A 42,853-nucleotide genomic window follows, 5' to 3' on the forward strand; every position below is an offset into this window, starting at 1 on the left:
CTCGTTTTTCTCGAGCGTGATCGGTGCGGACTCCAGCGACGTATCTTCGACCAACGTTTTCAGGACAGGATTGTCCTCTGCGTAAGGACCTAGCTCAGTCGGGCTCGGAGCTATTGGCCGCTTCTTCACCGGGCGGGAATCGGAGAGTTCTGCCGTCGTGATCTGTCCGTGCATGATGCCTTCGAGAAGCTCAATCGCTTCACGCGGCGTGGTCGGACGACTCGTCCGTTCCCGCTCGCACAGCCGCCGGATCAGAAACGCCATCCCCGCCGAGACGTCGGGCGCGAAATGGCGCACGTCCGGAACATCGTCGGTGATCTTGCGCGTCAGCAGCAGCGAGGTGTTCATCTCGCTGAATGGGACCTCGTTGCTGACGAGATGGAACAGGGTGATCCCGAGAGAATACAGGTCGCTGCGGATGTCGACATTCAAGTCGCCGCGCGCCTGTTCTGGCGACACGTACACCGGAGTGCCCAACACCGTTCCCAACATTGTGACGCTGCGATCGGACTCTTCCTTCGCGAGGCCGAAGTCCATCAGCTTCGTCACACCGTCCGGATCGATCACGATATTGGAGGGCTTAATGTCCCGGTGAATAATCCCATTTTGGTGGGCAACATGCAGGGCTTCGAGCACCGCACGACTGATTGCAAAAACCTCTTCTTCGGGCAGCCTCCCGATTCGCCTCAGGCGATTGCTCAGGGGTTCGCCCTGAACGTACTCCATAACGAAGTACGGCCGCCCTTCCACGACTCCGTGGCGAAGACCCTCGACGATGTTCGGGTGCCTGAGGCGTTCCAGAGTCCCCGCCTCGCGCTCCCATCGTGCCAGCGCTTCTTTGTGTCGGCAGTAGAAGGCGGCGAGGACCTTGATAGCGACTTCTTTGTCGGTCTCCGTCTCACGGGCCAGGTAGACAGTGCTGCTCGCACCGGCACCAAGCTGGCGCAGCAGGAGCAGCCCTTCGATCGCATCAACCGGGAACGGATGGACGCGCTCGATGTCGCCAGCGATTTGGCGAGTGGCGGTCAGTTCCGTCTCGGTATTTGGGTCCATGAACGCCTGAACCTTCGGGAGGATAAGATGTTCTCCCCGCCAATAGCACGTGGGTCAACTGCTGAATCGAACGGTTGCTACTCGCTGTCGCCGCCTTCTTCCGTCGACGACGACGTATCGAATCGTGGATCGAAAGGCTGGTTTGCCCAGTCATTATTATCCTGGCGGCTGCCTGTATTCGCATTGCGCGACCAGTTGCCCGTCGACATGCGTTCCTGTGCTTCGATGGCCTCGCGCATCATCATCTGCTGGTCCATTGCCTTGTTCATGACATCGTTCAATTGGCGATTTACATCGCCAATGACCGGGCTGTTCTCGGGCAGATCGAACTTCGGCTCATAGCCGCCGATTTCCTCGGCACGGCAATCGTACCAGAAGTCATCCTTGTTGTCCCACTTCCCATCTTCGCCCGCACAGACGACGAATTCATCTCGAATATCGAATTCACGCCCCCAGGCATCCGTCACCGCGGGCATCTCCGCGCCTTCTGCGATCAGGTCGTCGACAGAGCTTGCCCAGACACCATTCCTGGCAATGAACTGCCGATTGAAATCGCCTGCGCGACGCAGCTTCATCACTGTGTCCTGGTAGTTCTTCGATGCCAACAACTCTGCCTGATATTGAGCCTGGAGACCAACCGGTCGATTCGAGTTTTGTTTTGGAGCGGGTGCCTTGGTAAGAACACCGATCACAGTTGTGATCGCCCAAATGAATAAGGCGAGAAGAACCAGGCCACCACTGACCGCCATGAGAAGAATGCGATTCTTTCTCTCCCCTGGCGATTCGTGTTCCTCTTCCAGAACGGCGAGGTACTCAGCTTCCTGCTTTGCCGGTGCTGTCCCAGTCGCATACTGGCCAGACCCCAGAGGCTCAGCAGCGGGCATCGCAGTGAAACCCGTCCCACTTCGTTCCGCGGCCTGTCGTTGCGCTTCGATGGACTGATTCGGACTGTTGGGCTCCGGGGCGGGCTGCTGCTCGACAATCTGGTCGGCCAGCGAATGCGGCGCGGCTTGATAATTCTGACTGAGTGGTGGCAGCTCCTCTGCTCGCTGATAGCCTTCCTGAGGCGCCGGCTCATCGGGGTAATCGTCACTCAGATGAGAGACTTGCTTAATCGTGGAGTCATCGCCGCCAGCGCCGCGTTCGACCGGAACCTCCACGGTGGTCAGTTGATCGTTCGGAACTTCGTCGTTTCCCGCAACGTACTGTGCGTAAATCTCTCCTGCACTCAGGCGCTGCCCATCCACTCCATCTTCCGGATTGAATTGCTCTCCGGAAATAAGCCACGCAGCCAGGGAATCGAGTCGGCCAAAGAGAGCCTCAAGATTGACCGGGCGGTCATCCGGATCCGGCTGCAGCATCTCCTCCACAACCTGGATGACCTCGCCGGGAACAATCTCCTGCAAGGGACTCAGGTCGACGGCTTCCGTTTGAATCTGTTGCAGCAGTTGCGGCGGATCGCTTGCCCAATGGGTCGGGCGGCCTGTCAAAAGGAAGTACAGATTCGCGCCGAGTGAGTAGACGTCGGAGGCCTCATCGCCTTCGCCGCCAAAGGCCACTTCTGGAGCCAGAAATGGAAGGTTGCTGAGGAATGCAGGGTTGGCCGCACCATCTGCCACGCCAAGCAGCAAACCGCCCCAACCGGCATGCATCAACTTCACCTTCTCGATGTCGTTAATCATGATCGACGCGGGAGTGACCAATCGATGCGGCACCTGGTGACTATGCATCACCTTGAGGGCTTCGACACTCTGGGCAATCAAATCGACCGAACGCCCGGGAGTCGGAAGCCCTTCCTCGCGGACGAAATTCCCAAGATGGCGCCCTTTCACATACTCGTAAGAAGCCCAGTGAAATCCTGCATCCGTGCCAAAACGCAGGGGCTGGCAAACGCGGCTGGCAGGCGCTTGGACAAGGGAAGAGAACTCATCCGTAAATCGAGTAAAAGCGCCGGCATTCTGGAGCGCGGACTGCTCGATGACGACCACACAGGCCAACATCTCGGTTTCTTTTTCGAAGGCCTTGTAGGTCGCAACGACACCGTTGAAGCCCAGCCTCTCGGCCAGGTGATAAGGTCCTGCGCTCTGGAGGGAATGAACGATCGTCATAGTCGGGTCACTTCTCTCCGCGTCCTTGATGACTAACGGCTTAGATTACCCCATCGAACCGCCATCGGGCAACTGCCAATCCGCCGAAATCGGGGAAGAGAGGCGCAAACCAACGCGACCGAAGGGAATCGCCCATCGAATGGGCGTCCTGAACCTGCCGTTCCTTTTCTCTACGGTGGGTTTTCGCGGATATTTCCACAAGGCGAAATTCGCCCTCAGTCGCCGAATGGGTGCTCTCGGAGCCAACTGGATGTCTCCTCATCGACTTGCGTCAAACGGAATCCCAGTTCGGCGTGAGCGCGCTCCTCGGGCGTCTCCGGGTGGTAGCGCACCCAGAAAAGCTCGCCTTTGAGCTTCGGCGACTTGTTGCGCCCAGTCTGGCTCAGTTCTATCTTAGCCAGACACGTATCGCGCCCAAGTTCTCGACACTCGCCCTCTCCAATGAGCGGCGTCTTAACCCTCATTCCCGACTCACAGAAGTCCGTGGCGACTCCCTTGATGACCAACGGTGTGAAAGAGTCGTTCGGGCGCAAGAGATAGAGCGTCACCCGTGCGCGGATCGGAATTCTGTCGTACTCCCTCTGGTGCTCCTGCTGCGATTCCATGGACCGCCTTCCCAAGCGTTCATCAGTTTATTACCCCAAGGTTATTGAGTTAGGGCCGACCATGTGCCTGAGGCAAGGCAAAGGTGCCCAATTCAATGGAACGGGGCCCGGCAATTACGCCGGGCCCCGAATTACGGCGATATCTTGTCCGAGAATCAGAAGATCGTCCAGAACTCTTTTCCGACCGCTTCCGCTCCGACTTCGAGGTACGCAGGTCCATTGTAGGTCGATCCTCCACTCAGGTCCACGTCCTCAAGAAAGTAGGCGCGGACGCCTGAGCCATAGATATAAACGTTGGGATCGGTGAAAGAGTAATCTGCGCCGGAGGTCGGACCGCCCTCAGCCGGGATCATGGTTGTGTTGAGCTTCTCTCCGGGGAACCAGGTTCCGCCGACCAACTCACCGGTGTAGACGTTGAAGCCGACATTGGAGACTTCGGCAGCAGTATTCCACTGCAGGAGTGGGCTGACTCCGTTGCCCTTGTTCACGGCTTCGAAGTTCAGGAGATTAACGTAGAGAGGAGATCCAAAGCCGGGGTAGTAGAATCCATGGAACAGACTCAGCGTGGAAGCCGTCGATGGTGTAGAAGCCTCCGGCTGGCCAACGACGCTGCCGAGCGAAAGCGTGCCGCCTGCGGACGAACCGGCCGGTTCGAAGGTGCTGCCGCTGATGGTGATCTGAGCAACGAGCGCCAGTGGAATCATCAGGACAGCAATGATAAGGGCTCGAACGACTGAATTGCGCTTCGTGGAAGTCATGAAATGCATCCTTCACGGACTGGAGCAAATCCAGTAAATTGACACGTGAATCCGATTGGATGCAATTTCTACGCCTCCGCGCATAGAGTCAAGGTGAACCCCGTGAGCGGCGGGTCTGGCAGCCCCTCCGGCCTCAAAGGGGTGTGTCACCGCACACCCCTTTGAGCTTGGCCGGGGTACTCCCCCTCCCCCACCCTATTGGAAACCATCCCGGAAGACATCTCCCGAAGAGACGGTCCCATTCGTCGGATCATAACTGATGTAAGGCCCCAACATCGGATTCGCCACATCCGAGGGACTCCACTGATCTGTATCCGGGCCGTACGAGAGCAAAACGTAACGGGGGTAGTTCGACTGCCCCAGAATCTCTGGAACGCACTGGGGCGGGTTGAAGTACACGAATGGCAGATCGCGAGTATCTGCGAACGGATCTGGCCTCAGGCCCCCAATCACGTACGCCACCGGCGTAGTCAGTACGGCCAGATCGTATCCCGATTCAAAGAAAACGGCCTTATCCTGCTGATGTGCACGCCAGAACTCGGATTCAAAATCGGTCGTGTGAGAGTACCAGCCTGCCCCCCAGGGGTCGTTCACGGGAGCCGTCGTCGAGCTTGTCGCAGCGTCTTCGTCTCGGAATGTCCATGCAGAGCGCATCAGATCAACGACCGGAGGGGTGCTCTGAGGATACGTCCGGTAGTCCGCATAGTAGGCATGGAGTGCCGCTTCGACGACGCTGAGGTCTGCCGTCGTCCGCGACATCTTTGAACGGACCTGCGCCTCGAGGAAGTTCGGAACGCCGATCGCGGCCAGAATCGCAATCACGACGACAACGAAGAGGAGTTCAATGAGTGTGAAGCCTCGACGTCTCATGATTTCTTCTCCAATCGCACGAATCGCACGCTGCCATCCTCCTTGGATTCCAGAACTGCCTCGTAGGCAAACCCGGCGATCAGCGAGTCTTCGCTGCCCAGCACCTCGACCGTGAGAGGAAGCAAATCAGAGTCGGAAGTGGCCTGGTAGTTCACTCGGCATCGGCCAATGGTGAAGTCCTTCGGGGCTCCTGGCGCGACCGCGATCGCTGTAGCAACTGCTCCTTCAGCGGCCGCTCGCGCCTGAAGTCGAACCTCAGTCATTGCCGATGCGCGGTAGGCGTCAAAGGAACGCATCGAGATGATGGCGCACATTGTCCCGAGCAGAATCACGAGTGGGATGAATCCCAGCATGAGCGAACCGCGGTCCTTGCGGGGGCGAATCATCATTTCACTCCTCCGATCCAGTCATTGCCGACTCTCAATGGGATGCGCCGATCCAAACGGACCTCTCGCTCTGCGATCACGATGCTGGACACGACGTGAATCTGTTGCAGGCCATCTTCGCTCGACCGATCCATGGTGAACTCTCTGACATGAGGAAGCAAAGCGGCGCCTGCGGTATCATCTCCAACTGAACGCCGAAGGACACGCGCACCATCGACATAGTACCGTGCGATCCCGGGAAACTCTATCGACTCCGTCCCCACTTTTGCTTTATCCGAATCATGAGCGTCGGCGACAATCTGCGCAGCCAGCGTCGAGAAGCCGGCCTCCTGTTCCATTCGGATATTCGCTCGGACATGCTCTTTCATTGGTTCGGTGATAATTGCCAGAGAACCGGCAGCCATGATCGAAATGATCGCGATCACGATGAGAAGCTCGATGAGCGTCAGGCCTTGATAGCGGTTCCTGATCATGATGCATCTCCCAGTCGAAGGGTTGTCAGGCGAACGGGTTGAACGCCCTCGAGAGTCGCTCGCGTGACGAGGACATCAAGAAGCCATGTCCCATCCGGACGCAGGCGCGTCTCGATCTTGGCGGCAACATCTTGTGGCCATTCTTCCCGCCGCAGTTCCTGCTCTCCTTCAATCAGCTCCTCGGCAGGAACATGACGCAGTCGTTCGATCTCTGCCTGGGCGATCATCACCATATCGCTGCGATCGGCTGCTCTTGAGCACGTGATAGAGCTTTGGCTTAGCGCCGCCATTGTCGTCACCGCCAGTAATCCCCAAAGGGCGACAAACACCATGGTCTCCAGCAGCGTCATGCCGTGGTTGTTTCTCTGTCGATTCATCTTCAGTGTCCTCCTTCAGTGGACTACGCGCGGAAACGAGAACAGCGGGATGTAAAGTCCAACGACAAGAATTCCAACAAACACTGCCACGAGGAAGATCAGAATTGGTTCGAAGAGCGATAGTGCTCGGGAGCTGAGTCGATCGAAGCGATCTTCGCAGTAGCTCGCGATGCCGTCGCAGGACTCCGGCAGGTCTCCTCGCTCCTCCGCTTTCGTAAAGAGATACGCGACCGTGGAAGGGAACTCGTCACCGATTGTGCTGCTGAGTTGATGTCCTCTCTCCCCGGCTGTCGCCATGCGTTCGAGAGAAGTTCGAGTGCTCTTCCTTGTAACGGCCAATGCCGCCGCGCGCAGTGCCGTCGGAGCAGGAATGCTCCTGGTCATCATGACATTCAGATAGCGCATCACGACGGCCGTGTCGCTCAAGACCGTCAGAGAAGTGAACCCCGGCACGCCTGCAACGAGGTCGAAGACACGATCCTGAACGCGCTGAGCAAAGAGCATTGAAACACTGAGGGCGGCAATCAGTCCGACCAGGACGAAGCCGGGAATGCCGGCCAAAACGTTCTCGCACATCAAGACCAGCTTGGTCAGACTTGGCAGTTCCGCCCCCAACTGAGAGTACATCACGTAGAACTTTGGCACAATGTAGTTGGCCAGGAAGATCAGAACCAGAGACATGACGAACACCACAATCATTGGATAGAGCGTCGCCGTCAGCATTGTGGTTCGATACCGCTTCAGACGGCGGGCATGATCGACGGCGAATTGAAGAAGCGTCGGTGCATCCCCAGAGACCTCTGCGCACTGCAGGACAGCGACATAATGGCTGGGGACGGAGAACGATGACTCCTCAAGCGCCTGACTGAGCGGCTTGCCTTGTTCCAAGGCCTCCGCCATCTCCCCTGCCAACTGGCGAAGCCTCGCAGAGTCAAGGGACGAGGAGAGTTGGCGAAGTCCTTCGGGCATCGGAATGTCCGTCCGGGCAAAACTGGCCAGTTCCTGGGCCAATTGATCGAGCTCTTCGTACGAGAGTTTCTTTTCCATATTCCTGGCTCCTATTGGTACGGGACTGCGGTTGGAATGGCAAAAATCGGCAGGTAGAATGAAAGAACAACGATGAGGCAAATGAGACCCATGAGAACGACGCCCATAACCTCGGAAACTCGAGCCGTCCGTGCCAGCGTGTGGTAGGCTCGTCGTTGAACATCGTCTGCCAACTGCCGAATGTTCACGATGTAGTTGCTCATTCCATCCAGCAGGATCAGGCGGTTGCTGAGCCTCTCCGGCAGTACATTGGCTTCGCGGCATGCGAATCCGATCGATGTTCCTGTTTCCACAAGTTGAGCTGCTAGGTGCGAGCGTTTGCTCAATCGCCCTCCGCAGATCGCACCGGCAGTGCGCAAGGCATCCGCTTCACAAACACCGGAATCCAGAGCCAGCGACAAAGACCCCATCCAACGCGATTCGAGTTGGGCCCGCTGTGCAGAACCGATCAGGAATACAAACCGGAGAGCTTTCGACGTTGCCTCCTCGATGCCGAGAATCAGCCCCTCGATCGGTCGCATGATGCTCAGGGAAGCCATGACCGCAAAGGCGACCCAGAGAATGCTCATTGAGATGGCAAGTGTGATAATGATCGGGCCTGAATTCGTGAGCGCAGAGGGAAGCGAATCGTAACCGATCTGCATGGCGGGAATCAGAAGAACCATCCAGGCGGCAAAAATCGGAAACAGCAACAATATGCGTGATAGCATACTGCCATTCATCATCGACCGGATCACAAGGAAGAGTCCGATCACAAGCAGCGGAAATGCCAGAAAGGAAAGCACCTGAAGTGACACTGCCATGAACATGAAAATCGGCTGATGGAATGTGTTGCTGATATCGAGTTGAAAGAAGATGTCATCAAACCTGGGTTTGACTCTCCAATAAAGGAAGCCGATCGGCAGAGACAGAATCATGATGATGTAGAGCGGGTAAACGGCCTGGCCCGAGTAGTGTGAGAGCTCTCGTTCCCGGAGTTGGAAATCCGCCAACGTCTGCATGGCCTTTGGCACAGTCCCCCAGCGCTCTCCGGCGCGCATGATCTCAACTTCCTGTCGGTCGAAATCGAATCCGCAGGAACGCATTGCCTCAGACATCGCCATCCCAGCGCTCACCAATGGATGCAGGCGCATTGCGAAGATCCGAGCGACTCTTTCGGAATCAATGTAGCGCGATCCTAGAGCTGCGTATATCAAGTACGCGATCGGGGCCATCATGAGGAATGCGAGCGCCCCGATGAAGCTCAACGCGCCGTTCCGCGTATCTGCCCCTCGCGGAAAATCTCTGCCCAATGAGCTGCGCGCTTCCTTCACATTTTGGGAACACAGGCAAAGCGCAATTTCCAACGGTACGCCCTGGCGAGTAGACTCAGCGAGTTCGGCAAACAGGACAGCTTTCGCTTCACGACGCGCGGCTTGATTGGCGACAGGCGTGGTGCGCCAGTTGCGAAGGAGCTTCTCGATAATCGGCAGATGCACTTCTTTTCGGAAGACGCTGTGATCGTCCACTTTCATCCTTCAGGACTCCTCTCCGGCAAAAGTAAAATCGAACTCGGCGCGCGAGATCAGGCCGTCACTGACGAGCCTGCGGCCTTCCTGCACGAGATTTCCTCTCTGTTTCTCTGCGACTCTTGCGGCGATAGCTTCCGGAGTTGATCGTGCAAGAACCGCTTCGCGAAGCGACTCGTCCACGATTGCGAGTTCAAAGACTCCCCGACGCCCTCGATAGCCTGTCCCATTGCAATGATCGCAACCGGAGGCAATGTGTGCCCCGGATTGCGGATCGGTCTTCCTGCATTGCGGACAGAGTTCCCTCAACAACCTCTGAGCCAATGCACCCGTCAGTGCCGAGGCGATCAGATACGGCTCTATGCCGATGGAGAGCAAACGCGTGAAGACGCGCGCGACGCGACCTGCATGGATCGTTGACAACACGAGATGCCCCGTCATCCCAGCCTGAATCGCAATGCGTGCCGTTTCCGAATCGCGAATCTCGCCGATCAGAAGAACATTCGGATCCTGTCGGACGGCAGCGCGAAGAGCGCGCTCAAACGAAAGCCCCTGCGCTTCATTGACCTGCACCTGACCTGCGAAACCGAGATCGCACTCCACCGGATCCTCGATGGTCAGGAAGTTCAATCGATCGCCGTCCTGATCGAACAAGTGCTGCATCATCGCATACAACGTCGTTGTCTTACCACTTCCGCTCGGACCGGTCAGGAGGACGGTCCCTTCGCGTCGAAGGAGCAACTGCCTGGTGGCATTCAGAATCTCCTCCGACATTCCAAGCGTTGCAAGTTCGGCTGGTCGACTTCCCTTCTCAGGAAAGCGAACGACAACATTCTCACCGTGGATTGTAGGAAGAAAAGAGATGCGAAGGTGCTGCAGCGAATCCGACTCGATCTGCCACTCGATACGACCATCCTGAGGCTCTTGCCGCACGTAGGCCGGAAGACGGGATAGCACCTTCAGACGCGCGATGAGCATCTGGCACCGATCGCGGCCGATGCGGGCCAGGTCGATCAGTCCCCCGTCTTTGCGTCCGCGCGCAAGAATCCCCCACCGAAATGAGAGAAGATGGAGATCGGAGCAGCCGAGATCGTGGCTCTCCTGGAGAAGCAAATGGACAGTCTCGACACCCCAACTGTCGTTGCAGGGAATCGAGTCGATTCGGGTTTGCAGGCTGCAGGAAGACAATAACATACCGTTACTCCACAAGGCATGAGTGGGGATAAGTGCTTCAAACTGTTTGGCGTCAGTTGCTCAGGCGAGATGCCCTAGAGCGGTGAGGTGATCATTTCTGCGGATTGTCCTCCCCCCCTGCTGAATCTTTCTCCTCCAGAATCCCGCGAATGCGATTGATCTCTTTCTTGGAGAGATTCGCATCCTTCACGAAATAGGAGAGGAAAGAAGTCAGCGATCCATCCAGAACCCGATCGAGGAACGACTTGATTTCCTGGTCGGTGACTTTCTCCCGTGAACAGGCGGCTCGATACAGGTAGGAATTGCCCACCTGCTCGTACTCGACCGCCTCCTTCTTGACGAGACGCGCCAGCAGCGTCTTGACCGTCTTGTACGCCCAGCCGTGGCCCTCGGGCAGAGCGGCGTAGACATCGCGAGCCGCCATCGGCCCCTTCTGCCAGAGGACTTTCATGATTTCCCACTCTGCATTGGACAGAGAGGGGAGATCGGCTGAGTCTCTGAGTTCTTCGGACATGAGCAAAACCTTCGATTCTTGCCGTCAGCTTCGTTTCGTTTTCTTTTGAGTACACCAACACTCTATCGCCTACATTTGTAGGCGAATCAAGCGCAACTTAACCCTTTCCCCACTTTTTTCTTTCTCAGGGCGGAAACCCGCTTGCTTACTCCCACACTTGGAACCACCATGGAAGCAGTGATCCTGACCAATCTTTCGAGGGGGATGGACCCATGCGGAAAGGTCTCTTCGCGACACTGCTCATCGGTCTTATGCTGTGCGCGGCTTGCAGTTCGACTCCGAAAGAATCAATGCCCGTCCAAAAACCTGCGCCGTACGGTGCGGCCGGGGCAGAGATGGGCGGAACCGGCACAATCTCGGGAATGCTGCGCGGCATGGATGGGCACGGCCTGGGCGGCAGAACCGTGTGGATTACGCTTGCCGATTCGGACGATGCGGATCGGTGGAGCGCCAGCCTGACAACGCGACCCGATGGCACCTTTCAGATCAGCGGACTCAAAGCAGGCCGTTACGAGGTCCGAACGGAACTCCTGGCAGAGGAACAGTTGCTTTCTGATCAAGTCGTCCTGCGGTTGAAGGAAGGCGAAACGGAGCATGCATACCTTGATCTGTCCGATCGTATCCACTTGTCCGGAATCGTCCATCTGTCTGGCGAGCCCCCGGCGAAGGATGTCCAGATCGACCTGACACCCGAGGAAGGTGGAGAGGCGCTGATCCTGAAACTGGAGGACGACGGTGCGTTCAGCACGTACATCCGTCCGGGTAAGTACCGCCTTGGCGTCCTCACCGAGTTGTTCGGGCTGCGCGTGTCCGACGAGACGATCGATGTCTTGGAGAAGCCTGCCCGGCAGGCAATCGATGTGGATCTCCCAACGGCCGAGGCAATTGTCTTCATCATCCCGCCAGAGGGTGTCAAATTCACCCAAGGAACGCTTTCCGCGGAGTATCTGACCCACGGAAATGCGCAATCGGCCCGAGTTTTTCTGACAGAGCCGCGGTATCAATTCCCGCAATTGCTGGCCGGAACGTATCAGGCGGGATTCCGTCATGAGGATGGCCTTCAGGGTGTTTCTGCACCGACCGAGGTCGGACCGGGACTCGAGAACCGCATCCGAATTCCGCTGATGGAGCCGCAGGACCATACGTACGAAATCACGGTGAAGCTCCCGGAAGGCCGTCATGAATACAAGTTCTTCGCCTCGCCTGAAATCTGGCACATTGACGACGCAAATCCCCAAACAACAGGCATGGGCGTGTTCACAAACTCCGTTGTCCAGGTGCCCGGAGGGGCCGTGTCAGAGGATGGCAAACGGTCTGCCTGGCCGGTTGTGGATGATCGATCGGGCATGGTTACATTCCGCGTAACAATGCCCTCCCTGCGGGGAGAGGTATACTTGCGTGGCAGCTTCAACGACTGGCGAGTCGATCCGGCGTACCGGATGGCAATCGTTGACTGACAAACCGGAATGACCAGCCAGCGGCCCTATCTGAGTCGCATGGTTGAAACTGGCACGATGCCAGCAGTGGCCGCGGTGAACTTGCGCTTGCACCACTGGGGAAGCCTCGCCAACCATCGCGCGCCTTCCCTGGGGGCCAACGTTCCCAGGCCAGGTTACTGTGCGCCCACCTGCGCTGAATTCCGATAAGAAAGTCGTTCGAGGATGGAAAGACGCTGGATCCTGTTCTTCATCATCTCCTTCATGGTGATTTTCCTCTTCAGCTTGCGCAATGCCCAGAAGATGGCAGAGCGGAAACAAGCGGAAGAAGAGCGCGCTGGCCAAACAGAGTTGGTCACCGACGATCAAACGTCGGACCTGCTCTCGGGTGACGACGCTACATCAGAAACTGTCACGGCTTTAAGTGAGCCGCCAGAAATTCGCCAGGCTCAAGAATCTACAGAGCCGGACGTGACCACCCAGACGGTCGACGCGGCGCCGACGGTTACGGTTCAGACCGGACTGGATCGAATCACATTCTCACGACTCGGGGCCGTCCCCATCAGTTGGCAGATTCTGCCTTCCGAGTATGTAAGCCCGGTTATCGACGAAGATACAGGCACAACCACCGTCATCGAGCTGATTCCGCAAGTTACGAATCGCGAAATTCGCGGCCTGCCCCTTGGTCTCGAAGGCTACACGGCCGATCGCTTCAATAAGGTAGTCTTCGACGCCCACGAACGCACAGCGACCGACGGCACAAAGATTCTCAAGTTCACCTCTCCCCCAATCGATGATGTGCGCGTCGTGAAGACGTACACGTTCCCTCCGGGGGACTATGTCTCTCATTTGACAATCGAAGTCATTAATGGCGCCAGTCGGACGCGCCTTGGCCGCGCGAACGAGGGATGGGGAATCGGTTGGCAGGGTGGCTTCATGCAGCCCGAGTCTCTCAGTCGCCTGACCGGTCAGGTTGCGGCCGCGGCCGCGATTGGCACCGATCTCAAGGTCAAGAAGCTGAAGGATGGCGATGATCCCATCCGCTACGATACGGAAGTTGCCTGGGCTGGAATGGAGCGGAAGTACTTCACTGCGCTTCTGATTCCGGGTCCGGAGAATCCCCCCTCATCCGTCGAGATGATGGTTCGTCAACGCGACATGACATCCGAGTACCTCGCCAAGGGCGTTGCTGCACCGATGTCCGTCATCCTTGGCCATCCGGCTGTGGAACTCCAGCCGGACGAACATGTGAGCCTCGAGTACTCTCTCCTCGTCGGACCAAAAGACTACTACCTCCTGAAATCCTTGGACGTCCCAATGATCGAGGGGGCTCTGCCTGCATCGACGGTCGCTTTTGGGCAGATGCCGATGGGAATGAATTGGATTCGGCCGATCAGCTTGTTCCTGCTGAATGCCCTGCGATTCTTCGAGAATCTCGTTCACAATTGGGGCTGGGCGATCATCGTCCTCGTGCTGATTGTGAAGATCATCCTGTATCCACTGTCACACTGGGCGATCAAGAATCAGGCGCGAACGATGGCCGAGCAGGCGAAGATCAAGCCGCACCTCGATGCGCTGAACAAGAAGTACAAGGACGATCCGTCAAAGCGAAGCCAGGAGATGATGAAGCTCTATCGAGAGCACAACATCAATCCCTTGGGCGCAGTGCGCGGCTGCTTCCCGATGCTGCTGCAAATGCCGATCTTCTTCGGCCTCTATGTGCTGCTCGATCAGGCCGTCGAGCTCCGTGGCCAGTCCTTCCTGTGGATTGCCGACCTCAGCCAGCCCGATCGCCTGGTCAATTTCGGGGGCGCACTTCCGATTCTCGGATGGACATCGCTGAATATTCTGCCGTTCCTGATGGCGGGCACGCAGTTCCTGACCTCGCGATTGATGTCGACCAACATCTCTGACCCGATGCAGCGGAATATGATGGTCATGATGCCCGTGGTGTTCATGATCTTCCTGTACAACCTGCCTTCGGGTCTGATGTTGTACTGGACCGTGCAAAACATCTGGCAAATCGGACACACAGTATTGACGAAGCGGTATGTTGCCATGCACGATACATCTCCGCCGGGAGGAGCGACGCCGGCGGGCGCGGCGACCTGACCAGGGCGCCGGGGGGATCAAGAAAGACCGTACGACTCTGAGGCTGCTCGAGACCGCAGCAGCTTGACACATAGAAGGAACCCACATCATGAGACAAGTCGAAGTGATCGCCCGCTCAGAAGCCGGGGCGCTGGAAAAGGCTTCTGCCAAGCTGGAAGAAACGCTCGAAAACCTGGAGATTATCGAAGAGTACGAACCGGACGAACTGGATCTGGAGCAACTGACCAAGGATGAGGATGGATTGCCCGAGGAGGATCGCCAGGGCGAGCCGGTCCTGTATGTCGTCCGTGCCGGAATCAGCCGCTTCATCGAACGCACCCGCGAAGTCGTGACGGGCATGGTGAATCGCTTCCAGCCTGGCTCGACCTGCGAGGTCTTCGTCGAGGAAGGCTCGATCATCGCGCGAATCGATGCGCCCGAGCCTTCGATCTTCATCGGTCGCGGCGGCGGCACCTTGGATTCGATGCAGCACGTCATCACGCGAATTCTGACGAAGTCCGAAGATGACTTCCCACAGGTCTTCCTGGATGTGGGCGACTATCGCGAAAAGAAGCTGGAACGCCTGGAGGATATCGCCGAGCAAGCCGCTCGCCGTGCCCTCAAGACGCGTCGAAATGTCCGCCTGCGCCCGATGCCATCGCAGGACCGCAAGTTCATCCACAACTACTTGAAGTCCAGGCAGGGGATCTCCACTTCCAGCCACGGGCGCGAGCCGAAGCGCTTCATCGAGATCGAAGTCGCCGGCGGTTCGCGCGATAGTCGTGGCGGCAGAGGCCGCGGCGGTCGCTCTGGCGGTGGACGCGATGGTGGACGTGGTGGCGATCGGCGGCGCGGTGGTGGCGACAGTGGCAACAACCAGCAGCGCCGTGAGCAGCCGGCTCCGCCCAGCGAAATGCGCCAGCCCGCTCCTCCGTCCAACTACGAGGATGTTGCAATCGAAGAGCGTTCGTCCAGGCTGCCCGCCTACAAGGAAGCGCCAGTGGACAAGACCGCCTTCGATCCCGACCGCCCGTTGGTAGACGAAATCGAGTAATCAAGAACAGCACGAGCGCTCATTGCAGCGACTCGTGTCTATCGGATATTGCAGCTCTAACCTGCCGCAAAGCAGGGGTTGTTCGTCATTGGGTACAGGTTGCGGCATACCCGGACTGGGTTTTGCTTCCTACCCTTGAAGGGGCGGAATGTATCCGCGCCTGACCCGACTGCCATTCCGCTTCAAAGGACATCCACCATGCACGGCAAGATCTACGGCAACATCACCGAGACGATCGGCAATACGCCACTGGTTTATCTGAATCGAGTGACGGAGAATTGCGCTGGGCGGGTGGCACTGAAGCTGGAGTTTTTCAATCCCCTGTCGTCGGTAAAGGACCGCATCGGATTGGCGATGATCGATGCTGCCGAGCGTGATGGTCGGCTGAAACCGGGCATGACCGTGATCGAGCCGACGTCCGGCAATACGGGAATTGCCTTGGCGTTTGTCTGCGCGGCGAAGGGCTACAACCTGATCCTGACAATGCCCGAGAGCATGAGCATGGAGCGTCGTCTGCTGCTCCGGACCCTCGGAGCGGAGGTCGTCCTCACTCCGGCGTCCGAGGGAATGCCAGGGGCGATTCACAAAGCCGAAGAGTTGGTATCCGAATACGATTCCAAGGGTGGCGCGTTCGTTCCCCAGCAGTTCAGCAATCCCGCGAATCCCGAGATCCACCGCCAGACAACGGCGGAAGAAATCTGGACCGACACGCAGGGAAAACTCGACTACTTCGTGGCAGGCGTCGGCACCGGCGGCACGATCACCGGTGTTGGTTCTGTTCTGAAGCAAAAGAATCCAGAAGTGCGAATTGTCGCCGTGGAACCCACGGACTCGCCGGTCATCTCCGGCGGCCAGCCTGGCCCCCACAAGATTCAGGGAATTGGGGCTGGATTCATTCCGCAGAATCTGGAAACCGACATCCTTTCCGAGGTCATCCAAGTCGCGAATGAGGATGCGTTCGAGATGGCTCGGCGCCTGGCGCGCGAAGAGGGAATCCCCGCCGGTATTTCCACCGGTGCCAACGTGACCGCTGCGATCAAGCTCGCAATGCGTGAAGAGAATAAAGACAAGCTGATCGTCACAATGGCGTGCTCGGCGACCGAACGTTACCTGTCGACGCCGCTGGCCGATGAAGCCCGCAAGGCCGAACGCGATTCCGTCGAGCAGGCGTAATGCATCGAACGTTTCGATTGCCGCTCCCTCCCCCACCCGGGGAATGATCGCGCTATGGGATCTTCCACGATTCGATTGACGTCATTGAATGCAGGCATGCCGCGTGCCCTGACGGCCGCGGATGGCTCCACGTACACAAGCGGCATCGACAAGAAACCACTCTCCGAGCCTGTCCAGATCACGGCGGAAGGAATCGTGGGGGACGGCTCCGCCTATCATGGTCACGCCGGCCCGAACATGCGCGTGAACGTGTTTGCCGAGGAGAAGTACGAAGTTCTCGAGCGCCTTGCCGGATGCACGCTTCCGCGGCCGGCGTTTGGCGAGAACTTCACCTTGGCAGGATTGCCGGACAACGAAGCGCGCATCGGTGATATCCTGCGCGCCGGCAGTGCCGTTTTGCAGGTCAGTCAGCCTCGCGGTCCGTGCGGGACACTGATTCGTTTTCTCGGGATTCCGAAGATCGTTTGCCAGATGTCCGACAACAACGCAACGGGTTACTATCTGCGGGTTCTTGAGCCGGGAGAAGTAGGACCCGGTGAGGAATTGGAACTCGTCGACCGCGGCGATCAGGAATGGACAATCGAACGATTGAACACACTGATTCATCGCGAACCTGGGAACCACACCGTTGTCGAAGCCGCCCTGACTTTACCGCTGTTGTCCGAAGATTGGAAGAAGGGGTTGCGGGAACGTGCTGAGAAAGCGCGAGCGAAGAACTAAGAGGATTGGGATATGCCGACATTCTTTCTCCTATGCCGCGATGCGAAGGATTCGCGCGAGAAGCGCCCCCACGTTCGACCCGCGCATCTGGAATACTGGAAGCCGCTCGATGAAGCAGGGCGAATCGTTCTTGCGGGACCGTTGACGGATTTCGCGGGCTCGATGTTCGTGCTCGAAGCCGAATCTGCCGAGGAGATCGAACGCCTCGCCAACGGGGATCCGTACTTCCGCGAGGGCGTCTTTGAATCGATGGAGATTCACCCGTTCAAATGCGTCCTGCCAGCCGAGCAATACGGGCAGGGATGATGGAAGGAACGCTTGACCATCCCGGCGCATTCGCGCAAATGGATGTGTTGCTGTTCAAGACACTTTTGGAGCGAGATCGTCCATGAGTTTCTCCTCAGAAGAAGAAACCGCTGTATCGCGCGAGCACCAGGAAGCCCCGCGGGCGCATGCTGTACGCACATTCATGTTCGCACTCTCGACCGAGTCAGGGCCGCGGCTTCTGGCATTTCGGATCAGCAATCTCCTGATCGGTCGCCTGCCGGACAACCATCTCGCGCTCAATCACGGGAGTGTCTCGCGCCGTCATGCTCGAGTGTCCGTTCGTCCGACCGGTGTGATGATCGAAGATATGGGCAGCCAGAACGGCACGACTGTGAATGGTGTGCCTTTGACCCAGGCAGAGAACATTCGTCCCGGCGATGTGTTGCGTATCGGGCACGTGCCTCTCTTCTATTTCGGATTCGTCTCGCCGGACGATCCGCCGGAGATGGAATTGATCGACAACGCAATCAGCGTGAACCCATCGCTGCCACCTCTGTGATGATGATGCAGGGCGAAACCTCCGCGATCTCCTGACCGCTCATGAAGAATCGAATCCTATTCGTCACGAGTTCCTCCGACATCGGAGGAACCGAGCGCCAATTGCTGCACTTGCTTGCGGGGTTGGATAGGAATTCTTGGGAGCCCGCTGTGTATTCGCTTGTCGGCGATGGCGAGTTGCTGCGACGCGCGGAATCTCTTGAAGTGCGTGCAGAACAGGCACCTCAGGGATTGCGAAACGCGCGTCATCATTTCGCGCATATTGTTCGAGAGTTTGAGCCCAAGATCAGCCACATCTTCGGACTGCGCGCGGATCTTCTCGCTCGGCGAAAGTGCAAGAGTGCGGGAGCAACCGTCATCTCCGGAATCCGCAATACGGATCCGTGGCGCCGTTGGTGGCACGTATGGTTGGATCGAGTATCGAGCTTCTCCGTCGATCTGTTTGTCAGCAATTCTCAGGCAGGACGACAAAGCCGTATTCAACGCGAAGGCTTCTCCCCCAGTCGTATTGTTGTCATTCCCAATGGCATCGAATTGCCCGAGACAACAGCGAACCCATCAGGCGATGGCATTCGTATCGGACTCGTTGGGAACTACCGCCATCGCAAAGGACACGACCTGGCGCTCAAGGCACTGGCGCGCATTCTCCCTGATTATCCCGACGCGCGGCTGGTCTTTGCGGGAGTGGATTTCATGGACGGCGAGTTGCAAAAGCAAATCGCATCCCTCAACCTGGACGATCACGTGGAAGATCTCGGGTTCCAGGAGGATGTCGCGAGCCTACTGCAGTCACTTGATCTCTACATTCAGCCAAGTCGTTACGAAGGCACACCGAACACGTTGATGGAGGCGATGGCGACGGGACTGCCCTGCATCGCGTCCGAGGTCGGCGGCGTGCCGGAAGTCCTTCGGGATGAACAGGACGGCATCCTGATTCCGCCGGAAGACGAGGGCGCCCTGGCCGCTGCGATGAAACAACTCATGGCCGATGAAACACGCCGCAAAGAACTTGGGAGCAGCGCCCGCAAACGCATTGAAGAGGCCTTTTCAATGGAGGCCCTGGTCGCGCGTCACGATTGGTTGTATAAGGAACTACTGAAGGGGGGATTCCGGCCGGAGTTGCGGACGGAACTGGAGGGACAAACAACGAAGAGGGAAGCGCGCGACGGGTCGTGATTCCGACCCGCCGCGCGCGGGTTCGTCGTTGTTGATCAGGCAGATTGTCTCAGTCGGCCCTGCTGCGTCTTGAACTGGCTCGGCCGTCCACTACGGATCGACAGGGTCACGTCCTCGCGCTTTGCCAACTCGCGCAGGTGCTCGTCACGCCGCTGCTTCGCGACTTCGAGGTCGTCGGTATTCAGCGAACGCCGAATGCGTTCCTTCGTGTAGTTGGGCAGGTGGACCGTGCAATGGAACCACCAGGTTCCATTGTTGTTCCACAGGTGATGGTTCGGATTTGCCCTGCGGCAACTCTCGATAACTGCTTCGAATTGAGGCATTTTGTGCTCCTCGTTCGGGGTCTAAGACCGGGAATGGGGAGCATCGCTTACGGCTGCCTGCTCGGTTCGGGGGCCGACTTCTTGTGGAAGCGCTAATCCGACCCGAGGTTCTTCGGAACGCGGATGGTTTCCGAAGACTGCTTTGGATCACAAGTGATCCCAGGCATTTGTTTGCACGGCCCAGCTTGGTACCGGCCACATCATCCTTCTCTATTCGGAAGGCGAAGCACCTTGGTGTGCCAACCAGGTTGCCGGAGTCGGGGTGCCGACTCACTCGCGATGCTGGACTATGTTCTATGCGTCTTAATCCTACCTGACAAGGGGGATTTCGCCATTTCGGCGTTTTTTTTCTATAAAGCGTTTTTAGAACCAGCCAGAACACCTGTGGACATGTAGAGTTTGGACCACCTTCCCATATGGAGAAGGTCAAAGGTGGGCATTTTGTGCATGTAATCGCAGGTCTTCAAGCGAAAGCGCGAAGAAGTAAAACAAACTTCCCCGCACTCTGCGTGACGGGCATTTCATCACTTCGAGTGCGGGGAGAAGATTGCTCGGAATTTGTGCCCTTTTTCGCCTACTGGCCGCCGTCGTCGTGATCGGCCCGCGGACGGATATCCGCCAGCTTGATCGGCATCAGCACGCAAAGGTGATCCGGCTCTTCGTCGCATTTGAAGAGACACGGAGCCTGGCTCGATTTGATGTTCAGATGAATGTCCGGATGACTGAAGCTGTTCAGCGTTTCAATCAGCATCTGATAATTAAAGGCCACCTCGATCGCGGGGCCGTCGTACTCTACCTGCGTGTCGCCGGTGAATGTTCCGATGTCCGCAGCCATCGACGAGAAGTGGCAGAGGTTGTCTTCCAACTTCAGGATGATAGACTTGCTCTTGTCGTCGGAAACGACGCCGGCACGACGCGCTCCGGCCTGGAATGAATCGCGATTCAGCCGCACACCAACAGGAAAATCGCGCGGAATGACCGCATCGCAGTCGGGATACTTCCCATCGATGCCGTTTGTCCGAAATTCGACGTTGTCGATCTTGAAAGCGACCTGGCGCTGGCCGATCTCGACGTCGACGGAGCCTTCGTTGCCGAGAATGCGGCGAATGTCGTCCATCAGCTTGCCGGCAACGATCACGCGGCCGGTCTCTTCACCTTCGATATCCGCAACCGGCACTGTCATGCGAGACAGCTTCTTGCCGTCGGTCGCCGTGGCGCGCAGCGTCCCCTCGCGAAGCTCCAGCAGAATCCCCATCAGCACGCGACGGTGGTCCTTTGCCGGCACGGCGTAGGAAACGGCATCGATGAGCGATTTCAACTGCTTCTGGGTCAGATGAAACCGCGTGAGCGCCGTCTCGGGCTGCCACTTCGGATAATCGTCTGCTGGCAGCGTCACGAGCTTGTAGTCGTTCGTGTCGCTGATGACGCGCACCTGGCCGCCCAGATCCTCGATCTGGACCGAGGAGCCGGCAGGCAGCAGCCCGACAAGCTCCGCCAGCTTATCCGCCGGCAGGGTCAGCTTGCCCGGTCCACCAGCGGTCTTGCCGGGGATGCGGACGCGGACCATGGATTCAAGGTCGGTTCCGAGGAAGATGGCGTGATCGTCCTGCGCGTCGATGAGCAGGTTCGAGAGAACTGGCAGCGTGGTGCTGGCGCGCTTCAGCAGAGCCGCCACAACCGACGAAGCCTGGGACAAGTCCTTCTGATCGAAATTCAGTTGCACGTCGAAGCCCTTTGCCTGGGCCGCCGATACGCACGGCGCCCGTGAAATCTTGACTCCCCACACAAGCCAGTCTGAGGCCCCGGCGCAAGCATGGAATGCGGGAAATGTGGCCGTTTCAGGGCGTTTGGAGACGCGACCGCGGGATTCCGCTACTGGCCTCTCCTCCACTCCTGATAATGCAGGGGATGACCCTGCTCGATGGCCTTGTTCTGGAAGTTCGTCTCGTAGTCACCTCCCATTGGATCCAGGTCGAGGCGGCGTTCGTGGACGAGCTCCAGGAAATCGGCTCCGTGCAGCAGACCGTCGATGACCTCGAAGTACTCCGTCACGTCCGTCTTCATGAACAGGCGCCCGCCGGGCTTCAGCGTGCGTCGCAGAATCTCGATGAATCGCGGCTGCCACAGACGGCGGCGATGATGGCGCTTCTTTGGCCAGGGGTCGCTGTAGTAGACATGGTATGTGTCGACAGAATGCTCGGGCGGATAGTCCTCCAGGAAGTACAACGCGTCGCAGCGCAACACGCGCACGTTGGTCAGCCCGCGGCGGCGGCACTTGTCGTTGGTGCGATGCGTTTCGGAACCGGTCTTGTCGATCCCAAGCAGATTGATCTCGGGATGATCCTTGGCGTACTCGGCGCAGAAGAAACCGCTGCCGATACCAACCTCGATCTCGACAGGCGCGCTACGTCCGAACAGCCGATCGAAGTCGAGCGGCTTCTCTAGTTCAGCCAGATCGAGTCCGAGATTCCAGTGGCCGTCAGGCGCGGGGCGCAGTGGCGGAAAGCAGTCAACAGGGGGCGTTTGCGATTCCATCAGGCGGACTTCGGGGCTCCGATCGTTTCCTCGATGTTCGTCTTCAGAACGCTCATCTCCGGATCGACCTGCATGATCTTCCAGGCGAATAACCCCAGGAGACGCTTGACCGCATCCGTGCGTTCCGGCGTGGCGAGCTTCTCCAGACCGATCGTGATCTCGCCCTCGCGCTGGGTTAGCTTCACGAAGAAGTTCTTCGGGAAGTTGCGCTCCACAACAAGGCTGCGGATCAGCATCGTCTCCTTGCTTTCGGAGAGAAAGCACTCCTGCGCTTTGAACGTAACGTCATCCTCGCGAAAATCCGTTGGGTTGAACGCCAACCAGATATCTTCGAGAGTTGTTGGGCCCTGCAGAACAACGTGGGGCATGGGACGGGCTCCTTCCTTGTGGCAATCAGGCGGTCACAGAACCTGCAGTTCCTTCGGCGTGCGCGACAGGACCTTCGGCTTCCCTTTGGTCACGACAACGAGGTCTTCGATTCGTACCCCACCGAATCCCGGAATGTAAATGCCGGGTTCGACAGTGACGACGTGGCCGGGCTGCAGAACTTCCTCGCTACCGGTGCGAAGACGCGGATTTTCGTGAATCTCCAGGCCGACCGAATGGCCGAGGCCATGGGCGAAGTACTTCCCATAGCCGGCGCTGGCGATGATGTCGCGCGCGATCGCGTCCACCTCGCCCCCGGTCTTTCCAGCCACGCAGGCCTTCAGCGATTCCTTCTGCGCGTGCAGACAGACGTTGTAGATTTCCTCAAACTTCTTGTCGACTTTGCCGAGCACCGGCGTGCGGGTCATGTCCGAGCAATACCCGCCGTAGATCGCTCCCAGGTCGATCGTGATCATGTCGCCCTTCTTGAAGCGACGTCCGAGCGGATGGTGATGCGGACGGGACGCGTTTGGTCCGCTGGCAACGATGTTTGCGAAGGATTCGCCGCTGCCGCCCAGCAGTTCACTGCCGAAGCGGATCTCGCGACTCAGATCGACTTCTTTCACGCCGACTTTGAGCATCTCGTAGGCCCGAGCCATCATGAGATCGGCGATCTTCGCGGCGCGGCCGATCAACTTGAGCTCTCCCTCGTCCTTGATGGCGCGCAGCGACTGCACCAGCCCGCACGTCTTCACCAGCTTCGCCTTCGACGGGCGCACGTGGCCTTTCAGCGCATCGAACTCATCCACGCAGAGCGAGCCCTCGAAACCGATCGTCTTGTAGCCGGCCTTCTTGAAGAAATTGACGAAGAACTCTTTGATCTTCACCATCGGCTGAATAACGACCTTCGCGCCGGTCACCATGCCCTGGGCGATTTCGCCGTACCGAGAGTCGGTAATCAGCGTCGCCTTGCGCTGATCGACCACCAGGATCGCATAAGTGCCTTCGAATCCGGTCAGGTAGCGGATGTTGATCAAATCGCGAATGTAAAGCGCCTCGATCTCATTGGCCTTCAGAAGTTTCTTGAGAGCGGGAATCCGAGTGTTCCTCTTGGCTTTCGCTGCGGGCATAACAGGTGACCTCGATACAGGATTGCACAACAGCGACAGGGAAGCAGAAGGGGCTGCGGTGGGACAAGAAGGAAGTTGTTTGGCCACAGTTGGAGAGGATGAGCGCAGGCGACTTGAAGTTCTGTGTTCGTCCAGCGAATCTGTGGCTCACATCTTCCCTTGCGCGGGGAGCGCTCAGTGTCGTCATCTCAGAATTCGGCTGGTGAACAGGTCTGGCCACTCACTCGAGAGATGCCGGCTCGCCACAAGGCGGCCGCGCGGAGACGACGCAGCATGAATTTCCGAACACTTCCATCAGAAATCGCCACCTGGCTCCGCCAGGTCTTCAAGCCCAAGAACCTCTGGATCGTCGCGCCGATTATCCTGGCTGTGCTGGTCGTCTACATATCGCAGCACTTCAATGTCCTGACCGGATTGATTGATCGTGGACCGCTGGAGATTATCGCCCTCTGGCTGGTTTCGATCTCTCTGCTGACATTCGCCGGTAAGAGTGCCGCCAGCCGCGATCCGCTGGCGTTTTACCTCACCGTCCTTCTGATGATCTTCCTCTTCCGTGAATTGGACGATACGACGCTCTCTCTGTTCGGACGAGAGCTCACTGTGAACTCAAAGGGCCCGGTCAATCTCCTGATTGTCGCGATGGCAGTGTGGGGAGTCTTCTGGCACGAGAAGATTTTTGGGACTTTGAATCGTTCGAAGGTCCTGCAGGTTATGTTCTTCGGCGTGCTGCTGACCTACGCGCTATCGCAGATCATCGCGCGCCGGGCCTTCCGCCACATTCTGCCGAACGAGCCGGAACTGCACATTCGCTTCGAGGAATCCGCAGAAACCGCCGCGCATCTCTTCATGCTGTGCTTCGCGATCGCATGCGCGAAACTCATCCCGAATCGCAGTCGCACGAAAGACTGACTTCTACTCAGCCACAGATAAGCGGGATGCACACAGATTCTCAAGACATCTGTGTTCATCGTCCCAATCTGTGGCAAGCTCCTAAAAACGACGAGGCCCGGGGACATCGCGACCCGGGCCTCGCTTGGAAGGAGGTACGTCATGGCTGGTAAGCTTGTGTGTTATGCGGACAGCAGTCCGTCCACGTGTTGGCGGATAGCCGGGCGGCGCAGCTTGTCCAGCGCGCGGTGCTCGACCCGGCGGACGCCTTCCTGGCTCAGGCCAACGAGGCGGCTCGCCTTGCGCAGGCTGTAGGAGCGGCCGTTGCGGAATCCGTAGCGCAGTTCCATGACTTCGCGCTCGCGATCGTTCAAGAAGTCCAGCACGTTGCAGACGGCTGCGCGGGTCTGTTCTTCCTCGATATCGTGCGACGGTGAGATGGCATTCTCGTCCGCCAGGGTCTCGGAGAAGGAGCGCCCATCGTCCTCAGGCTCGGCATCGAGCGACGCGAACGAGTGATGCATCTCAAGCATGTCATGGATCTTCTCGATGGGCACGTCGAGGTCGAGGGAAAGCTCTTTGGGGGTCGGCTCGCGGCCAATCGTCTCCAGGAAGCGCTGCGTGCACTCGTTGATCTTGCCCATCAGGCGGGCCTTGCGAACGGGCAGGCGGATCATCGAGCCCTGGCGATGGATCGCGGACTGGATTTCCTGGCGGATGTAATAGGCGGCGTAGGTGGAGAAACGAAAGCCTTTGCGCCAATCAAACTTGTCGATCACCTGCAGGAGACCGATATTCCCTTCCTGAACAAGGTCAGCAACGGACAGGCCGCGGTTCTTGAACTGGAGGGCGATCTTGACGACAAAGCGGAGGTTGCAGCGGAGAATCTCCTCGCGTGCAGTCTCGTCGCCGGTCTCGTGGCGCTGGAAGAGAGCGACTTCCTCTTCGCGATTGAGAACCGGGTGGTCGCAAACCTGGCGGAGATAGTCTTGCAGGCCATCTTCGGAGTAATTGCGCTTCTTGGTCGCCATTTTCATGGTCTCCCTTCGCGGAGTTGCCTCTCTTAGGGCAAGCGCCGTACCCCGATACGTGTTCAGGTGTTCATTATTTTCAATCCTATTATTATCAATGCTTTACAAATCGTCTCCGCCAAGCAGTTGTTGGCACGATTTCGATTTCGAGGCCGATTCGTGCAGTTTTCCGCACGCCTCGGTCGCGTGCTTGCAGGTTTCCGCACTGGCGATTTGGAGGGAAGATCTGGCCGAACGAGGCCAGTGGTTGGGTCGATCTCAGGACTGAATCGAGGTAATGGCTATTAGAGAAAGAATGAAGCAGGGCAGCCCGCAGACAAAGCTAAGGTTTCGTAGCGTCCTGCATTCCGCCAGAACTTGCTCGGAATCCTCGCCCGGGAGGATCCGTAGATATGTCGCGGCGAATTCACGTACAAAGCATACGGGTGGAGGTGCATCCCAGGCGCCTGGTTCCAAATCGCAGATTCGCCGGTGCATCTCCTCCAGCAAGAGCTGCAGTTTGAACCAATAACGCATCCCAGTCACCAAGGAAGCAATGAATAGGAGGATCCCGAGAACTGGACCGAGCATCTTCTCCCCTCACAACTCTGCGCCTTCTGCGCTTCTTCGCGGCTGGGGGAGCCACTCGAAGTCACAGAAGGCGCAGGTTCAGTTCGCTACGTCCGATGTTGCCGGTGATTACTCGGCGGCGTCTTCCTTCTTGGGCTCGTCGTCGCTGAGGCCGGGAAGGCGCTTCAGCATGTCTTCCAGCTTCAGACCCGTCATCGACTCGACGACCGGGGGCAGACCGGCGATGATCTGCGCGACGTCCTTGGTGACCTTCTGGGCGCCGGCGCCACCGTCGCCACCGGTGCTGACGATCGTGATCTTGTCGGTCTTCGACAGCGGGCTTGCGATTTCGCGGGCGATCTCGGGCAAGCGATCGATGACCAACTGCGCGATAGCCGCCTGGTTGTACTGCTTCCAGGCCTCGGCCTTCTTGCGGTTCGCTTCGGCTTCCGCGAGGCCCTTGGCCTTCAAGGCATCGGCTTCGGCAAGACCGGCCGCGCGCGTAACGTCCGCCTGTGCAAGACCGGTGGCCTTAATCGCTTCGGCTTCGGCAAGACCGTTGGCCTTCACAACGTCGGCGTGCGCGAAACCGCGCTTCTTTTCTGCCTCACCTTCACCGAAGGCCTCGCGATCCAGCTTCTTCGCCTGGGCTTCGGCCAACGTCTCAATCCTGAAACGTTCGGCTTCGGCGGGCTTGCGGATCGTGGCGTCCAGCTCGCGTTCGCGGCGAATGATTTCCTTCTCCTGAACGTCGATCTGGCGGTTGCGCTCGACGAGTTGGATCTTCACCTCTTCGTCCTTGGACTTCTGCATCGTCATGTTGCGCTGGATGTCGTAGGCCAATTCCGCTTCGGCTCGGCGCTGATTCACGGAGGCTTCGTAATCCTGGACCTTCATGCGATAATCGCGGTCCGCTTCGGCGATGCGCGTTTCCGCAGCGAGACGAGCAATCTGTCCTTCCTGATTTGCCTCGGCGCTACGTGCCGTTGCGTCGCGATCGGCTTCGGCCTGGCCGATGATGGCGTCGCGCTTGACCTGAGCGGTACGGGGCTTGCCGAGCGCGTCCAGGTATCCGTTGGGGTCCGTGATGTTCTTGACGGTGAAGGACACGATCCGCAGACCCATGTTGCGCATGTCGGGAGTCGCGATTTCCTGCACCTTCTGGGCGAACTTATCACGTTCCTTGTAGATTTCCTCGACGGTCAACGTGCCCAGCACGGCGCGCAAGTGACCTTCCAGCGTCTCCAGGGCGACCGTGCGGATTTCCTGCTCTGCCATGCCGAGGAACTGCTCCGAGGCGGTGTCGATCGAGGCCTGGTCACTGTCGACTTTCACCTGCGCGACACCGTCGACGATGACTGGCACGCCGGCCACGGTGTAGACTTCAGGCGTCCTGACGACGAGCGTCATGATGTTCAACGATAGACGGTCGATACGCTCCAGAATCGGCCAGACAAAAACGCCGCCGCCCCGGATCGTTCGGAAACCTTTACCGCGCCCTTTCCAGAGCTTACCGGAGATGACAAGTACTTCGTTCGGGCCAACCTTCTTGTACCGCGATGCAAAGACGATCGCGATCAGTACCAATACTGCGACGAGAACGATGATCACGACCGCAAATGTGATATCGCTCGCGCTTGCGCCGCTTATTTGAGCGAGCATTGAAACCGGGGTGGCAGTCACGACAGTTCCTCCTTCAGGGATGTCGAGTGGTTCACGGTGTGTTTTCTATCCACATGTCTATACGGGCGAAGTCGCCCTGTATTCGACAGAATCGCACGAATTTCAAACGGCCGGTTGCTCAGGAGTCGACTCGGCCTTCTCGTCGACCTTCTTACCGCTGAGGTCGATCGCCCTCACGAAACAGATTCCGCCCACGACTCGCTCAATCGAGACGATGGAGTTGTGCGGGATCGCCTTGCCATCGATGGCACGAGCCGGCCGACATTCGCGGCCGCTATTGCTCTCGAAGACGATTTCGCCAGTGCCTTCAGCAGGGATATTCGTGAAGACCTGGGCATCCATCCCGACGGCGTCGGAGAGTTCGAAAGACGTCCCGCCCTGCTGGGCGAGCAAGACCTTATAGAATCCGAAGTACACAATACTGGAGCCGAGAAGACTGCCGGTCAGACCAAGCATGGCGCTGCCCAGGGCACTCAAGTGAATCACTTGAGAGCCAATCAGGCCAACTCCTCCGAAAAAGGAGAGAAAGGCCGCGATCACCGGACCCGAGAATGGTCCGTGGCCCGTATCGGCCCCGAAGTCCAGGATCTCGCCGAAGATCAGCGAGACAAGCATCAGTGCCAGTCCAATGAACAAACAGGCCCAGTAGATAGTATCCAGGGAAACATGGGACAAATCGAAGCCGAACATTGGTCGTGCTCCCTTAGCGCACTCGATTCGGTACAGTTGGACAACTGCCGTTTTTGTGCAGAGGCGGCAAGTGCAATCCGCCTTCTGGTGCGCTCCGGCACCTATACGGAAGTGAAATGACGGGTATTCAAGAAAATCGGCGGAATCGGATCAGAGCCAGCCGGCCAGAACCAGGGCGATCGTCGCCACCCCGACCACGATGCGATAGATTCCGAACGGCGCCATGCCGATGCGCTTCACGACCTTCAGGAACCAGGCGATTGCCGCCCAGGCAACAAAGAAGGAGACAACCAGCCCAACCAGCACGGCCAGCAAACCACCATCCATCTGCATCAGGGCGTCGCGATTCTTGATCAGGCTGTAGATTGTGGCGGCGCCGAGTGTCGGCAACGCGAGCAGAAACGAGAAGTCGGCCGCCAGTGAATTGGAGAATCCGCGCAATTGGCCCCCGACGATGGTCGTCATCGACCGCGATGTCCCGGGAATCAGGGCAAAGCACTGCGCGACGCCGACAAGCAGCGCGTCGACGGGCTTGATCTCGTCGATCGAATCGCGCTGATGGCGATCACCCTCCAGCAGTTTCTCCGCCGCAATCATGATGAACCCACCATCAATCAAGGCAACCGCGACGATCCCTGGGAAGAACAGGGTCGCCTGAATAACATCCCCGAGGAGCAGCCCGACGATCGCGGCCGGAAGAAATGCCAGGAACAGGTTGATCAGCAGCCGACGCCCGGAAGCGTCCCTTCCGAAGATGCCACGGAACAGCCCGAGAACGCGCTCGCGGTAGTACACCGCGACTGCCAGGATGGCCCCCAACTGGATCACAATGATGTACGAATCGACCGCCGCTCCATCCAGACCCAACAGGGCATTGGCCAGGATCAAGTGCCCTGTGGAGGAGACGGGAAGGTACTCCGTCAGACCTTCGACGATTCCGAGGATGATGGCTTGGAGAAGAGTCATGAGCGAGTCGGAATCCACCGACGCCCCATCAGGCAGGACCTAAAGGTCTTCCCACGCATATCAATACACCCCCAGGCGGACCATCAGAAGCGTCCACAGACTGGCAACGCCGTCGCCCCAATAGATCTTTTTCCCCTCGGCTCGCCCCCGAGGAAAGTAGGATATCGGAATTTCCACGATGCGCCACTTGTGCAGAATGAATCGCGCGGTCAGTTCCACCGTGAAGGCAAAATCGTTGTTCTTGATGCGCATGCCGGCGACGCAGCGTTTGCGGAAGACCTGATAGCATGTCTCAACGTCGGTCATGCGTTTGCCCTGCAGTTCGTGCCGATACAACAGGTTCACCCAGATGTTGATGACGCGATTTCCCCAATACTGGAGCGGCGTCATCATCGGCTTGCCGCGCAGGAAGCGGGAACCGAAAACGACGTCCGCCTGTCCCGACTCGATGGGCTCGATCAGGGCTGGATAATCGCTGGGGTCCAGCTCGAGATCCGCGTCCTGAAAGATGATCAGGTCCCCCGCCGCGTGGTGAAGACCCACCTTCAGCGCATTCCCGCGGCCTTTGCGGCATTCCTGATAGATGACCTTTGTGTTCGGCATCATCTCCTGGCGTCGCAGTAATTCGCGCGTCCCATCCTGAGATGCTCCATCCACAATGATGATCTCTTTTTCGACAGGAGAACGCCGCACCTTCTCGAGTAACAACTCGATGGTGCGGACTTCATTGTAGACTGGGACGATGACGGAAAGTTTCACGGCGATTTCAGGATTCTGGGATTCGGCGCGGGCGGCCCGACTGCAACTGCCCCGACAGCCAACCCGGACGGCGCGGGCGTGTAAAGAGGATTGAGGGCGTCCAGCTTACTCCCCCACTTGCAGGAGAACTGTTGGAGGCATCGCGCGCCGCTCGGTTTGAAGCGCCAATGCCTCCTCCTCGGAAATCAGGACGGCAATCGTCCGAACGCGATATTTCTCCGCCAGGCCCTGGATAACCAGTGGATCCGCATCGGTCGTGACGATTGGCGCCTTGCCGAGATTCGGCTCGATCAGACCTCGAGCCACGAGCGCCACCTGATCCTCGAGGCGGAACTGCTTGAACTCGCCCGGCTCAACGATGGCCTGGCGACCAAGGGGATCGTTCTTAGGGAGCATCGAGGCGTACCACTCATTGCGCAGGAAATTCGCGCCAGCCACAAAGAGGTCTGGACGCTCGCCAAGAACATACTTTGCGTACCAGGCCCCGTAGATGTCCGCATCGCCATGCGTAATCAGCACGGCGTTCTCGGGAACGGCTTCGATGAGTCGATCGATCCATCGAGCAGCCAGATCGTCTCCGGAATGATCAGCCACGCGCCAGTTCGACAGGACTGCAATCAAGACAAGAAGCGCGGCGAAGATGTGCAAGCGACGGTAGAGCCCGGGATCCTCTTCGTAGCGAAAGCGGCGACCAATCCACCGCATCGAAACAAAAGCACCGACAGCGAGATAGGGAACAAGAGCGATCAGAAGACCAAGATAGTAGTCCGCGATGTCCGGAATGTTGTAGGTGAAGATGAAAATCAACTGCAGAAAGAGCGGTCCGCACAGCGCAATCGTCAGTGCGCGGCTACGACGCGCCATCGATGCTGCGCCGAGGCCGGCAACAAACCAAAGCCCACCACCGATCAGAATCGCCAATGCCGCTCGCAAGACCATGCCAGCCGAGGCCGAGGCCCGGGGGCTGGATATCATGAGCGTCGTGAGTCGATAATCGCCGATGCCGCCCAGGAGTTGGCTGCCGAACGTTGCGATCACTTCCAACGCTCGCCCGCCTGCAAAGGCAATGTACTGGCCTGCCGTAAACCGAACTCCCTGGCGCGCAGAGAGAAACCAAACGTCGCGGTAGTCTCCCCCACCAACCAGCCAACGGAAGCCGCTCCAATTCTGTGGATTCCCCCAATTGATCGGGGGATGTGAAGCGGCCCGTAGTGGCACATAGAGGTAAACGAGAAGCCCAATCACCCCACCCACAGCAGGCAATACAATGGACATCGCAGGCCGGTGGCGTCGCTGAATGGCCTGCAAGATGCGCCAGGCCAGCAGCGGCGCCATACATAGTGAAGAAAGGTGATTCGTGAGTGCCAATCCCTGCAGCAGGCCAGCAAGTGCAAGCCTGCGCGGGCAGAGTGGCTCGTTGGGATTCGGGGCAAGAACCAGAAGGAGCGCCGTCAGGAACACGGCGTTCAGCGAGTAGACCTCGATGATCGTCGCGGAACTCCAAAGCGAGGCCGAGGCAGCCGCGATGGCGCCACACGCGGGCGCAATCCACCGCGACTTTTCATCTCCGCCGAAGTCCCGGATCAATCGGCCGGCGAGTGCCGTAATCATCGCGGCGGTGATTGCAGCGAAGAGAGCGCAAAGCAACGCACCGCGGAAGTAGGCGCCATCGCCATGGGCAAGCGGAGCGAGAAGAAGTTCCAGCAATGGATAGCCCGTAGGATGCGGAATACCGCCCACAGCGGCTGCCGCCAGAAGTTCCAAGCCATCACCGAACTGTGGATCGCGGGCTGCCGTGAAGGCGTAGAGTGCGAAGGACGCCAGGCCGACGATGGTCGGCGAAACCCAGAGACGCGGCGTTGCCTGGCCAGGCTCCTGCATCAGCGCGGCCCTTCGACTCGATAGACTGTCGTGTAGAATTTCTGCCAATCGTATCGGAACAGCCACGCCGCGGGATTCTGTGCCGTGCCTGGCTGCGACATGATATCCGGCAGGAATGGCATCAGCGTGGACTGGAAGGGCTCGTGCAATGGAACCAGTTCATATTGCGAGGAGAGGTAGTCCTCGTAGTAAGAAGCCCCATACGCACTGGAGAGAACGAGAATTGAACCATCCGGAATGCGCTTGGCAGGTTCCTGGTAACGAGCGCCAAAGGCATCGGACTGCACGGTTCGATTCGGTACATACGGTCCGAGATAGGATGCCGGACGTTTGGCGAAGAACGCCACCTTGTCGGCTGCAATGCTGCCGGATTGTCCCTCTCGATAAAGCTCGTTCGTTAGGATCAGAGTGTCCGGCCCCGCAGTCTCCCCCGCGAATCGCGAGGCCGCCACGATATCGCCGAAGGCCTCGCGCTGTCCCGCAAGCATCAACAGCGCGAATCCGCCGCTGAATGCGAAGGTCCCAATCATCAGGTAAGGGAAAAGGCGCTGCTTGATGGTGCGGTGATGCTTTCGCCAGCGCTCCTGCACGGCCCACATTCCAGCGCCAGCCAGCGCCCAGAAGAAACCGTACAGCGGCAGAAAATAGCGGGATTGGAAGCTGGAGAATGCGGACTGGGCGAACAATAGCACAAAGAACACGTACAAGCAGGTCCAGCCAAAGAACGGTCCACGCCGCATCCGGCTCCAGAACATCCCGACCGTTGCCCAGATCATCACTGGATAGGTGAGGAAATACGGAGTGTACGCGACGAAGGCCTCACCGTTCAGGAGAAGCACGCGCCAAGTGGCGAGTTTCTGTCCAAAGGCACGCTCCGCAAACTGATCCCCGTGAATGAAGCCATTCAAATAGACCCATAGCGGGATGATCAAGAGGCCAAGCAACCAGACAAGGGGCTTGAGTGGAAAATGCTTGAACCGTCGCCACACAATCCAAGTAACGACAATGATTGGGCCAAGAAGCAGTAGCCCCTGGTATCGCACAAGACAAGCCAGCACTGCGTGCATCGTCCCGAACGACAGAGCCCGTCGCGCCGACCAGACTTCGCGCTCGTCCGATGCAAAGGCGAGGCGCTCGATCGCCCAGTAGAAGAAGAGGCTGAAAGTCGCATCGGTCATCACGCGCGGCGCCCAGCGCAGGCTGATCGGCGCCACAGTGTAGAAGATGCCCGCGTACAACGCCGCTCGCGTCCCGAACGCACGTTGCGTCAGTCGATAGATCGGCCAGACGGCCAGGGCGCTGGCGACGGCGCTGACCAGTCGGCCGGCCCACAGGTAGCCGATGATGAAGTGCAGCGGGTAAACCAGGGTCGTGTAAAGCGGCGGCCAGATGCCGACCGGCTCCTGGAATTGTTGCACTTGCAGGATGCCGTCAGTGTACTCCCCAGCGTTCAGGGGAGTCAGGATCAGTCGAACAAGGAGATTCACACCGATCAGCACCCAGAGGTCACGCCGAGGATAGGCGAGCTCGCGGGCGATGACTTGCGGTGGTTGGATCTTCATGGGGTTTCTCAGTGTCGGGCGGTACGTTTCAGGTCTGAATAAGAAACGGGAAAGCTAGGGCTGGACGCCAGAAGATTCGTCAAGTGCTGGCACATCCTGACCCTCGGGAAGAATCCGGGCGAGCAGCCAGATATCGCAGCGTCCTTCCTTCAGCATTGCCGCGTAGCCGGCCCAGACTGTGTGCGACGGCATGTAGACGCTATCTGCCAGCGGGGCCGGAAGGGCCGCAGGCGTGGTCGTTAAGATCCTAGTCGGATTGTCGGCCGCGCGTCGCTGCACTCGGAAGTCGGACTGGACCGTCGGCAGTTCATCTGGTCGATAGGCGACCGTGAAGTAAACGCCGTCGGCGCTCGATCGGTAGAACTCCTGGTAGAACTCGAAGGGCGACTGAGAGCTGCCGTAGAGTTGCACGACGATTCCAACAGCGAACAAGACCTTCACTGCGGCGCTTCGCAGCATCGGCATCGGTTCGCGGAACAGGTAGACGGCACCCAGCACCAACGGCGCATGCAGTTGGAACACGTGCCGCGGTCCCCAATCCCAACCGCCGCTCCAGTTCTGCCACTTCACCATCGCCAGCGCGAAGGGGAGGAAGCTGCCGAGGACAATCCAGCCACTCCAGCGCTTCTGTGCGGGAGTCAGAATCCATCCCCAGATCGCAAGAATGAGCACCGGGCTGAAAAAGAAGATGCTCTTCCCCGGCGTCATCAGGAATCCGTGCAAACCGACGAAGACTGGCGTCGAGAACTTCACAGACTCTGCCTGGTCGCTGTATCCGCCCGTAACTCCCCCGGCATCGCCAAACCGCCAATTATTGAATGCGAGAAGCAGCGCATAAGAACCGACGACCAACGCACCGGAGAGCAGATAATCGCGCCATGGAAACTGGCCGGCAGAAAGCCCATAAGCCGATTCGCGACGGCGTTTCCACTCTCCTGCCAGAACGAGCGTCACACCAATTCCAAATGCAATCGCGGGCGAATCCATCCGCGTCCAAATCGCCGCTGCCAGTGCAAGTCCCAACACGGTCATCTGGCGGAGGCGATTGTGAGCAGAGCTCTCATTCAGAGGCGTCACGTACCAGCGAAGTAGCTGATCCAACGCGATCATCGCGAACAGTCCAGCAAGCGGTTCGGTGAAGTATGATCGCGAGTGCGGCCATGCCATGGTGCCGAACGCCCAGAGCATTGCAGCCCACATTCCGGCGCGGTGTTTTCCGTCGGAGAGAAATGAGCCCAGGCGCATGATCACAAGCGCCGTCAGAGCCATCACAAGAGGATTAAAGAGCGCAACAACGACAGCCCGACGCCAGGCTCGGCCGACGTTTGGATCCTGCATTCGGTACTGCGTGGGAAGCGTTGCGTAGAATGATTCCGCGAAGATCGACTGCGTGGCGCGTCCCAGCCAAACGAGGGGGACGCTCAGCACCGATTGCAGGGGAAGATACTGCGCATAGAATTTCCCATCGGGGCCGGGAACGGTGGCGAATGTGCGGCTACGCGGAACGACAAGTTGCCCGAGTTCCTCGCTGTACTCGATCGGCATGATCGAAAGCTCGCCTCGCAGGGCAATCGATTCGGCCGTGCGGAACATCAGTTCTCCGTCGGGCGAGAGCAGATGGCCGCCGGTCACAGCCATGTGCGCGACGAAAACCGCCAGCGCCACCCACAGATAAAGGAGGCGGCTGTGCAAGCCGCCTCGTGGCTGATTCTCAGAACGATCCAACGAATCCGGCACGGCAATCCTCAGGGCTGGGCCGGCGCGGATGCCGGAGCGATTGGAAGGTCTTCGTAGGGAACGGTCGTATCGTAGAAGCGCTGCTCACGCCCGACGAGGAAGTCGGAAAGGGCCTTCGTCGACTCCTTCAAATTCTCGAACGGCTCGGGATCCGTGATCAATCGACCGACAGTGCCTTCGCCGCGACGAATCTTCGTGATCACCGCGTCCAGGTTCTTCGTCGTCTCATTCAGGCTCTCGCTCAGTTCCGCAAAGTCTGTCTTTGTGTCGCCCATGAATGACACGGCGTTGTCGGTCAGGGTCGCGCTGCGCTGATCGACATTATTGACCGTGCGATTGATCGACTCGATGGTGACGTTCGCCTGCTCGGTCAACTGGGCGACCTGCTTCTTGATCGTCGCGACCGTTTCTTCCGCATCGGCAGTCATCGTGTCGATGCGACCACCCTCGGCAGCGAGTTCATTCGCGCGCACGGAGAACTTGCGCAAGTTGTTCGAAACGTCGCGGAAGTTCTCGATCGAAGCCGCCACGTTCTCCTCGTTGCGCTCCAGATAATCGTAGGCTTTGTCAACCGACTGGTTCAGGTTGTCGAGCGTCTCGCGAATCTGCGCAATCGTTGCATCGTCTGTGATGAAGTCCTTAAAGCTGGAAACGGTTGCCTGCAAGTCTGTAACGACGGCATCGGCTTTCACGAAGACGCGCTCCATGTCGAACGCCGCTTCTCCCGTGATGTAATTTCCATCGGTAAGTTGCCGGCCGCCCTGTGACGAGCCGGGGTCGATCTCGACGCGCTTGTCGCCAAGAAAGCCCTGCTGAACGAGACGGAACTTGCCGTTGTCGTACACAGTGACCTCATCCGGCAAACGAAGGGTCACGATCACATCGCCGGAACGCGGCGCGCGGCCGGTGTGCGCCGTCTCGCCTTTCTTCTGAACCTGCGTTGTGGGCTTTGCGAGCGGACGGTATTCAATGCCTGTGACGCGCCCTTGACGCACGCCCGCAACAAGGACGGGCGCGCCAACTTCCAGGCCGCTGACACTTTCGAACGTCACGTTCAGATTGTAGTTGTTTCCCGCCCAGAATCCGCCGATGACCGACGTGATTAATTGCAGTCCCACGAATGCGATCAGGACAAAGAGTCCAACGATCGTATCGGAAGTCAGCCGTCCACGTTTCTTGTTCATGGCAATTCCTTATTCGTGATCCTTTGACTTCAAGCGGCGAACCAGAAGCGAACGATCGACCATCGCGGTGGACAGTCTCTGGACGTCCTCCGACTCGGTCTGTGTGATCGGTCCGCGGGCTTCGCCGCAAATAAACTGCTGCACCACCGGATCAGACGTCCGCCGGATTTCTTCCGGCGTCCCGGTAAAGATGATTCGTCCTTCGTAAAGCATGCTGATCCGGTCTGCGATTTTGTATGCGCTCTTCATATCGTGCGTCACGACGATCGCCGTCATACCGTGGCGATGGTTCGTTCGAACGATCAATTCGTTGATAACCTCGCTGGTCACCGGATCGAGACCAGTGGTCGGTTCGTCGTACAGGATGATCTTGGGCTCGGCGGCCAGACCGCGAGCCAGACCGACGCGCTTGCGCATGCCGCCGCTCAACTCTGCCGGCAGCAGGTGTCCAGTGTCCGGCAGGTTGACCTCTTCCAGGAGCTCCTGGCACAGGCGATCGATCTCGGCCGTCGAACGCTTCTTCCTTTGATCGAGCGCAAAGCCCACATTCTGGCGCACGGTCAGCGAGTCGAACAGCGCGCCCATCTGGAAGACCATCGTGACGCGCTCGCGCACGTGATGGATCGATTCCTTGTCCCAGATGCTGATCTCGCGCCCGTCCACAATCACCCGGCCGTTGTCTGGCCCGATCAGCCCACAGATATGCTTGAGCAAGACCGACTTGCCCTCTCCCGACCGCCCGATAATGACATGTGTTTCCCCCTCTTCTACGTCGAGGTCCAACCCTCGGTAGATGAGCTTGGGGCCGAATGCCTTGTGCACATTGTCCAACTGGATCATGAGCGGCTCGCAGACAGCATCAATCGCGACCCCGCCGCGACGGGGTCATCGAATCCCAAACTCCCGACTCCCCCGCGGTGTGTCAACAGGACTGGCGGGCAGTTTGGCCGATGCTACTCTTTGAACTGCCAGACTTGCAGAAGTTGGAGAAGAAGGTCGACCTCGTCTGCGCCGCCTTGCTCGGCGAATGTCTGGAAACTGGCTCGGGCGCCGGAATCGGCCCGGTCGCTGATCGTGCGGAGGATCAGGATCGGCAGTCCGTTTTGCCCAGCCAGGGCGGCCAGTGCCGAGCCCTGCATGTCGACCGCCAACGCGTCAAACTTCTTCACGAGGGCATCGCGCTTCTTTGCCGACTTGATGAACTGGCTACCGCTGACGAGCGTCCCGCTGGTCACCTCCGCTCCGTCGAGGACCTCCGCGATCCCGTCCGCCATCCAGCCAAACTCGACGCGCGGGTCCGAGGGGATCGGCGACCAGACCTGGCCGTAGACCTCGATGGTGCCCTTATCGTGCTGAACGACGCGGGAAGCGTAGAAGGTGTCGCCAGGGGTAAGTTGCAGCCCACCGGCCATGCCGATGGAAACTAGGGCATCCGGTTCGAACGTGTCCACCAGCGCCTGGGCCGAGATCGCGTTGTTCACCATCCCCATCGGCGACACGACGACAGCGACCTCCAGGTCGCCAATGCGCCCGGCCGTCACCCCGCGTCCGGCGACAACCGAATCAGTCGGCGTCTCCATCGTCGAGACAATGCGCGTCTTCTGTTCAGCGAACGTACAGATAACGCCAACGCGCTGCTGGGCGAAGGCAAAGGGAGCCAGGAGAATGAGGAAAAGGAGGGCGACGAACGCCCTCCTTTGTCCGATTGATTGCGGCTCGACTTTGAGGTATCTCGCGAGTTGCCATTGCGTCAAATATCTCATATCATCTCACTCAAATCCAGATCGCGAATGCAGCAAAGAGAGAAAGCGACTGCGCTCCGGCAAGGTCCTACTTGGTTTCGGCACTCGTCGATTCTAAGGCCGCGATGGAATCCAAGAGCTCACCGTACGTCCACGTGCGCGCGATCTTAACACGCAGTCTCTCTGTTGATTCATTGCTAGTCTTCAGGAACGAGGCAAGATCCTTTGCGTCCAGCTTCCCACTCCTAAGCATCTCAGCCGTCGACCTATGCTCTTCCTGTTGCTCTTCCAAGAGTTGCGGGAGCTCCTCTTCCGAGACATCGTTAAGATCCGCAACCATGTCCTCCCATGAGGTGCGAACCTCGGAGAGACCCTGGGTGGAGTTCGGACACAATTCCCGATAGTACTTGAGAACTTCTGAGACGAGGGAACTATAATCTCCCGATCGGATGACCTTAGGACGTTCCGCCGCCTTTGGCATGTATTGGGTGATGCCTTGCTCCAGGTAAAGCCGCAGCAAGTCACAACACTCCCCAGCATATTCGCTGACAATACGATCCAAGAAGACCGCTCGCAGGCTAGCCTCACCATCTACATCCAGCAATGGCTCCATGAGAAATACGGGTAGCAGTGATTTGACGCTTGAATAGTCTTCTTCCAACACGATCGGCAATGAGACAATCAAGGTTGGCCGATACACCGACCCGGACATGAACGGAAGCGCTCCATGCTCAACCTGTGCACTCCATGCATTCAGCGTGCGGAAGAGGACCGACCTGTCTTCCGGTCCTCCCTTGCCGGCCGCAATTAAGTACGCGGCCGCAAATGCCTCGATTGCTTGCTGTCTTGTCCCAACTACTGGAGGCAAGTCCTCTACAGACTGGATCTGGTCGCAGTGCACCAGAAGTGCAATCGCGTGAAGAGACCATCCCCGCTCTGAAACCACGATCTCATCCAATTCCTCCCTCAGTTCCGGAGACATATTGCGGGTCGCGATAGCTTCATCAATCTGACTTGCATAGTCCTCGGACTGCGAATCATCGAAAGGATAAGACTCCAAACTCCGCATGAAGTTTGTAGAGTAAATCGTGAAGTCCACCAACCCACTTGTCTGGTCATTGGACGACTGACCAAAGAGGGTAGCAGAAATAGAGAGAATACCGATTATGCAGAGAATCCTGGAAAGTGTCACCATCTTCTCACCTCTGGAAAATCTAGTCGGCACAGCAATCGCGTTCCAACTTGAATCTGAATACATTTGTCCCCCCCATGTGATTTCGGAAGTACTCCTCATCCACTCCCCACGGTGGCGGATTCCCTGGCTGCAAACATTGGACTTGTTCCTCAGGATAGAGTGCTTCGAGGTTGCAGGTCCAAATTCAAGTGTGATCACATGAAGTGAACATCTGCTGCAGAGGAGTGATGGTCAAGCTCGTATACTGCCCATCGGCACTGAAACACGTCGATACAATGCGCGCCTCTTGCTCAGCAAACGTACAGATGACGCCAACGCGCTGCTGGGCGAAGGCAAAGGGAGCCAGGCAAGTGAAAAGAAGGAGGGCGATGAACGCCCTCCTGGGTTCAGCAATTCGATTCATCGCATCAATCCGAGTCCAGTGTAGCACTTCGTTCGATGGCCTCTGCCTGGCGACGCATGGCGTCTGCAATCTCTTTCAGTTCCGAGGCCTTCCACTCGGTGAGGCGGAATTGTTCCTCTTCCTCAGTGGGGATGGACTCGCTTTCCGAGCCCTTCAGATCGGCCTGTTTGGCCTGTGCATCGTGCCGGGCCTGCAGGACTTGAGCAAGCCCCTCCAGGCGCTGGGCTTCCTGCCCGAGCGCGGAGACGACTTCCGGCGCGTGGTTTGCAGCCTCGACAACTTGCCGGATAGCCGGCTCAATTCCCTTCGCAAGACTCCAGTCAGGGTTCGCTTCCACCAGGATCTGTCGATCCAGCAAGCGCTCCAACCCGGTCAATTGCTGCACCATGAAAGGCTGAAACTGATGAGGATAGTTTTTCTTGATGGCATCGATTGCCGTTTGACTGGGCCACGCCGCTTCAGGCGCCCCGGCAGCCGAGATGTCCGGATAGTTTCCGCCCCACTTCCAACAGGCATCCAGTACCTCGCGAAGATAGGGCTCTGTTTGTTCATAGGGATAAGAAGCCGCAAGGGTCCGAGCAAATTCCCCGCCCCAGTAGACTCTTCCTTTGAGCAGTTTCATCTGCTCTGACAGGGCTTCCCTGACTTCCTGATCGAAAGCAGGGGGAGTTTCATTCAATAAGAAAGCATCCAACGCGACCCTCTGCAGCCCGGGCGGGAAGCTCTTCAAGTCATGAGCGCTCCCTGTCCTTACGAGCAAGAAGACCATGGCGCGGACACACGATGACATCTTTGAAGACAACGCAGCATCGATCTTCATGCGAAGTGGAGTCGGAATATCCCCACCCTCTTCTGCAAGCCGAAGGAGTGTTTGGCGTTCTTCCTTGGTGAAGTTTCCAAAGTCGGGATTGTCTTGGAGGCATGATCCAATCTCTTCAACCACGTGCTCCCTGAACCGCTCCCGGTCATCCCGATCGTCTGGTCCTGCTTGAGCGCTTGCCAGACGTACCATAGATACGGCCAAAACAAGCAGCAGCGATCCAACTCTGTAAATGCTCGCGCAGTTATTCACAGGTCACTCCACAGGGATAGTTTGTGATTTTCAGTGCAGTCCTGTTCTTATTGAATGAATATCCATACCTCGTGGCGTCGAATTGAATGTCGGGGTAACGGCTATATATGGATATAGTTCCGTGAAAAGTCGTTCTTGCCATTAGAACGACGACCTGTCCCTCACGGGCAAGACCATCCAACTCTGCCAACGGATAATCCACAGAAACCGATGTCTCCTCCGTATGTTGGACGCCAAGCTGTCCGAGCATGGCCCCGAACAACTGGGGAGAAATCGTTGTTTCCTCGCTATTGGTAATACTGAGTTCTTTTGTGATGCTCCCCCCCTCTTCTCCACATTGAAGCTTCTCATAGCCCCCAAGGATGTCTGCCCAGTAATAAGTTGTTTGGATAGTACCATCGTAAACAGTCTTCACCAGATGCTCCGTATAATCGTCATGATAGGGCTCGGCGGGTTTGGGGTCTGGCAGGTCCGGGAGAAGTTGTTTGCGATAGAGTACAACTAGTGCTTCTACATTGCTGGAGGCTGCATCGATTGAATCTCCAGCGACATCGGTTCCATGGATTGAGTCGCAGTTGCAGGTCTTGTCATCAATGCTCACAGATACTCTCTTCTGGCTGTATTGACTGTTGTATGCAAGGCGAACTTCACTGGAAGCGGACGATCTGCCGATTCCATTGGCTGTGCTCTCATCCGGAAGCGACCATGTGAAGTAGTAGCGGGGATCCAGGGCGTATCGATCAGTATTGTCTCCGTCCTTCACGCAGTAGTCAGCATCCTCGTTGTACTCGGCGACGAAACTGACGTTCTTCTCCTCCACGGTCAGGTGATCGAAATCTTCCTCATGAGAAGGGAATCTAACCATAATTGGGATGTCCTCATCCCCGCCGCAGATGGTGAGATCTGGCTTCCATGCACCGAGGTCCGTGGCGTCGTTGTCGCATCCAGCGCTCGATACCGTGACTATTGCGGCCGGTGAATACCCCTCCGCACACTCCCTGCATGGTGCGGGTGTCGGACTGGGTGTGGGAGGGAGAGGTGTTGGTGACGGCGTCGGATCACCAATCAAGTCCCCACCATCATCGATCGGATTCACTGCAATCACGGGGCCGCTCACCAACGTCAGTAGAGCCAGTAGAATCAAGGGGCCATGACGTCTCATCAGAACTTGCTTTGCCAATTCCATCACTCGCCCCCTCCAATCAACTCCTGAGTCAACGTTTTTCGTTCGGCGAGCTTTTCGGCCAACGTATGATCCGGATATGCGTCGATCGCATTCTGGAGAATTTGCTGGGCAGTGCCACCAAAGGAGGCTTCGGCTTCATTGTTCGCGGCGAACCACGCGATTTCGAGATGGTAATGCGCAAGTTCCTGCGAGTACGGGAAGCTCGTGCTCAATTCGTAGATGTGTCGGACGGTGTCACGCTCTTTGACGCCGAATCCGTAGCGGGCGAGTTCCAGGAGGATTGCCATCTTCTCCTCGTCAGTGTCTGCTGTGTTGTACTCGTCCATCGCGTTTTGGAAGCCGATGGAGAAGGTCGCCTTGGCAGTCGGCTCTTCATCGTGCTGGTAGAACTTCCGTGCCAGGTTCATCTGCGCCCGATAGTCCATCGTGCCATTCACGAACTCGGCGACTTCTTCCATCGTATCGGCTGCGAGCACGAGTCTCTTCTCCTTCATCAGCGCATCGATCATGTACTGATATGCTTTGGTCGTGAAGAAGGTGTTACCGGGGTGTATGCGTCCCACGAACCACATCTGGACACGACGCCCGACCTCGGTGCAGGCT

At 58.0% G+C, this 42,853-nt stretch carries 41 protein-coding genes and 1 riboswitch (1 of these 42 running past the window's edge); of the genes, 9 read left to right on the top strand and 32 right to left on the bottom strand.

The genetic code is table 11. The features are described 5' to 3' along the window. The 12 genes from KQI84_18910 to KQI84_18965 form a co-directional block, all read right to left on the bottom strand. Positions 1-1,053 carry the 5' portion of a protein kinase gene (locus KQI84_18910; protein MCB2156953.1) on the bottom strand. It extends 372 nt beyond the left edge of the window, so 1,053 of the gene's 1,425 nt are visible here — the first part of the coding sequence; the start codon lies at positions 1,051-1,053; its stop codon lies off the left edge, out of view. 77 nt (positions 1,054-1,130) lie between these two features. Further along, positions 1,131-3,161, bottom strand: coding sequence for a protein kinase (locus tag KQI84_18915; protein ID MCB2156954.1), 2,031 nt, complete (start codon positions 3,159-3,161; stop codon positions 1,131-1,133). Positions 3,162-3,376: 215 nt separating this feature from the next. Then, on the bottom strand, positions 3,377-3,766 hold the full coding sequence (locus KQI84_18920) for a hypothetical protein (GenBank protein MCB2156955.1): 390 nt from the start codon (positions 3,764-3,766) through the stop codon (positions 3,377-3,379). A 155-nt stretch (positions 3,767-3,921) separates the two neighbouring features. Next, positions 3,922-4,524 (bottom strand): hypothetical protein, encoded by a 603-nt coding sequence (locus KQI84_18925; protein ID MCB2156956.1) that lies wholly within the window; start codon positions 4,522-4,524, stop codon positions 3,922-3,924. A gap of 195 nt (positions 4,525-4,719) precedes the next feature. Then, positions 4,720-5,394 (bottom strand): type II secretion system GspH family protein, encoded by a 675-nt coding sequence (locus tag KQI84_18930; protein ID MCB2156957.1) that lies wholly within the window; start codon positions 5,392-5,394, stop codon positions 4,720-4,722. Continuing rightward, positions 5,391-5,783: a hypothetical protein gene (locus KQI84_18935; GenBank protein ID MCB2156958.1), complete on the bottom strand. Its 393-nt coding sequence runs from the start codon at positions 5,781-5,783 to the stop codon at positions 5,391-5,393. The genes KQI84_18930 and KQI84_18935 overlap by 4 nt, the downstream gene beginning before the upstream one ends. Further along, positions 5,780-6,253, bottom strand: coding sequence for a prepilin-type N-terminal cleavage/methylation domain-containing protein (locus KQI84_18940; protein ID MCB2156959.1), 474 nt, complete (start codon positions 6,251-6,253; stop codon positions 5,780-5,782). Before KQI84_18940 ends, KQI84_18935 begins: the two co-directional genes overlap by 4 nt. Continuing rightward, a complete protein-coding gene (locus tag KQI84_18945; GenBank protein MCB2156960.1) occupies positions 6,250-6,630 on the bottom strand; it encodes a hypothetical protein in 381 nt (126 codons plus the stop codon). The genes KQI84_18940 and KQI84_18945 overlap by 4 nt, the downstream gene beginning before the upstream one ends. 15 nt (positions 6,631-6,645) lie before the next feature. Continuing rightward, positions 6,646-7,677, bottom strand: a complete 1,032-nt coding sequence (locus KQI84_18950; protein MCB2156961.1) for a type II secretion system F family protein — start codon at positions 7,675-7,677, stop codon at positions 6,646-6,648. Positions 7,678-7,688: 11 nt separating this feature from the next. Further along, positions 7,689-9,191: a type II secretion system F family protein gene (locus tag KQI84_18955; protein ID MCB2156962.1), complete on the bottom strand. Its 1,503-nt coding sequence runs from the start codon at positions 9,189-9,191 to the stop codon at positions 7,689-7,691. A gap of 3 nt (positions 9,192-9,194) precedes the next feature. Continuing rightward, positions 9,195-10,379 (bottom strand): GspE/PulE family protein, encoded by a 1,185-nt coding sequence (locus KQI84_18960; GenBank protein MCB2156963.1) that lies wholly within the window; start codon positions 10,377-10,379, stop codon positions 9,195-9,197. A gap of 91 nt (positions 10,380-10,470) precedes the next feature. Continuing rightward, entirely contained in the window at positions 10,471-10,893 is a 423-nt protein-coding gene (locus KQI84_18965; GenBank protein MCB2156964.1) for a BlaI/MecI/CopY family transcriptional regulator, read from the bottom strand. Positions 10,894-11,183: 290 nt separating this feature from the next. On the opposite strand from KQI84_18965, the gene KQI84_18970 reads away from it, so the two are divergent. The 8 genes from KQI84_18970 to KQI84_19005 all read left to right on the top strand — a co-directional run bounded on the left by KQI84_18970 (position 11,184) and on the right by KQI84_19005 (position 19,368). Continuing rightward, positions 11,184-12,350, top strand: coding sequence for a hypothetical protein (locus KQI84_18970; GenBank protein MCB2156965.1), 1,167 nt, complete (start codon positions 11,184-11,186; stop codon positions 12,348-12,350). 204 nt (positions 12,351-12,554) lie between these two features. Beyond that, a complete protein-coding gene (gene yidC, locus KQI84_18975; protein ID MCB2156966.1) occupies positions 12,555-14,441 on the top strand; it encodes a membrane protein insertase YidC in 1,887 nt (628 codons plus the stop codon). A gap of 88 nt (positions 14,442-14,529) precedes the next feature. Further along, positions 14,530-15,474: a hypothetical protein gene (locus KQI84_18980; protein MCB2156967.1), complete on the top strand. Its 945-nt coding sequence runs from the start codon at positions 14,530-14,532 to the stop codon at positions 15,472-15,474. A 198-nt stretch (positions 15,475-15,672) separates the two neighbouring features. Further along, complete coding sequence (gene cysK / locus KQI84_18985; protein ID MCB2156968.1) at positions 15,673-16,647, top strand: cysteine synthase A; 975 nt, start codon at positions 15,673-15,675, stop codon at positions 16,645-16,647. Positions 16,648-16,701: 54 nt separating this feature from the next. Then, positions 16,702-17,367 carry an MOSC domain-containing protein gene (locus tag KQI84_18990; protein ID MCB2156969.1) on the top strand — a complete coding sequence of 222 codons (666 nt, stop codon included), beginning with the start codon at positions 16,702-16,704 and terminating at the stop codon, positions 17,365-17,367. A 12-nt stretch (positions 17,368-17,379) separates the two neighbouring features. Then, positions 17,380-17,673 carry a hypothetical protein gene (locus KQI84_18995; GenBank protein ID MCB2156970.1) on the top strand — a complete coding sequence of 98 codons (294 nt, stop codon included), beginning with the start codon at positions 17,380-17,382 and terminating at the stop codon, positions 17,671-17,673. Positions 17,674-17,755: 82 nt separating this feature from the next. Beyond that, positions 17,756-18,193: an FHA domain-containing protein gene (locus KQI84_19000; GenBank protein ID MCB2156971.1), complete on the top strand. Its 438-nt coding sequence runs from the start codon at positions 17,756-17,758 to the stop codon at positions 18,191-18,193. Positions 18,194-18,234: 41 nt separating this feature from the next. Next, on the top strand, positions 18,235-19,368 hold the full coding sequence (locus KQI84_19005) for a glycosyltransferase (protein MCB2156972.1): 1,134 nt from the start codon (positions 18,235-18,237) through the stop codon (positions 19,366-19,368). A 35-nt stretch (positions 19,369-19,403) separates the two neighbouring features. Here KQI84_19005 and KQI84_19010 read toward each other — a convergent pair whose 3' ends face one another. The 5 genes from KQI84_19010 to KQI84_19030 all read right to left on the bottom strand — a co-directional run bounded on the left by KQI84_19010 (position 19,404) and on the right by KQI84_19030 (position 23,722). Next, positions 19,404-19,691 (bottom strand): hypothetical protein, encoded by a 288-nt coding sequence (locus KQI84_19010; GenBank protein MCB2156973.1) that lies wholly within the window; start codon positions 19,689-19,691, stop codon positions 19,404-19,406. A 157-nt stretch (positions 19,692-19,848) separates the two neighbouring features. After that, positions 19,849-19,979, bottom strand: a riboswitch (SAM riboswitch). A 286-nt stretch (positions 19,980-20,265) separates the two neighbouring features. Further along, positions 20,266-21,414 carry a DNA polymerase III subunit beta gene (dnaN, locus tag KQI84_19015; GenBank protein MCB2156974.1) on the bottom strand — a complete coding sequence of 383 codons (1,149 nt, stop codon included), beginning with the start codon at positions 21,412-21,414 and terminating at the stop codon, positions 20,266-20,268. Positions 21,415-21,563: 149 nt separating this feature from the next. Beyond that, entirely contained in the window at positions 21,564-22,226 is a 663-nt protein-coding gene (trmB, locus tag KQI84_19020) for a tRNA (guanosine(46)-N7)-methyltransferase TrmB (protein MCB2156975.1), read from the bottom strand. After that, on the bottom strand, positions 22,226-22,594 hold the full coding sequence (locus KQI84_19025; GenBank protein MCB2156976.1) for a hypothetical protein: 369 nt from the start codon (positions 22,592-22,594) through the stop codon (positions 22,226-22,228). The genes trmB and KQI84_19025 overlap by 1 nt, the downstream gene beginning before the upstream one ends. Before the next feature lie 33 nt (positions 22,595-22,627). Further along, positions 22,628-23,722, bottom strand: coding sequence for a Xaa-Pro peptidase family protein (locus KQI84_19030; GenBank protein ID MCB2156977.1), 1,095 nt, complete (start codon positions 23,720-23,722; stop codon positions 22,628-22,630). 273 nt (positions 23,723-23,995) lie between these two features. Between KQI84_19030 and KQI84_19035 the strand changes: the two genes are divergently transcribed. Next, the gene (locus KQI84_19035) at positions 23,996-24,631 is read left to right on the top strand and encodes a hypothetical protein (protein MCB2156978.1); all 636 of its coding nucleotides are present in this window, start codon (positions 23,996-23,998) and stop codon (positions 24,629-24,631) included. Between the two features lie 161 nt (positions 24,632-24,792). On the opposite strand, the gene KQI84_19040 is transcribed toward KQI84_19035, so the two are convergent. The 15 genes from KQI84_19040 to KQI84_19110 all read right to left on the bottom strand — a co-directional run. Beyond that, on the bottom strand, positions 24,793-25,641 hold the full coding sequence (locus KQI84_19040) for an RNA polymerase sigma factor RpoD/SigA (protein ID MCB2156979.1): 849 nt from the start codon (positions 25,639-25,641) through the stop codon (positions 24,793-24,795). Positions 25,642-26,319: 678 nt separating this feature from the next. Further along, positions 26,320-27,873 carry a flotillin family protein gene (locus KQI84_19045; protein MCB2156980.1) on the bottom strand — a complete coding sequence of 518 codons (1,554 nt, stop codon included), beginning with the start codon at positions 27,871-27,873 and terminating at the stop codon, positions 26,320-26,322. Positions 27,874-27,975: 102 nt separating this feature from the next. Then, positions 27,976-28,563, bottom strand: coding sequence for a hypothetical protein (locus KQI84_19050; GenBank protein MCB2156981.1), 588 nt, complete (start codon positions 28,561-28,563; stop codon positions 27,976-27,978). Positions 28,564-28,713: 150 nt separating this feature from the next. Further along, positions 28,714-29,529 (bottom strand): undecaprenyl-diphosphate phosphatase, encoded by an 816-nt coding sequence (locus KQI84_19055; GenBank protein MCB2156982.1) that lies wholly within the window; start codon positions 29,527-29,529, stop codon positions 28,714-28,716. A gap of 60 nt (positions 29,530-29,589) precedes the next feature. Next, on the bottom strand, positions 29,590-30,288 hold the full coding sequence (locus KQI84_19060) for a glycosyltransferase family 2 protein (protein ID MCB2156983.1): 699 nt from the start codon (positions 30,286-30,288) through the stop codon (positions 29,590-29,592). A gap of 105 nt (positions 30,289-30,393) precedes the next feature. After that, positions 30,394-32,169 (bottom strand): DUF2723 domain-containing protein, encoded by a 1,776-nt coding sequence (locus KQI84_19065; protein ID MCB2156984.1) that lies wholly within the window; start codon positions 32,167-32,169, stop codon positions 30,394-30,396. Beyond that, positions 32,169-33,731 carry a glycosyltransferase family 39 protein gene (locus KQI84_19070; GenBank protein MCB2156985.1) on the bottom strand — a complete coding sequence of 521 codons (1,563 nt, stop codon included), beginning with the start codon at positions 33,729-33,731 and terminating at the stop codon, positions 32,169-32,171. Before KQI84_19070 ends, KQI84_19065 begins: the two co-directional genes overlap by 1 nt. Positions 33,732-33,785: 54 nt before the next feature. Next, entirely contained in the window at positions 33,786-35,423 is a 1,638-nt protein-coding gene (locus KQI84_19075) for a hypothetical protein (protein ID MCB2156986.1), read from the bottom strand. 53 nt (positions 35,424-35,476) lie between these two features. Beyond that, a complete protein-coding gene (locus KQI84_19080) occupies positions 35,477-36,652 on the bottom strand; it encodes an MCE family protein (GenBank protein MCB2156987.1) in 1,176 nt (391 codons plus the stop codon). Positions 36,653-36,661: 9 nt separating this feature from the next. Further along, positions 36,662-37,492, bottom strand: a complete 831-nt coding sequence (locus KQI84_19085) for an ATP-binding cassette domain-containing protein (GenBank protein ID MCB2156988.1) — start codon at positions 37,490-37,492, stop codon at positions 36,662-36,664. 113 nt (positions 37,493-37,605) lie between these two features. Next, on the bottom strand, positions 37,606-38,415 hold the full coding sequence (gene mtnN / locus KQI84_19090; GenBank protein MCB2156989.1) for a 5'-methylthioadenosine/S-adenosylhomocysteine nucleosidase: 810 nt from the start codon (positions 38,413-38,415) through the stop codon (positions 37,606-37,608). Positions 38,416-38,482: 67 nt separating this feature from the next. Next, the gene (locus tag KQI84_19095; protein MCB2156990.1) at positions 38,483-39,589 is read right to left on the bottom strand and encodes a hypothetical protein; all 1,107 of its coding nucleotides are present in this window, start codon (positions 39,587-39,589) and stop codon (positions 38,483-38,485) included. 407 nt (positions 39,590-39,996) lie between these two features. Then, complete coding sequence (locus tag KQI84_19100; protein ID MCB2156991.1) at positions 39,997-40,614, bottom strand: hypothetical protein; 618 nt, start codon at positions 40,612-40,614, stop codon at positions 39,997-39,999. A 442-nt stretch (positions 40,615-41,056) separates the two neighbouring features. Then, on the bottom strand, positions 41,057-42,250 hold the full coding sequence (locus KQI84_19105; GenBank protein MCB2156992.1) for a hypothetical protein: 1,194 nt from the start codon (positions 42,248-42,250) through the stop codon (positions 41,057-41,059). Beyond that, positions 42,250-42,853: hypothetical protein (locus KQI84_19110; protein ID MCB2156993.1), on the bottom strand; the 604-nt coding region annotated here is incomplete at its 5' end. The genes KQI84_19110 and KQI84_19105, both read right to left, overlap by 1 nt.

This window comes from bacterium, assembly GCA_020444065.1.
Taxonomy (GTDB): Bacteria; Sumerlaeota; Sumerlaeia; order SLMS01; family JAHLLQ01; genus JAHLLQ01.

Coding starts and splice junctions, on each gene's coding strand:
- KQI84_18945 (MCB2156960.1), bottom strand. CDS start 6,630: ATGAATCGACAGAGAAACAACCACGGCATGACGCTGCTGGAGACCATG.
- KQI84_19055 (MCB2156982.1), bottom strand. CDS start 29,529: ATGACTCTTCTCCAAGCCATCATCCTCGGAATCGTCGAAGGTCTGACG.
- cysK (MCB2156968.1), top strand. CDS start 15,673: ATGCACGGCAAGATCTACGGCAACATCACCGAGACGATCGGCAATACG.
- KQI84_19025 (MCB2156976.1), bottom strand. CDS start 22,594: ATGCCCCACGTTGTTCTGCAGGGCCCAACAACTCTCGAAGATATCTGG.
- KQI84_19085 (MCB2156988.1), bottom strand. CDS start 37,492: ATGATCCAGTTGGACAATGTGCACAAGGCATTCGGCCCCAAGCTCATC.
- KQI84_18955 (MCB2156962.1), bottom strand. CDS start 9,191: ATGAAAGTGGACGATCACAGCGTCTTCCGAAAAGAAGTGCATCTGCCG.
- KQI84_19065 (MCB2156984.1), bottom strand. CDS start 32,169: ATGCAGGAGCCTGGCCAGGCAACGCCGCGTCTCTGGGTTTCGCCGACC.
- KQI84_19030 (MCB2156977.1), bottom strand. CDS start 23,722: ATGCCCGCAGCGAAAGCCAAGAGGAACACTCGGATTCCCGCTCTCAAG.
- KQI84_19070 (MCB2156985.1), bottom strand. CDS start 33,731: ATGAAGATCCAACCACCGCAAGTCATCGCCCGCGAGCTCGCCTATCCT.
- KQI84_18995 (MCB2156970.1), top strand. CDS start 17,380: ATGCCGACATTCTTTCTCCTATGCCGCGATGCGAAGGATTCGCGCGAG.
- KQI84_18940 (MCB2156959.1), bottom strand. CDS start 6,253: ATGATCAGGAACCGCTATCAAGGCCTGACGCTCATCGAGCTTCTCATC.
- KQI84_19105 (MCB2156992.1), bottom strand. CDS start 42,250: ATGGAATTGGCAAAGCAAGTTCTGATGAGACGTCATGGCCCCTTGATT.
- KQI84_18935 (MCB2156958.1), bottom strand. CDS start 5,783: ATGATGATTCGCCCCCGCAAGGACCGCGGTTCGCTCATGCTGGGATTC.
- KQI84_19005 (MCB2156972.1), top strand. CDS start 18,235: ATGAAGAATCGAATCCTATTCGTCACGAGTTCCTCCGACATCGGAGGA.
- yidC (MCB2156966.1), top strand. CDS start 12,555: ATGGAAAGACGCTGGATCCTGTTCTTCATCATCTCCTTCATGGTGATT.
- KQI84_18990 (MCB2156969.1), top strand. CDS start 16,702: ATGGGATCTTCCACGATTCGATTGACGTCATTGAATGCAGGCATGCCG.
- KQI84_18920 (MCB2156955.1), bottom strand. CDS start 3,766: ATGGAATCGCAGCAGGAGCACCAGAGGGAGTACGACAGAATTCCGATC.
- KQI84_19095 (MCB2156990.1), bottom strand. CDS start 39,589: ATGGTGACACTTTCCAGGATTCTCTGCATAATCGGTATTCTCTCTATT.
- trmB (MCB2156975.1), bottom strand. CDS start 22,226: ATGGAATCGCAAACGCCCCCTGTTGACTGCTTTCCGCCACTGCGCCCC.
- KQI84_18930 (MCB2156957.1), bottom strand. CDS start 5,394: ATGAGACGTCGAGGCTTCACACTCATTGAACTCCTCTTCGTTGTCGTC.
- KQI84_19050 (MCB2156981.1), bottom strand. CDS start 28,563: ATGTTCGGCTTCGATTTGTCCCATGTTTCCCTGGATACTATCTACTGG.
- KQI84_19080 (MCB2156987.1), bottom strand. CDS start 36,652: ATGAACAAGAAACGTGGACGGCTGACTTCCGATACGATCGTTGGACTC.
- KQI84_18915 (MCB2156954.1), bottom strand. CDS start 3,161: ATGACGATCGTTCATTCCCTCCAGAGCGCAGGACCTTATCACCTGGCC.
- mtnN (MCB2156989.1), bottom strand. CDS start 38,415: ATGAGATATTTGACGCAATGGCAACTCGCGAGATACCTCAAAGTCGAG.
- KQI84_18965 (MCB2156964.1), bottom strand. CDS start 10,893: ATGTCCGAAGAACTCAGAGACTCAGCCGATCTCCCCTCTCTGTCCAAT.
- KQI84_18980 (MCB2156967.1), top strand. CDS start 14,530: ATGAGACAAGTCGAAGTGATCGCCCGCTCAGAAGCCGGGGCGCTGGAA.
- KQI84_18970 (MCB2156965.1), top strand. CDS start 11,184: ATGCCCGTCCAAAAACCTGCGCCGTACGGTGCGGCCGGGGCAGAGATG.
- KQI84_19040 (MCB2156979.1), bottom strand. CDS start 25,641: ATGGCGACCAAGAAGCGCAATTACTCCGAAGATGGCCTGCAAGACTAT.
- KQI84_19035 (MCB2156978.1), top strand. CDS start 23,996: ATGAATTTCCGAACACTTCCATCAGAAATCGCCACCTGGCTCCGCCAG.
- KQI84_18950 (MCB2156961.1), bottom strand. CDS start 7,677: ATGGAAAAGAAACTCTCGTACGAAGAGCTCGATCAATTGGCCCAGGAA.
- KQI84_19000 (MCB2156971.1), top strand. CDS start 17,756: ATGAGTTTCTCCTCAGAAGAAGAAACCGCTGTATCGCGCGAGCACCAG.
- KQI84_19100 (MCB2156991.1), bottom strand. CDS start 40,614: ATGAAACTGCTCAAAGGAAGAGTCTACTGGGGCGGGGAATTTGCTCGG.
- KQI84_18960 (MCB2156963.1), bottom strand. CDS start 10,379: ATGTTATTGTCTTCCTGCAGCCTGCAAACCCGAATCGACTCGATTCCC.
- KQI84_18925 (MCB2156956.1), bottom strand. CDS start 4,524: ATGACTTCCACGAAGCGCAATTCAGTCGTTCGAGCCCTTATCATTGCT.
- KQI84_19010 (MCB2156973.1), bottom strand. CDS start 19,691: ATGCCTCAATTCGAAGCAGTTATCGAGAGTTGCCGCAGGGCAAATCCG.